50 protein-coding genes and 3 pseudogenes (1 of these 53 running past the window's edge) are annotated in these 57,671 nt (G+C 61.1%); 28 read left to right on the top strand and 25 right to left on the bottom strand.

The genetic code is table 11. From position 1 onward, the window contains the following. The 6 genes from tkt to fba all read left to right on the top strand — a co-directional run. Positions 1 to 1,900: the 3' portion of a transketolase gene (gene tkt / locus DQ405_RS02465; RefSeq protein WP_168422779.1), read on the top strand. 98 nt of this gene lie to the left of the window's left edge; the window shows 1,900 of its 1,998 coding nt (coding positions 99-1,998); the start codon falls outside the window, past its left edge; its stop codon occupies positions 1,898 to 1,900. Between the two features lie 168 nt (positions 1,901 to 2,068). Next, a complete protein-coding gene (gene epd, locus DQ405_RS02460) occupies positions 2,069 to 3,115 on the top strand; it encodes an erythrose-4-phosphate dehydrogenase (RefSeq protein ID WP_168422778.1) in 1,047 nt (348 codons plus the stop codon). A 61-nt stretch (positions 3,116 to 3,176) separates the two neighbouring features. After that, complete coding sequence (locus tag DQ405_RS02455) at positions 3,177 to 4,340, top strand: phosphoglycerate kinase (protein ID WP_168422777.1); 1,164 nt, start codon at positions 3,177 to 3,179, stop codon at positions 4,338 to 4,340. A gap of 114 nt (positions 4,341 to 4,454) precedes the next feature. Continuing rightward, a complete protein-coding gene (locus tag DQ405_RS02450; RefSeq protein WP_168422776.1) occupies positions 4,455 to 4,649 on the top strand; it encodes a hypothetical protein in 195 nt (64 codons plus the stop codon). Between the two features lie 27 nt (positions 4,650 to 4,676). Then, entirely contained in the window at positions 4,677 to 5,009 is a 333-nt protein-coding gene (locus DQ405_RS02445) for an MliC family protein (RefSeq protein ID WP_168422775.1), read from the top strand. A 183-nt stretch (positions 5,010 to 5,192) separates the two neighbouring features. After that, positions 5,193 to 6,257, top strand: coding sequence for a class II fructose-bisphosphate aldolase (gene fba / locus DQ405_RS02440; protein ID WP_045163956.1), 1,065 nt, complete (start codon positions 5,193 to 5,195; stop codon positions 6,255 to 6,257). Positions 6,258 to 6,356: 99 nt separating this feature from the next. Here the strand turns inward: fba and DQ405_RS02435 are convergent, their stop codons facing one another. Continuing rightward, positions 6,357 to 6,734, bottom strand: a complete 378-nt coding sequence (locus DQ405_RS02435) for a response regulator (RefSeq protein ID WP_168422774.1) — start codon at positions 6,732 to 6,734, stop codon at positions 6,357 to 6,359. 212 nt (positions 6,735 to 6,946) lie between these two features. Between DQ405_RS02435 and DQ405_RS02430 the strand changes: the two genes are divergently transcribed. From DQ405_RS02430 to DQ405_RS02410, 5 genes are all read left to right on the top strand, one after another. After that, positions 6,947 to 7,567, top strand: coding sequence for a class I SAM-dependent methyltransferase (locus DQ405_RS02430; protein WP_168422773.1), 621 nt, complete (start codon positions 6,947 to 6,949; stop codon positions 7,565 to 7,567). A gap of 203 nt (positions 7,568 to 7,770) precedes the next feature. Next, on the top strand, positions 7,771 to 8,049 hold the full coding sequence (locus DQ405_RS02425) for a DUF3509 domain-containing protein (RefSeq protein WP_168422772.1): 279 nt from the start codon (positions 7,771 to 7,773) through the stop codon (positions 8,047 to 8,049). A gap of 114 nt (positions 8,050 to 8,163) precedes the next feature. Then, positions 8,164 to 8,637 carry a hemerythrin domain-containing protein gene (locus DQ405_RS02420; protein ID WP_168422771.1) on the top strand — a complete coding sequence of 158 codons (474 nt, stop codon included), beginning with the start codon at positions 8,164 to 8,166 and terminating at the stop codon, positions 8,635 to 8,637. Positions 8,638 to 8,922: 285 nt separating this feature from the next. Further along, positions 8,923 to 9,285, top strand: coding sequence for a hypothetical protein (locus tag DQ405_RS02415; protein WP_168422770.1), 363 nt, complete (start codon positions 8,923 to 8,925; stop codon positions 9,283 to 9,285). A gap of 59 nt (positions 9,286 to 9,344) precedes the next feature. Further along, positions 9,345 to 9,530, top strand: coding sequence for a hypothetical protein (locus tag DQ405_RS02410; RefSeq protein ID WP_168422769.1), 186 nt, complete (start codon positions 9,345 to 9,347; stop codon positions 9,528 to 9,530). A gap of 39 nt (positions 9,531 to 9,569) precedes the next feature. Here DQ405_RS02410 and DQ405_RS02405 read toward each other — a convergent pair whose 3' ends face one another. Then, positions 9,570 to 10,754, bottom strand: a complete 1,185-nt coding sequence (locus DQ405_RS02405) for an aminoacetone oxidase family FAD-binding enzyme (protein WP_168422768.1) — start codon at positions 10,752 to 10,754, stop codon at positions 9,570 to 9,572. Between the two features lie 158 nt (positions 10,755 to 10,912). On the opposite strand from DQ405_RS02405, the gene DQ405_RS02400 reads away from it, so the two are divergent. Next, positions 10,913 to 11,671 (top strand): substrate-binding periplasmic protein, encoded by a 759-nt coding sequence (locus tag DQ405_RS02400; RefSeq protein WP_342030392.1) that lies wholly within the window; start codon positions 10,913 to 10,915, stop codon positions 11,669 to 11,671. Here DQ405_RS02400 and yccS read toward each other — a convergent pair. Then, positions 11,662 to 13,848 carry a YccS family putative transporter gene (gene yccS, locus DQ405_RS02395; RefSeq protein ID WP_168422767.1) on the bottom strand — a complete coding sequence of 729 codons (2,187 nt, stop codon included), beginning with the start codon at positions 13,846 to 13,848 and terminating at the stop codon, positions 11,662 to 11,664. The genes DQ405_RS02400 and yccS overlap by 10 nt on opposite strands. A 249-nt stretch (positions 13,849 to 14,097) precedes the next feature. Here yccS and DQ405_RS02390 point away from each other — a divergent pair, with 249 nt between their 5' ends. After that, positions 14,098 to 15,516, top strand: coding sequence for an alkaline phosphatase PhoX (locus tag DQ405_RS02390; protein WP_342030391.1), 1,419 nt, complete (start codon positions 14,098 to 14,100; stop codon positions 15,514 to 15,516). Between the two features lie 98 nt (positions 15,517 to 15,614). Here DQ405_RS02390 and dbpA read toward each other — a convergent pair whose 3' ends face one another. Continuing rightward, a complete protein-coding gene (gene dbpA, locus DQ405_RS02385) occupies positions 15,615 to 16,994 on the bottom strand; it encodes an ATP-dependent RNA helicase DbpA (RefSeq protein ID WP_168422766.1) in 1,380 nt (459 codons plus the stop codon). 146 nt (positions 16,995 to 17,140) lie between these two features. Between dbpA and rloA2 the strand changes: the two genes are divergently transcribed. The 4 genes from rloA2 (at position 17,141) to DQ405_RS02365 (ending at position 21,041) form a co-directional block, all read left to right on the top strand. Continuing rightward, on the top strand, positions 17,141 to 17,662 hold the full coding sequence (gene rloA2, locus DQ405_RS02380; RefSeq protein WP_168422765.1) for a retropepsin-like aspartic peptidase RloA2: 522 nt from the start codon (positions 17,141 to 17,143) through the stop codon (positions 17,660 to 17,662). Positions 17,663 to 18,380: 718 nt separating this feature from the next. Then, a complete protein-coding gene (locus tag DQ405_RS02375; RefSeq protein ID WP_045163945.1) occupies positions 18,381 to 18,644 on the top strand; it encodes a DUF4212 domain-containing protein in 264 nt (87 codons plus the stop codon). A gap of 6 nt (positions 18,645 to 18,650) precedes the next feature. Continuing rightward, positions 18,651 to 20,420, top strand: coding sequence for a sodium:solute symporter family protein (locus DQ405_RS02370; protein WP_168422764.1), 1,770 nt, complete (start codon positions 18,651 to 18,653; stop codon positions 20,418 to 20,420). Positions 20,421 to 20,519: 99 nt separating this feature from the next. Continuing rightward, positions 20,520 to 21,041 carry a hypothetical protein gene (locus DQ405_RS02365; RefSeq protein ID WP_168422763.1) on the top strand — a complete coding sequence of 174 codons (522 nt, stop codon included), beginning with the start codon at positions 20,520 to 20,522 and terminating at the stop codon, positions 21,039 to 21,041. A gap of 34 nt (positions 21,042 to 21,075) precedes the next feature. On the opposite strand, the gene DQ405_RS02360 is transcribed toward DQ405_RS02365, so the two are convergent. From DQ405_RS02360 to DQ405_RS02310, 11 genes and pseudogenes are all read right to left on the bottom strand, one after another. After that, the gene (locus tag DQ405_RS02360; protein ID WP_168422762.1) at positions 21,076 to 21,288 is read right to left on the bottom strand and encodes a hypothetical protein; all 213 of its coding nucleotides are present in this window, start codon (positions 21,286 to 21,288) and stop codon (positions 21,076 to 21,078) included. Further along, a complete protein-coding gene (locus tag DQ405_RS02355) occupies positions 21,285 to 22,406 on the bottom strand; it encodes a PepSY-associated TM helix domain-containing protein (RefSeq protein ID WP_168422761.1) in 1,122 nt (373 codons plus the stop codon). Before DQ405_RS02355 ends, DQ405_RS02360 begins: the two co-directional genes overlap by 4 nt. Then, positions 22,406 to 24,832: a TonB-dependent receptor gene (locus DQ405_RS02350; RefSeq protein ID WP_168422760.1), complete on the bottom strand. Its 2,427-nt coding sequence runs from the start codon at positions 24,830 to 24,832 to the stop codon at positions 22,406 to 22,408. The genes DQ405_RS02355 and DQ405_RS02350 overlap by 1 nt, the downstream gene beginning before the upstream one ends. A 128-nt stretch (positions 24,833 to 24,960) precedes the next feature. Beyond that, a pseudogene (locus tag DQ405_RS02345) lies at positions 24,961 to 25,943 on the bottom strand (FecR domain-containing protein). Beyond that, positions 25,940 to 26,458, bottom strand: coding sequence for an RNA polymerase sigma factor (locus DQ405_RS02340; RefSeq protein WP_168422759.1), 519 nt, complete (start codon positions 26,456 to 26,458; stop codon positions 25,940 to 25,942). Before DQ405_RS02340 ends, DQ405_RS02345 begins: the two are co-directional and overlap by 4 nt. 126 nt (positions 26,459 to 26,584) lie before the next feature. Beyond that, positions 26,585 to 27,289, bottom strand: coding sequence for a 3'-5' exonuclease (locus tag DQ405_RS02335; protein ID WP_168422758.1), 705 nt, complete (start codon positions 27,287 to 27,289; stop codon positions 26,585 to 26,587). Further along, complete coding sequence (locus DQ405_RS02330; protein WP_168422757.1) at positions 27,286 to 29,220, bottom strand: putative nucleotidyltransferase substrate binding domain-containing protein; 1,935 nt, start codon at positions 29,218 to 29,220, stop codon at positions 27,286 to 27,288. Before DQ405_RS02330 ends, DQ405_RS02335 begins: the two co-directional genes overlap by 4 nt. A 235-nt stretch (positions 29,221 to 29,455) precedes the next feature. Then, entirely contained in the window at positions 29,456 to 29,860 is a 405-nt protein-coding gene (locus tag DQ405_RS02325) for a phosphate ABC transporter substrate-binding protein (protein ID WP_168422756.1), read from the bottom strand. Between the two features lie 11 nt (positions 29,861 to 29,871). Beyond that, positions 29,872 to 30,999 carry a porin gene (locus tag DQ405_RS02320; RefSeq protein ID WP_168422755.1) on the bottom strand — a complete coding sequence of 376 codons (1,128 nt, stop codon included), beginning with the start codon at positions 30,997 to 30,999 and terminating at the stop codon, positions 29,872 to 29,874. A 21-nt stretch (positions 31,000 to 31,020) separates the two neighbouring features. Further along, positions 31,021 to 32,643 (bottom strand): methyl-accepting chemotaxis protein, encoded by a 1,623-nt coding sequence (locus DQ405_RS02315; protein ID WP_168422754.1) that lies wholly within the window; start codon positions 32,641 to 32,643, stop codon positions 31,021 to 31,023. Between the two features lie 198 nt (positions 32,644 to 32,841). Continuing rightward, a complete protein-coding gene (locus DQ405_RS02310) occupies positions 32,842 to 35,022 on the bottom strand; it encodes a malate synthase G (protein ID WP_168422753.1) in 2,181 nt (726 codons plus the stop codon). 288 nt (positions 35,023 to 35,310) lie between these two features. On the opposite strand from DQ405_RS02310, the gene DQ405_RS02305 reads away from it, so the two are divergent. Then, positions 35,311 to 35,829, top strand: a complete 519-nt coding sequence (locus tag DQ405_RS02305) for a glycine cleavage system protein R (protein WP_168422752.1) — start codon at positions 35,311 to 35,313, stop codon at positions 35,827 to 35,829. Between the two features lie 12 nt (positions 35,830 to 35,841). On the opposite strand, the gene rarD is transcribed toward DQ405_RS02305, so the two are convergent. Further along, positions 35,842 to 36,738, bottom strand: coding sequence for an EamA family transporter RarD (gene rarD, locus DQ405_RS02300; RefSeq protein ID WP_168422966.1), 897 nt, complete (start codon positions 36,736 to 36,738; stop codon positions 35,842 to 35,844). A gap of 193 nt (positions 36,739 to 36,931) precedes the next feature. Between rarD and DQ405_RS02295 the strand changes: the two genes are divergently transcribed. Both DQ405_RS02295 and treF read left to right on the top strand, forming a co-directional pair. After that, a complete protein-coding gene (locus DQ405_RS02295; RefSeq protein ID WP_168422751.1) occupies positions 36,932 to 37,699 on the top strand; it encodes an SDR family NAD(P)-dependent oxidoreductase in 768 nt (255 codons plus the stop codon). Further along, positions 37,696 to 39,321, top strand: coding sequence for an alpha,alpha-trehalase TreF (gene treF, locus DQ405_RS02290; protein WP_168422750.1), 1,626 nt, complete (start codon positions 37,696 to 37,698; stop codon positions 39,319 to 39,321). The genes DQ405_RS02295 and treF overlap by 4 nt, the downstream gene beginning before the upstream one ends. 171 nt (positions 39,322 to 39,492) lie before the next feature. Here the strand turns inward: treF and DQ405_RS02285 are convergent, their stop codons facing one another. From DQ405_RS02285 to DQ405_RS02275, 3 genes are read right to left on the bottom strand one after another with little or no spacing between them, the layout of a single operon-like run. Next, the gene (locus DQ405_RS02285; protein ID WP_446730855.1) at positions 39,493 to 39,993 is read right to left on the bottom strand and encodes an LEA type 2 family protein; all 501 of its coding nucleotides are present in this window, start codon (positions 39,991 to 39,993) and stop codon (positions 39,493 to 39,495) included. A 5-nt stretch (positions 39,994 to 39,998) separates the two neighbouring features. Then, a complete protein-coding gene (locus DQ405_RS02280; protein ID WP_168422749.1) occupies positions 39,999 to 40,760 on the bottom strand; it encodes a slipin family protein in 762 nt (253 codons plus the stop codon). 3 nt (positions 40,761 to 40,763) lie between these two features. Continuing rightward, on the bottom strand, positions 40,764 to 42,146 hold the full coding sequence (locus tag DQ405_RS02275) for an NfeD family protein (protein ID WP_168422748.1): 1,383 nt from the start codon (positions 42,144 to 42,146) through the stop codon (positions 40,764 to 40,766). 213 nt (positions 42,147 to 42,359) lie between these two features. Between DQ405_RS02275 and DQ405_RS02270 the strand changes: the two genes are divergently transcribed. The 7 genes and pseudogenes from DQ405_RS02270 (at position 42,360) to DQ405_RS02240 (ending at position 50,314) form a co-directional block, all read left to right on the top strand. Next, positions 42,360 to 43,193 carry an MBL fold metallo-hydrolase gene (locus DQ405_RS02270; RefSeq protein WP_168422747.1) on the top strand — a complete coding sequence of 278 codons (834 nt, stop codon included), beginning with the start codon at positions 42,360 to 42,362 and terminating at the stop codon, positions 43,191 to 43,193. Continuing rightward, positions 43,193 to 43,414: a hypothetical protein gene (locus DQ405_RS02265; RefSeq protein WP_168422746.1), complete on the top strand. Its 222-nt coding sequence runs from the start codon at positions 43,193 to 43,195 to the stop codon at positions 43,412 to 43,414. Before DQ405_RS02270 ends, DQ405_RS02265 begins: the two co-directional genes overlap by 1 nt. Positions 43,415 to 43,809: 395 nt before the next feature. Further along, complete coding sequence (locus tag DQ405_RS02260) at positions 43,810 to 43,968, top strand: YqaE/Pmp3 family membrane protein (RefSeq protein WP_003282625.1); 159 nt, start codon at positions 43,810 to 43,812, stop codon at positions 43,966 to 43,968. Positions 43,969 to 44,182: 214 nt separating this feature from the next. Next, a pseudogene (locus DQ405_RS02255) lies at positions 44,183 to 47,696 on the top strand (response regulator). Position 47,697: 1 nt separating this feature from the next. Then, positions 47,698 to 48,516: a CheR family methyltransferase gene (locus tag DQ405_RS02250; RefSeq protein WP_168422745.1), complete on the top strand. Its 819-nt coding sequence runs from the start codon at positions 47,698 to 47,700 to the stop codon at positions 48,514 to 48,516. After that, a complete protein-coding gene (locus DQ405_RS02245; RefSeq protein ID WP_168422744.1) occupies positions 48,513 to 49,115 on the top strand; it encodes a chemotaxis protein CheB in 603 nt (200 codons plus the stop codon). Before DQ405_RS02250 ends, DQ405_RS02245 begins: the two co-directional genes overlap by 4 nt. A gap of 2 nt (positions 49,116 to 49,117) precedes the next feature. Beyond that, entirely contained in the window at positions 49,118 to 50,314 is a 1,197-nt protein-coding gene (locus DQ405_RS02240) for a hybrid sensor histidine kinase/response regulator (protein ID WP_168422743.1), read from the top strand. 18 nt (positions 50,315 to 50,332) lie between these two features. Here the strand turns inward: DQ405_RS02240 and DQ405_RS02235 are convergent, their stop codons facing one another. From DQ405_RS02235 to DQ405_RS02210, 6 genes and pseudogenes are all read right to left on the bottom strand, one after another. Next, a complete protein-coding gene (locus DQ405_RS02235; protein WP_168422742.1) occupies positions 50,333 to 50,986 on the bottom strand; it encodes an HAD family hydrolase in 654 nt (217 codons plus the stop codon). Beyond that, positions 50,986 to 51,987 (bottom strand): ABC transporter ATP-binding protein, encoded by a 1,002-nt coding sequence (locus tag DQ405_RS02230; RefSeq protein ID WP_168422741.1) that lies wholly within the window; start codon positions 51,985 to 51,987, stop codon positions 50,986 to 50,988. Before DQ405_RS02230 ends, DQ405_RS02235 begins: the two co-directional genes overlap by 1 nt. 354 nt (positions 51,988 to 52,341) lie before the next feature. Continuing rightward, positions 52,342 to 53,139 carry an ABC transporter permease gene (locus tag DQ405_RS02225; RefSeq protein ID WP_168422740.1) on the bottom strand — a complete coding sequence of 266 codons (798 nt, stop codon included), beginning with the start codon at positions 53,137 to 53,139 and terminating at the stop codon, positions 52,342 to 52,344. Then, complete coding sequence (locus DQ405_RS02220; protein ID WP_241729778.1) at positions 53,126 to 54,037, bottom strand: ABC transporter permease; 912 nt, start codon at positions 54,035 to 54,037, stop codon at positions 53,126 to 53,128. Before DQ405_RS02220 ends, DQ405_RS02225 begins: the two co-directional genes overlap by 14 nt. Further along, positions 54,034 to 54,837: an alkaline phosphatase family protein gene (locus DQ405_RS02215; protein ID WP_168422739.1), complete on the bottom strand. Its 804-nt coding sequence runs from the start codon at positions 54,835 to 54,837 to the stop codon at positions 54,034 to 54,036. The genes DQ405_RS02220 and DQ405_RS02215 overlap by 4 nt, the downstream gene beginning before the upstream one ends. A 100-nt stretch (positions 54,838 to 54,937) precedes the next feature. Beyond that, positions 54,938 to 55,995 (bottom strand): annotated as a pseudogene (locus DQ405_RS02210) (ABC transporter substrate-binding protein). A 352-nt stretch (positions 55,996 to 56,347) separates the two neighbouring features. Between DQ405_RS02210 and DQ405_RS02205 the strand changes: the two are divergent. Then, positions 56,348 to 57,064, top strand: a complete 717-nt coding sequence (locus tag DQ405_RS02205; RefSeq protein ID WP_168422738.1) for a UTRA domain-containing protein — start codon at positions 56,348 to 56,350, stop codon at positions 57,062 to 57,064. Positions 57,065 to 57,671: the final 607 nt, after the last annotated feature.

The raw sequence follows: 57,671 nt of genomic DNA, 5'->3' as shown, positions 1-57,671 counted from the left end.
GGCGGACATCGCTGAGGTCCTCTGGCGCGACCACTTGAAGCACAGCCCGACCAACCCGCTGTGGGCCGACCGTGACCGCTTCGTACTGTCCAACGGTCACGGTTCGATGCTGATCTACTCCTTGTTGCATCTGACCGGTTATGACCTGTCGATCGAGGACCTGAAGAACTTCCGTCAGCTGCACAGCAAGACTCCCGGCCATCCCGAATTCGGCTACACCGCCGGCGTCGAGACCACTACCGGGCCGTTGGGCCAGGGGCTGGCCAATGCTGTCGGTTTCGCCTTGGCCGAAAAGATCATGGCGGCGCAGTTCAACCGTCCCGGCCATGAAATCGTCGACCACAACACCTATGTATTCATGGGCGATGGCTGCCTGATGGAAGGCATCTCCCACGAGGTCTGCTCGCTGGCCGGCACCCTCGGACTGAACAAGCTGATCGGGTTCTACGATGACAACGGCATCTCTATCGATGGTGAAGTCCACGGCTGGTTTACCGACGACACCCCACGCCGCTTCGAGGCCTACGGCTGGCAGGTGATCCGCAATGTCGATGGCCATGACGCCGACGAGATCCAGATCGCCATCGACACCGCCCGCAAGAGCGACCGCCCGACGCTGATCTGCTGCAAGACCATCATCGGTTTCGGTTCGCCGAACAAGCAGGGTAAGGAAGAGTCGCATGGCGCTGCGCTGGGCGATTCGGAGATTGCGCTGACCCGCGAGGCGCTGGGATGGAAGCACGGCCCGTTCGAGGTTCCCGCCGACATCTATGCCGAGTGGGATGCCAAGCAGAAGGGCGCCGAAGCGGAAAATCAGTGGAACAAGCGCTTCGCCGCTTATGAAACCGAATTCCCTGCGCTGGCTTCAGAGTTCAAGCGGCGCATGGCCGGGGAGTTGCCGGAAGACTTCGCCGAAAAGGCGTCACAGTTCATTCGTGAGGTGGCAACCAAGGGCGAAACCATCGCCAGCCGCAAGGCCAGCCAGAATTGCCTCAACGCCTTCGGTCCGCTGCTGCCGGAGCTGCTTGGTGGCTCAGCGGACCTCGCTGGCTCCAACCTGACCCTGTGGAAGGGCTGCAAGCCGGTGGTTGCCGAGGATGCCTCGGGCAACTACATGTATTACGGCGTGCGCGAGTTCGGCATGAGCGCCATCATGAACGGCGTCGCCCTGCACGGCGGGCTGATCCCTTACGGTGCGACTTTCCTGATGTTCATGGAGTACGCCCGCAATGCGGTGCGCATGTCGGCGCTGATGAAGCAGCGTGTGCTCTACGTGTTTACCCATGACTCGATTGGTCTCGGTGAAGACGGTCCGACTCACCAGCCGGTCGAGCAGCTGACCAGCCTGCGCACAACACCGAACCTCGATACCTGGCGTCCGGCCGATACCGTCGAGTCGGCGGTGGCCTGGAAGCATGCCATCGAGCGCAAGGACGGCCCGAGCGCGCTGATCTTCTCGCGTCAGAACCTGCCGTATCACATCCGTGACAACGAAACCGAAGCTGCCATCAGCAAGGGTGGTTACATCCTCAAGAACTGCGTCGGCGAGCCTGAGTTGATCCTCATCGCCACCGGTTCGGAAGTCGGTCTGGCCGTTCAGGCCTATGACAAACTCACCGAGCAGGGGCGCAATGTACGTGTGGTGTCCATGCCGTGCACCAGCGTCTTCGACGCCCAGGACGCGGCCTGGAAACAGCAGGTATTGCCGGTCGAGGTTGGCGCGCGTATTGCCATCGAGGCGGGCCACGCGGATTACTGGTACAAGTACGTCGGACTCGACGGTCGCATCATCGGCATGACCACTTACGGCGAATCGGCTCCGGCCGGTCAGCTGTTCGAGGAGTTCGGTTTCACCGTCGACAGCATCCTCAGCGTCGCCGAGGAGCTGCTGGAAGACTGAGTAGCAGCTGGAGGCCTGAAGCTGGAAGCTTGAAGCAAAAGCAGCCGGGGACAGGCTTAAGGGATCACAGCAGCTGAGAAGTTGCGGCTGGACGTTGGAAGTGACAGCGGCACGAACACTTCCGGCCTCCGGCTTCCAGCTTTCAGCTCGCCCAGAGACGAGCCGCGAATGCCCCGAGTTCCCTCTTACCGCGTCGCCCTGAACGGCTACGGCCGCATCGGCCGCTGCGTACTTCGTGCCTTCCATGAGCGCAATGGGGCATTCGATTTCGACTTCGTCGCCCTCAACGATCTCGCCGATATGGCGAGTCTCGAATATCTCACTCGCTTCGACTCCACCCATGGTCGCTTCCCAGGCGAGGTGGCCGTTGAGGGCGATTGTCTTCATATAAACGGTCACTGCGTAAAAGTCCTGCGCGAGCCGACGCCGGAAACGGTCGATTGGCGCGCTCTGGGCGTTGACCTAGTGCTGGAATGCTCCGGCGCCTACAACACCCGCGCCGGCGGCCAGCGCTTCCTCGATGCCGGTGTGCCGCGGGTACTGTTCTCGCAGCCCATGAGCGGCGCCGCGGATGTCGACGCCACGGTGGTGATGGGCATCAACCAAGAGCAGCTGACCGGCGCCGAGCGACTGGTGTCCAACGCCTCCTGCACCACCAACTGTGGCGTGCCGCTGCTCAAATTGCTTAACGATGCGGTCGGGCTGGAATACGTTTCGATCACCACCATCCACTCGGCGATGAATGATCAGCCGGTCATCGACGCCTACCACCACGACGATCTGCGCCGCACGCGTTCGGCTTTCCAGTCGGTGATTCCAGTATCTACCGGGCTGGCGCGTGGTATCGAGCGCTTGCTGCCGGAACTCTCGGGGCGGATTCAGGCCAAAGCCGTGCGGGTGCCGACGGTGAACGTATCCTGCCTGGATATCACCCTGCAGATGTCTCGCGATACCGATGCGCAAACGATCAATCAGATACTGCGCGAGGCAGCGGAATCCGGACCGTTGAAGGGCCTGCTCGCGTACACCGAGCTGCCCCATGTCAGCTGCGATTTCAACCACGACCCGCATTCGGCGATCGTCGATGGCAGCCAGACGCGCGCCTCCGGGCCTCGGCTGGTGAACCTGCTGGCCTGGTTCGATAACGAGTGGGGTTTCGCCAACCGTATGCTCGACGTGGCCGAACACTATTTGCGTGTCGCCCACCGCGCCTAGCCGGTCGCACCTAGCCAGCCGCATTGAATAGACATCGCCGTTTGAACTTAAGGAAGATGACATGACCGTTTTGAAAATGACCGACCTCGACCTCCAAGGTAAGCGCGTGCTGATTCGCGAGGACCTCAACGTGCCGGTAAAGGACGGCGCGGTGAAAAGCGATGCGCGCATTCTGGCTTCGCTACCGACCATCAAGCTGGCGCTGGAGAAGGGCGCAGCGGTGCTGGTCTGCTCGCACTTGGGTCGTCCCGAAGAGGGCGTATACAGCGAGGAAGACAGCCTCAAGCCGGTCGCCGACTACCTGAGCAAGGCGTTGGATCGCGAGGTGCCGCTGGTCAAAGAGTATCTGGACGGCGTTCAGGTGCAGGCCGGTGAGCTCGTGTTGCTGGAAAACGTGCGCTTCAACAAGGGCGAGAAGAAGAACACCGACGAGCTGGCGCAGAAGTACGCCGCGCTCTGTGATGTCTTCGTCATGGATGCCTTTGGGACCGCGCACCGTGCCCAGGGCTCGACCCACGGCGTAGCCAAGTTCGCCAAGGTTGCCTGCGCCGGCCCACTGCTGGCCGCCGAGCTGGACGCCTTGGGCAAGGCACTGAAGAGCCCGGCCAAGCCGATGGCTGCTATCGTTGCCGGCTCTAAGGTCTCGACCAAACTGGATGTGCTGAACAGCCTGAGCACGGTTTGCGATCAGCTGATCGTGGGTGGCGGCATCGCCAATACGTTCCTCGCCGCCGCCGGTTTGCCGGTGGGCAAGTCACTCTACGAAGCCGATCTGATCGACACTGCCAAGGCCATCGCGGCCAAGGTCAGCGTACCGCTGCCGGTCGATGTGGTGGTCGCCAAGGCCTTTGCCGAAGGCGCCGAAGCCACGGTCAAGGCCGTCGCTGATGTGTCCGACGACGACATGATCCTGGATATCGGTCCGCAGACCGCCGCCAACTTTGCCGGGCTGTTGAAGTCGTCGAAGACCGTTCTCTGGAATGGCCCGGTTGGCGTATTCGAATTCGATCAGTTCGGTGAGGGCACCAAGGTGCTGGCCAAGGCCATCGCTGAGAGTCCGGCATTTTCCATCGCGGGCGGCGGCGACACGCTGGCGGCGATCGACAAGTACGGTGTTGCAGAGCAGATCTCCTATATATCCACTGGCGGCGGTGCTTTCCTTGAGTTCGTCGAGGGGAAGGTCCTGCCTGCGGTAGAAATTCTCGAACAGCGCGCCGCGCAATAAGTGTCTGCGCCGGAGCCGCTTCGGCGCCTCCGGCGCAACAAGCGTAACCGTGGAAGCAACCCCTGGGGTTTGGTGCTGTCTCTGTTCTGTCCGAACAAGGAATGGAGGTTCACCATGCGTTATGCCGCTATCGCTGTTTGCTGTCTTGGGCTGGCCGGTTGTGCCGGCGGCGCGCCGGACTCGGCCTGCGAGGTGTTCGATCCTCCGCCAGTGGAAAGCCCCACGGCACAGAACGACCAGCGAGTGCAGATGCAGAGCACTGGCGATCCCACCGCGGGTACCGCTGCCGATGTTCGGGATTGCCCCTGAGCCGTTGCGGCCAAGCAAGGAGAAGCGATGAAAGGCCTGTTCATTCCTTTTGCTGCGCTGCTGATTAGTGGCTGTGGCCATTGGCAATCCGGTCCCGATGCGCCCTTCGTACGCTGGAAATGCCAGAGCCAGCAGAACATCGCCTGGCGCTATGCTGACGACAGTCATGAGGCCGTGGACCTGAAAATGGGCAATAGCGAGCAGGTTCATACGCTGCGCAAGGAACCTGCCACCCATGGTGCTTTCTATAGCGATGGCGTTGTGGCCTTCCATAACAAAGGTCATGAAGCGCTAGTCTTTCGGCTCGCTGATGACAAGCTGCTGGCCCATGGGTGCAGTGCTTCGCTGATCAGTCTCTGAAGGACGGTTATGCCATGCGCTGCGGGGCCGCGATGAGCGAATATGCGACGTTTTCGCCAGAGCTGATGGCTTTTGGCCCGTCCGCCACTACAATGCCGCGCCTATAGCGCGGTGCTTGAACACCGCCAGCCCCTGGGGCAGGCTTTACACGATTAATCGACCCTAACCGGGAGAAAGGAAAACATGGCACTCATCAGCATGCGCCAGATGCTCGACCACGCCGCCGAATTCGGCTACGGCGTGCCGGCCTTCAACGTGAACAACCTTGAGCAGATGCGAGCCATCATGGAAGCGGCCGACAAGACCGACTCCCCGGTGATCGTCCAGGCTTCGGCCGGTGCTCGCAAGTACGCTGGCGCGCCCTTCCTGCGCCATCTGATTCTCGCGGCCATCGAAGAATTCCCGCACATTCCGGTGGTCATGCACCAGGATCACGGTACCAGCCCGGACATCTGCCAGCGTTCGATTCAGCTGGGTTTCAGCTCGGTGATGATGGACGGCTCGCTGCGTGAAGACGGCAAGACGCCATCCGATTACGAATACAACGTCCGCGTCACCCAGCAGACCGTTGCCTTCGCCCACGCCTGCGGCGTGTCGGTGGAAGGTGAGCTGGGTTGCCTGGGCAGTCTGGAAACCGGTATGGCCGGTGAAGAAGACGGTGTCGGTGCCGAAGGCACACTGGATCACAGCCAGCTGCTGACCGACCCCGAAGAGGCGGCCGATTTCGTCGCCAAGACCAAGGTGGACGCGTTGGCGATTGCGATCGGTACCAGCCATGGCGCCTACAAGTTCACCAAGCCGCCAACCGGTGACACCTTGTCGATCCAGCGTATCAAGGAGATCCACCAGCGCATTCCCGACACCCATCTGGTGATGCATGGTTCCTCCTCCGTACCGCAGGAGTGGCTCAAGATCATCAACGAGTACGGTGGTGACATCAAAGAAACCTACGGCGTGCCGGTCGAGGAAATCGTCGAGGGCATCAAGTACGGCGTGCGCAAGGTCAACATCGACACCGACCTGCGATTGGCTTCCACCGGTGCGATTCGCGAGTTCATGGCGAAGAACCCCAGCGAGTTCGATCCGCGCAAGTACCTGGCCAAGACCGTGACAGCCATGCGCGACATCTGCATTGCTCGTTACGAGGCATTCGGCACTGCTGGTAACGCCTCTAAGATCAAGCCGATCTCCCTGGAAGGCATGTTCGAGCGCTACGCGCGCGGCGAGCTAGATCCCAAGGTCAACTGAGCCTGAAGCATGGAAGAAGAGCCCGCCTTGTGCGGGCTCTTCTGTTTCCGGGGCAAGGCGCGGGAGTTGGTTTCGGCGGGCTAAAGGTTGCGGCGAGCGTCAGGCCAGCAGTTGTTGGATCCGGCTGTGCAGGCAATCCAGCGAGAAGGGCTTGGCAATGATCGGGGCGGAGCGGGCGATCGGGCTGCCGGATTCGTGAATTTCGATCGGATAACCGCTGATGAAGATGACCTTCAGGTCTGGCCGTAGCTTGAGCGCTGGCTCGGCAATCATCACGCCGGAAACGCCACCCGGTAACCGGAAATCTGTCACCAGCAGGTCAAGCTGCGGCTTGGTCGCCAGGATCTCGAAAGCCTGAACGGAATCCGCTGCTTCAAGGACCTTATAGCCTTCGCCGGCGAGATAGTCGGATAACAGGCAGAGAATATGGGGTTCGTCCTCGACGAGCAGGACAACTTTGGCGGGTGCTTGGCTCATCGGAGATGATTCTCAACGATCTTTATGAAGTTATTGTTTCAGACGGTATTAATTACGGCCAAACGAACATATTGGAGCCTTGTGGAGTTTCACAAGTTCAGGGGTCGCGTCGATCCGACAAGCCTTTGTTTTGTAACTACCGAAGTCGCGCGCGCATTGGCAACCAAGACCATGCATCGCTAGGCTCGGCATTATTCATCTTTGGAGCCACCATGACTGACGAAAACGCCCATACCATCGCAGACCGGACCCTGGATGACTACCGCGCCAACGCCGAGGCGTTTCGCGACGGGACGCGCGACCATGATGTCAGCCAGAATATCGATGCGTTGCTGCGACACATCCATGGCGAGCCGCCATTTCGCATCCTCGACCTGGGTTGCGGGCCTGGGCGCGACCTCAAGGCTTTCACGGCACGTGGCCATATCGCCGTCGGGCTGGATGGTGCCGAACCCTTCGTGAACATGGCGCGAGCCGAGACCGGTTGTGAGGTTTTGCATCAGGATTTCCTGCAATTGGATCTACCGCCCGGAGCGTTCGACGGAATCTTCGCCAATGCAGTACTGTTTCATCTACCCAGTCGTGAAATCGCCTCGGTATTGCTGAAGCTGCATACGGCGCTTCGCGATGGCGGGGTGCTGTTCAGCTCCAATCCCCGCGGCAGCAATCAGGAAGGCTGGAGCGGTGCTCGCTACGGCACTTGGTACGACTGGCCGACCTGGCGCGGCTTGCTGCAATCGGTCGGTTTCATCGAGCTCGAGCATTATTACCGGCCGACAGGCTTGCCCCGGGACCAGCAACCCTGGCTCGCCAGCGTCTGGCGCAAGGGGTGAGGCGGAAGACATCAGCAGTCGATGATTGTTCATCAAGCAACGCAGAATGCATGCCGCAAACCCGGTTTTCATGCGTTTTGCATGCATACAAAAGGCTATTATGTGACGCAAGTCACTGAATAGCCTGGATTTGTTGATCTCCTTCGGTTGGCACGAACGCTGCTCCATCAATGGATGCTGGACCATAACCGGAGTACACAATAATGATCGCCGCTGAAAAAATTCTCTCTGCCGCGTTTCCCGAGTTCGAAGTACTCACTGCATCTCGTCCGGATGGCGGGCTTCTACTGACGTTGCGTAACGATGATCGGGACATCATCAAGCGTGCTCTCTCGAAGGGTCAGACCCAGACCGATATTCAGCTGGAATGGGTCATCAGCTCGATTCGTCGTGACCTGGCGCTGGAAGCGGGTATGTCGCCGGCAATCGCCCGGTTGCAGAGTCAGAGCCGTACCGGATTGCCCACCTACGAGTACGCCTGAGTCGAGCGGTCGGCCCGCAGGCCGACGCGAACGCTGCGCAATCCAGCGCAGGCGATCCGACCGGGCCGAAGAGCCTGGGTGCTTCGCAAAGCCTGATAGCCATGAGGAAACCGCATGAACGCCATTGACCTGTTGATCGACGACCATGAGAAAGTGAAGGATATTCTGACGCGCCTGACCGATAGCACTGAGCGCGCTGTCAAGACCCGTACCGAACTGCTGCAGAAACTGGAAATGGAAGTCACCATACATACCCAGCTCGAAGAGCAGATCCTTTACCCCGCCTACAAGGAAGCCGGCGGCAAGGAAGAGCTGAAGATGTATCACGAGGCCAAGGAAGAACACCGCACGGTGGATTCGCTGGTGCTGCCCGATCTCAAGGCCACCGATCCATCCAGCGTCGAGTTCTCCGGGCGCGTCAAAGTGTGCAAGGAGTTGCTTGAGCATCACATCGAGGAAGAGGAATCGGAGATGTTTCCCAGCGCACGCGAGCTTTTCGACAAGGCCCGGTTGGAAGAGATGGGCCAGCAGATGTCCGAACTGCGAAACCGCTTGAAGAAGGAATTCAGCGCTAGCCAGGCTGCCTGACTCGTTCCGTTGCCGGGGCGCAACGCCCCGGTGGCGCCCCGGTGACATGGGCGGCAGGTTCTCGTTCAGGTGATCGATCAGTGGTGAATCACGGCCCGGCAATCGAACCGGTCTGTTTCCGAGCAACTGCCAGCGAACGGGGGTCCAGTAGGCACCGTTGGGCGGTCCACGCAGCTCCGCAGGGTCACTGTAGGGCACTCTGTTCTCTGCGCAGGGTCAGTCTCAGAAGGATTTCGATATCCGCTTTGCCGGCTTCGGTCGGCGCTCACTATCTGGAGATTACCTATGCGTCTTGCTTATCTATCTGCCCCTGTTCTGGGCCTGCTACTAGTCGGTTGTGGTGCGGATGAAGAACCAGAACGGGAACCGATGCCTCCGCAGCCCACCACTGAGCAGCCGGCTCCACCACAACCAACCACCACTCCGCCATCCGATACTGATGCGGGCGCCGGGATGGGTACAAGCCCGGGCACCACGGGTACCGGGGTTGGCGCTGGCCCTGAGACGGGTGCCGGAAGCGGCATGACCACAGGTCCCTCGGGGGACATGAGCACGGCGCCGGCCGACAACGGCAGCGGTCTGGGTACCGAGTCGGGCGCCGGCACCGCGCCTAATACTACTGGCACCGGTACGGGCGCCGCACAGTAAGCAAAGTCAATCCATTGAGGCGGCCTCGTTATCTGGCGAGGCCCCTACAGGAGATCCGTATGACGTCGAAACGCATTGCCATCGCCGCTGCGCTACCGCTTTCGCTGGTGCTTGCCGCCTGCTCCCCCGAGGAGCCTTCGGCAATGGACAACGTCAGCGAAAACCAGCAGGAATACCAGAACACCGCGACCGATCCAGCCGGGCCGCGTGAGGTTTCACCGCCGTCGAACATGTCCAACGAGTGATGGTGCGCTCCGCGGCCCTGGTGTCACCGCCGCGGGGCGTTACACGTACTGCGCCGCCGCATAGCCAGACGCCCAGGCCCACTGGAAATTGAAACCGCCCAGGTGGCCGGTGACATCCAGCACCTCGCCGACGAAGTACAGACCCGCTGCCTTTTGCGATTCCATGGTTTTCGAAGACACCTCTCGGGTGTCCACGCCGCCCAACGTCACTTCTGCGGTGCGATAACCCTCGGTGCCCGCCGGCACCAGCTGCCAGTTGCCCAGTCTGTCCGCGATCGCTTCGAGCTCGGCCGGGGTGTATTGCTTCAGCGGTCTGGAAGCGAACCAGTGCTCGGCCAGCAGCCCAGCCATTTTTCGAGTGAACAGCTCGCCGAGCAGCGTCTTGAGCTCGGTGTTGGGTCGTTCGCTTTGTTGTTGGGCCAGCCACTCGGGCAGGTTCAGATGCGGCAGCAGGTTGATCTCGATGACGTCACCCGGCTGCCAGTACGAAGACACCTGCAGGATCGCCGGCCCGGAGAGTCCTCGATGGGTGAACAGGATGTTCTCGCGGAACGTCTGGTCATTGCAGCTGACCAGGCAATCCTCGACCGACGTACCGGATAGCGCTTCGCACATACCCTTGAGTTGCGGCTCGGTGATGGTAAATGGCACCAGGCCGGCACGGGTCGGCAGCACGGTGTGACCGAACTGCCGCGCGATCTGATAGCCGAAGCCACTGGCGCCCAACGTGGGGATTGACAGCCCTCCGGTGGCGATCACCAACGACTGACAGGTGACGTCGCCGATGCTGCTGCGCAACAGATAGCCGTCTTTGGTTTTCTCAACGGACTGCACGGCGGTGTTCAGGTGCAAATCGACGCTGGCCTGCCGGCATTCGGTCAGCAGCATGTCGAGGATGTCGCTGGCCTTGTTGTCGCAGAACAGCTGGCCAAGCTTCTTCTCGTGATAGCGCACGCCGTGACGGCTGGTCATCTCGATGAAATCCCATTGGGTGTAACGTGCCAGAGCGGATTTGCAGAAATGGGGATTGGCGGACAGAAAGTTGGCTGGCTCGGTGTAAATATTGGTGAAGTTGCAGCGACCACCACCGGACATGAGGATCTTTTTGCCGGCCTTGTTGGCATGGTCAAGCAGCAGCACCCGACGGCCTCGCGCCGCCGCTGTGAACGCGCACATCAAGCCGGCTGCGCCTGCACCAATCACCACTACGTCCGTCTGCAACACTGCTCACCCCGGCCACGCCTGAAAACGCGGCATGGTACTCCCCCGGCTCGGTCGTTGCAGTGTCCATCAGCGATGGGAGCGGCTAGCCTCGGATAAGCGGCCCGATTCAACGGCGGGCCGGCGGTGCTTGGCCATTATCAAGAGTGGGACAGAACGTCGTGAAACGAACATGGGCCCTGCTGGTGGCGGTACTGATGATAAGCACACCCATGGCTCAGGCCGAGGTGCTGCGTCTGGCTGGCAACGCCTGGCCGCCGTATACGGATCAGCGCTTGCCGGGTGATGGTCTGTCGGTGGAGCTGATTCGCACCGCGCTTGGTCGCGAGGGCTACGAGGTGGACTACATCGAGGTGCCTTGGGAGCGCGCACTGCTGGGGCTTCGGTATGGCATCTACGACATGGTCAACGCCTGGCCTGCGTCGGGCCGAATGGAATACGGCAGCTACTCGCGGCCCTTTCTGACCAATCGCGTGCGCTGGATTCAGCGGCGCGATCAGAACATCGCATACAGCGACTTCGATAGCTTGATTCCGTATCGGATCGGGCTGGTTCGCGGTTATGCCTACAGTGAGGCGTTAAAAGACGATCCCCGGCTGAACAAGGGCTATGCGTCCAGCTTCGTTCAGCTGGCCAAGATGCTCGGCGCAGGACGAATCGACCTGACGCTGGAAGATGAGCGCACGGTGTTGTTTCATCTGCACCGAGAGCTCAGGCACCTGCAGGACGCCTATCGGTTTGTGCCCGGGGCGTTCAGCTTGCTGGACCTCTCGCTGGTGGTGCGCACAGACCATCCGCAGCGGGAGGAGATCCTCGCCACGTTCAATCGTGGGATCGAAGCGATGGTGGCGGATGGCAGCTATGCCGAAATCTTTCATCGCTATGGGCTGCCGGCCCCGGTGTCGCTGCCTCAGCCCTGAGGTGTCGGTAACTGGCGAACCAGGTGGCTGACCATGCTGCGCAGCGGGGCGAGCTGACGGCAGATCAGGCCCAGCTGGGTTTGTAGCAGACGGTGTGCATCCTCCCTGTCTTCCGGCGCCTGTTCGAGCTGCTGCGCTAGGGTCTCTTCCTCTTCGCTGTAGACCGCCACCGGCTGATTGCTCTGCAACGATGCCGCCAGTTCGTCGAGGCTGTCGGCCAGGCGTTGCGCGGCGCTGTCCAGCAGCTCGTCACGCGCGTCGTCGGGCAGGCTTTCACGATGCGCGCCCAGCCCTGAGAGGTAATTGAGCAGCGTGTGCGAGAGGATCAGAAAGCGAAACCCGGTTTCGGCGTCCTTTCGGAAATGACCGGGCTCCAGCAGCATGTTCGAGAGCGTCGTCGAGAGGGCGGCATCAGCGTTGTGGGCGTTCCGGCGAGCCAATCGATAGGCGAGATCGTCGCGCTTGCCGCTCTCGTACTGGCGCATGATGTGACGCAGGTAGTCAGCGCTGCGGCTGAGGGTATTGGCAACCACCAGATTGAGGCGGCGGCCCTGCCAGTCTGGCAGGATCAGAAAGACCGCGGCAGCGGCGATCAGGCTGCCCAGCAGAGTATCGATCAGGCGCGGCCAGATCAGCCCGTAACCGTCACCCACCTGATTGAAGCAGAACAGCACCAGCAACGTGATCGCCGCAGTCGCCAGCGTGTAACGGCTGCTTCGTGTGGCGAAGAACACCACGCCGGCAACCACGGCGAACAGCGCTTGGACCTGCTGGCTGGGGAACAGATCGAATAGCGCCCAGCCCACCACCAACCCCAGTATGGTCCCGGTCACGCGCTGCACCAGCTTGATCCGTGTCGCACCATAGTTCGGCTGGCAGACGAACAAGGTCGTCAGCAGCACCCAGTAACCCTGTTCCGGATGAATCGCGTGCAGCACTGCATAGCCACATACCAGCGCCAGGCTGATGCGCAGGGCGTGGCGAAACAGCAGCGAGGTAGGCGTCAGCTGCAAACGGATGCGTGTGAAAGCGTCGCGTATCGACTGCGGGTCACGGTCCAGCAGGCTGCTGTCCTGTTCGCCTACCAGGGCGTCAGGATTGCTGGCGCTGGCGAGCTGGCGCTGCATCGTCGACAGGTTGCCCGACAATGCGCGCAGCGAACGCAACAACCCGCGCCAGGCCGGATTGCTCTGCATCCGCAAATGTTCCAATGACGATTCGAGATCGGCCAGCGCCTGGGCATTGGCTTCGCTGTAGCAAAATGGCAGGCGCAGCTGAATGGCATTAGCCAGGTCGGCGCAGGCCACGCCCTGCAACCGCAGCAGCCGTCCACAGCGGAACAGCACGTCGCTATGGAAGAACGCCTCGGCTAGCGCCTGATACGGATAGTGCGAGGAACTGACGCGCTCGTGCAGATCCTGCGCGAGGAAATAAAGCTTGAGGTAATGGCTGATCTTGACGCCCGGACGACCATTGCCGAGGCGATGCAGCAGGGTTTCCTTGGTGGCGTTCAGCGCGCTGACCACTCGCCCGTTTTGCCGCGCCAGCTGCAGTCGACGCTCCTCCACGTCGAGCTGGCGCACCGGCTCGAACAGCGCGGCCTTGAGCTTGAAATACTGACCCAGCTCCCGGTAGAGCCTGGCCAGGCTCTGCTGCACCGGTTGATGAGAGAACAGGGCGTTCCAGAGCACCGACAACAGACCGTACCAAGTCGCCCCGGCGAGTAGCAGCAACGGATCACTCCAGGGATGGAGCGCGGCGCCGCTGCGCTGATCGGCGGCGATCATGCTGTATATGGACAAGATCAGCGTGGCTTGGGCAATGGTTGCGTAACGTTCCCCCAGCGCTCCCAGCATCACCAGCACGAAAGCCGCCACGGCCATGCCGGTGACGAACAGCAGCGGATAGGGGAACAGCAGCTGCACTGAGACGGCTGCGACGCTGAAGCACAGCAGCGTAACCAGCAGTGCCGAGAGGCGGCCGACCCAGCTGTCGTCGGTTTCCGCCAGCGCGCTGGCAATTACCCCAAGAAACAGCGGAATGGCCATCGAGGGCCGTTCGAGATACCAGCTCAGCCCCATGCTGCTAGCCAGTGCGATCAATACACGCAGGCTATAGCCGAATTTTTCCAGGGCCCAGAGTCGGCGCAGGGAATGGCTGAGCGATGGTGAGCGCATAAGACGATCGGTTCTGGCTGTAGGAAGTGATTGGACGCCCGAGGCGATCGGACGTCACCGCTTGTGTGGCAAAGCTTATACCGACCTTCCGTCCCGCATCACCGGAACGCCATCGATCGGTCATCGTTCTGCCGTATTCGGCTGGCTTCATTCATGCGCCCCTCCCCATTCCGATAACAGAGGACATCGCATGAACCGTGAACATGATGCCAGCGTCGTAACCTGCTCAAGGGCAGCGCCATCGCTGCCGTGGTCGCTACCACGCCCTTTCTCGGTACGTTGCAGGCCTTCGCTGCACGCAACGGACAAGGTCGCGGCGCCGGTCTGGTTCGTAGCAGCTACGGCCCGCTGCGGCCGACCAAGGATCTGAGCACGGGTCTGGAACTGCTGCAGCTGCCTGATGGTTTCCAATATAAAAGTTTTTCCTGGACTGGCGACTTGATGGAAAACGGCCAGCCGGTACCCACGTCCCACGATGGCATGGGCGTTATCGATGTGCGACGCGGTGCCAATGGCCCCGAAGTCGTGCTGGTGCGCAACCATGAGGCCAGCACTGGCCCGCTGATCGAAGCCAATGGAGTCTATGATGGCGTTACCCTTGCCAACGGTCAGCGCCCGGCCGGCGGTACTACCAATCTGTACGTCCCTCGCGGTATCGATCAACCCGTGCGTACCCTGCCGAGCCTTGGCGGTACTCGCACCAACTGCGCCGGTGGCGTGACCCCGTGGGGCACCTGGCTGTCCTGCGAGGAGACCACCGCCGACTACAGCAGCGTCGGCGGCCGGGCACACGGCTATGTCTTCGAAGTCACCGCTGATCCTGCCTTGACCACCGGTCAGCCGATCATCCAGATGGGTCGCTTCGCCCACGAGGCAGTGGCGGTGGATCCGAGCAACAGCTACGTCTACCTGACCGAAGATGCTCGCAACCGTTCCGGTTACTATCGCTACGTTCCAATCGACGCCAGCCAGCAGCCCGGCTCACTCCTGGCGGGTGGAATCCTGCAGGCCGCACGGGTTCGCAATCATGCGCTGGCCGATCTGCTGACGCCGAAACAGGGCGACAGCTATCAGCTCGAATGGGTTGAAGTACCGAATCCGGACCTCGAACCACAGCCTGAAGGCAGTGGCCCCTTTGCCCAAGCCCGTCGCGCAGGCGGCCTGAGCATGAGCCGCGGCGAAGGCATCTGGTACAGCGAAGGCAAGCTGTTCATTGTCGATACCAGTGCCGGTACCGATGCTAACGGACGTGCCGGTTATGGCAACGGCGCGGTATGGATGCATGATCTGGCGACTGATCGGTTGACCTGCATTTTCGCGTCCACGGACGAGGAGATCGCCAACAACCCCGACAACATCACCGTCAGCCCACGCGGCGGCCTGCTGCTCTGTGAAGATGGCGGTGGTGTGCAGGACGACTTCGGTTTTGGGGAGCGTCTGCTCGGGCTGACCACGGCGGGCGAGGCTTACATCTTCGCCAAGAACAATGTGGTTTTTGATGACATTCAAGCCGCTGCAGCCGGTAAGAATGTATCCGGCGGGGATTACCGCAACCGTGAGTTCGCTGGTGCCTGTTTCGATCCGACCGGACATTTCCTGTTCGTCAACATCCAGACCCCAGGCATCACCTTCGCTATCTGGGGCCCTTGGGCGCGCGGGTCGTTGTAGCGGCAGCTGGGCGCGCAGGGTGGATGTCGCTTTTTACATCCACCTTGGCCGGTCGGGCGGTTCGACGAAGCGAACCACCCGACGCTCTGGCATCCCGCTTATAACTGGCGGACTTTCAACGAACGGCCCTTGATTTTTCCGCCATTGAGGCGGCTCAGAGCTTGCTTGGCGACACCGCGCTCCACTGCGACAAACGCCTGGAAATCGAAGATCGCGATCTTGCCCACCTGGGTACCGGGGATCCCCGCATCGCCGGTGAGTGCGCCGAGAATGTCGCCGGGGCGCAGCTTCTCCTTGCGGCCGGCACCGATGCAGAGGGTGACCATTGGCGGCTGCAATGGCTCGCCAGGTTGCGCTTTCAGATCGCTTAACGGTCGCCAGTTGAGTGGCGCCTTCTGCCGCTCCTGGATGGCCCGGGCACGATGTGCTTCGGCAGGCGCGACCAGGCTGATGGCAATGCCCTTCTTGCCGGCGCGTCCGGTCCGCCCGACGCGGTGGATATGAATTTCGGAATCGCGGGCCAACTCGACGTTGATCACCATGTCCAGCGCGTCGATATCCAGGCCGCGCGCGGCGACGTCGGTCGCTACCAGCACCGACAGGCTGCGGTTGGCGAACATCGCCAGAACCTGATCACGATCGCGTTGCTCGAGGTCACCGTTGAGTGCCATGGCCGAAATGCCCTTGGCGCTGAGTTGGTCGACCAACTCCTGACATTGCTGCTTGGTGAAGCAGAAGGCGACGCAGGTTTCCGGGCGAAAACTGGCGAGGATGCGTACCACAGCGTCCATCCGGTCATCCGCATCGATCTCGTAGAAGCGTTGTTCGATCTGCGAATCGTCATGCAGCGCCTCGGCCTTGACCTGCTGCGGGTCGCGCATGAAAGTCGCCGAGAGCTGCTTGATACCGGCTGGGTAAGTGGCCGAGAACAGCAACGTCTGGCGCTTGCTCGGGGTCTGCCCGATGATCTCGGCGATCGCATCGTAGAAGCCCATGTCGAGCATGCGATCGGCTTCGTCGAGCACCAGCGTGTTGAGGCCGTCGAGTTTGAGCGTGCCCTTTTTCAGGTGTTCCTGAATGCGTCCGGGCGTTCCGACGATGACATGGGCGCCATGCTCCAGCGAACCGATCTGCGGACCGATGGACACGCCGCCGCAGAGCGTGAGGATCTTGATGTTGTCGGCCGAACGCGCGAGCCGCCGCAGTTCCTTGGCCACCTGATCAGCCAGCTCGCGGGTCGGGCACAGAACCAGCGACTGGCAGCCAAAATAGCGTGGGTTGAGTGGTTCGAGCAGCGCGATGCCGAAGGCGGCGGTCTTGCCGCTACCGGTCTTGGCCTGTGCGATGAGGTCCATGCCCTTGAGCATCACGGGCAGACTCTGGGCCTGAATCGGCGTCATCTCGGTGTAGCCGAGTGCGTCGAGGTTGGCCAGCGTTGCAGGGCTGAGGGGAAGGGTGGCGAAGGCTGAACTGGGCACGGTGGTCATCTGCAGGGGAAGTGGTGGGCAGTCTAACAGGCCTGTGTGGTCGTCGCGTGGCAACCGGCGGAGCGGGCCACGGTGTGCGGAACAGATGAAGGCACAGTGGGTCCCAAAGACATCATTGGATACCCTAGGAGGCTGTCTTGTCCCGTTTGTTGTTGCTGCTGAGCGCGTTATCCCTTCCCGCTGTAGCGGCTGCAGAGCCAACGCTCTTCGGCCGGTATGAACAGATCAAGATCGAGGACCTTGGCAAGACCCTCAAGGCCAAGATGGACACCGGTGCGATGACCGCCTCGCTGTCAGCGCGTGATATCGAGCGCTTCGAGCGCGACGGGGAAGACTGGGTGCGCTTCCGCCTGGCCGTTGAAGGCGCTGGAGACACGCTTTATGAACGCCCACTGGCGCGTATCGCCGAAATCAAGACTCGCGCAGAGGAGGCTGATCCCGACGATGACACCGACCTCGAACGAGGGCCCGACGTCGCCGAGCGGCCCGTGGTGGAAATGCAACTGTGCATCGGTGATCGGTTGCACGAGGCGGAGGTCAACCTCACCGATCGCAGCCATTTCCGCTATCCCTTGCTGATTGGCGCCACCGCGATCCGCGACCTCCAAGCCGCCATCGATCCTGCGCAGAAGTACACGGCGGGACGTCCGGCCTGCTAGGCCCGTCAGATAAGCAGGGGCGTGTCCGTGGCGGTCGAGTCTATAAGCGTGGGCTCGGCCGAGGCGGGTATGCGAGAGGGGCGGGCCGGGTCTTCTGTGTCTGCTGTTGTGTCGACAGGTTTTTAAGGTACCGATCAACGCTAAACAAAGCGGCGAAAGGTGGTGCTAGAAGCTATCAATCTTTAAGGTGCGGGTAGTTAAGGGTGACTGTCGTCACGTATCGCCTCTCTTGTTTACTGTTAGCAGACAGTTTCTATTGATTTAATAAAACTACGTTGCAGTTAAATTATTGGCGCGGCATGTGATTGGCTTGTTTTTATCAATACTGCCTAAGCTCTTGGGCCAAATTTCGGGTAACAACCCTACAGTTTCGATAGTGCAAATAGCTCAATGACTTTTGTGACCGGCGAGTCAATTCATGCGAGCGGACTTGCGGATCACATTCGCTCGAACAAATGCCCTTCATTCCCTGTGGTTTTGTCAGGGCTCGGCTCTGTTTATATGTTGCAAGGCGAGCTTTGTACCGCCAGTTGTACGGCCGCCTAAGATGCTCCGCGAAGGCCTGCTCTGCATGACTCCTTGAGCCACGAAGATTCGCGTGTCCGCCGCTGATATAGAGCTGTCAGACTAAAGTCGGGGCTATCCTTTCGCGACTCATCCTTGTTAGATTCACGATGTGGTTCCCTTTACCCGTAATAAAAATAAGACGGAGAACGTCATGGCCGACGCCGATAAAGAAAATGCTGCTGCGTACTGGAAGGCGAACGTTCGCCTCATAACATGGAGCCTTGTGGTCTGGGCTCTCGTCTCATATGGCTTTGCTATCCTCTTGCGCCCGTTGTTGTCCGGTATCCCGGTCGGCGGAACAGATCTGGGGTTCTGGTTCGCCCAACAAGGTTCGATCATTACGTTCATTTTGATCATCTTCCACTACGCGTGGCGGCTGAACAAACTGGACAAGGAATTCGGGGTCGAGGAGTAAGCCACAATGAGCCAATACTGGATAAATATGTTGTTTGTGGGCGCATCCTTCCTGCTGTACATAGGGATTGCGGTGTGGGCCCGAGCTGGATCGACCAAAGAATTCTACGTAGCTGGTGGTGGCGTCCATCCCGTAACTAACGGTATGGCAACTGCAGCTGACTGGATGTCTGCGGCGTCTTTCATTTCGATGGCGGGTATCATCGCATCCGGTGGTTACGCGACTTCGGTTTACCTGATGGGCTGGACCGGCGGCTACGTGCTGCTCGCGATGCTGCTGGCACCCTACCTGCGTAAATTTGGCAAGTTCACCGTACCAGACTTCATCGGTGATCGTTTCTACAGCCGAGGCGCACGCCTGGTTGCGGTCATCTGCCTGATTCTGATTTCGGTCACCTACGTGATCGGCCAGATGTCCGGTGCTGGTGTGGCCTTCTCCCGCTTCCTTGAAGTGAGCAACGACGTTGGTATCTGGCTAGCCGCCGCGATCGTGTTCGCCTATGCGGTATTTGGTGGCATGAAGGGCATCACCTATACCCAGGTGGCGCAGTACGTGGTGCTGATCATCGCCTACACCATCCCTGCCGTGTTCATCGCCTTCCAGCTGACCGGTAACCCGATCCCGATGTTCGGTATGTTCGGTACCCATGTCGAATCCGGTATGCCGCTGCTGGACAAGCTGGATACTGTCGTTCAGGACCTGGGCTTCGCTGCTTACACTGCGGATGTCGACAACAAGCTGAACATGTTCCTGTTCACCCTGTCGCTGATGATCGGTACTGCTGGTCTGCCGCACGTCATCATTCGCTTCTTCACCGTACCGAAAGTAGCTGACGCTCGCTGGTCGGCTGGCTGGACCCTGGTTTTCATCGCGCTGCTGTACCTGACCGCTCCGGCCGTTGCGTCCATGGCTCGTCTGAACCTGGTGGATACCATCTATCCGGAAGGTCCGCAGGCTGAAGCGATTCTCCATGCAGAGCGTCCGGGCTGGATGCAGACCTGGGAAGAAACCGGTCTGATCCAATTTGAAGACAAGAACAATGATGGCCGCATCCAGATGTACAACGACACCAACGCTGCCTTTGCTCCTACTGCGCAAGAGCGCGGCTGGAACGGCAACGAGCTGGTCGTCAACAATGACATCATCGTTCTGGCCAACCCGGAAATCGCTAACCTGCCTGGCTGGGTCGTCGGTCTGATCGCGGCGGGTGGTATTGCGGCGGCGCTGTCGACAGCAGCAGGTCTGCTGCTGGCTATCTCCTCGGCTATCAGTCATGACCTGATCAAGACGATCATCAATCCAAAGATCAGCGAAAAGAGCGAGATGCTGGCTGCTCGTCTTTCCATGACAGGTGCGATTCTCGTAGCTACCTGGCTGGGGCTGAATCCACCAGGCTTTGCGGCGCAGGTGGTGGCACTGGCGTTCGGTCTGGCGGCATCGAGTCTGTTCCCGGCGCTGATGATGGGGATCTTCTCCAAGCGTGTGAACAGCAAGGGCGCCGTCGCGGGAATGCTGGTTGGTCTGGTGAGCACCAGCATCTACATCTTCCTGTATCTGGGCTGGTTCTTCATTCCAGGCACTGCGTCGTTCGCCAACACGCCTGCCGAGTGGATGTTCGGCATTTCCCCGCAAGCCTTCGGTGCTATCGGTGCGATGCTCAACTTTGCAGTGGCTTACGCTGTGTCGATGGCCACAGAGGCTCCGCCGAAAGCAATTCAGGATCTGGTTGAAAGTGTTCGTACTCCGAAAGGTGCGGGCGCTGCGCTTGATCACTAAGTGTTAATTCGTCCAGAAGTTGGGTTTAGAATCTGACCCATGGGTGAAACAAGTCGGGCTTCCATTTGGGAGCCCGATTTTTTTTTAAGGAAGATTCGTATGATCTGGCATCTAATCGCTGCAATCGTCGCCGCAGTGGCGGGTGCGGGGGTCGCGCTGTTGTTGCGTAGCCTGACCCGTAAGCGGCTACCGAAGTGGATCATCCCAGCATTTGCCGGTCTGGGCATGCTCGGCTACACCATCCATTACGAATACACTTGGTTCGACACCAAGCAAGCGCGTCTACCGCAAGGCTCCGTTGTGGTATCGAGCGAAGAGGGCGAGATGTTCTGGCGCCCCTGGACCATCAAGTTTCCGATGCCACTGGTCTATACGGTACTCGATGGCGCGAGCGCGCAGACCGAAGAGACCAGCAAGGGCCCCGTCGCTCGTTTCACCCTGTATCGCTTTGAAAAGCATCATCTGATGTCCACAGTGAAAAGCGCGAATTACCAGGCGCTTTGCACCGAGAAGGTGATGTTCCGGCTGAACGAGGAAGGTCAGGCGAAGTTTGAAACCATGACCGAACTGGACGTGGCTGCGCCGCTTTACCAGGCCGTTTGCACAGCCGGCCGTTTGTAACTACGCAAGGCCAGCAGCACCGCAGTTGGAGCGGTCAGGGTTGCTGGCGCTGGCGGGTCCTTTCGCTACCGGCTCGGCTTCCGCGGCCGGGTAGCAGGGGCCACAGCCCCAGTCCTGCCTGCGCGCCGAGCCCGAGCCAGGCCAAGGTATCCCACCAGCCATCACCGAGCAGCGCGGCGAACAACCCTGCTAAACCGAGGAGGGCGATCAGGCCGGGCAGCAAAAACGTCGATTGGCGCCAACTCATGCCATCACCTCGCGCGTCGATGTGGCGCCGCGACGTCGTACCCACCATAGATAGAGCCCGCTGCCGAGTACGATGATCGTCAGCACGTCCAGCACCGCCCAGAGAATCTGCATCGGCCGCCCGCCGTAATCGCCGAAGTGCAGCGGCGAGGACAGCGACAGCGCATCCATGTACCAGGGGCGGCTGCCGGCAGCTGTGATGTCGAGCGTTTGCGCATCGATCAGCACCGGTGTGAGCAGATGCGAGGTCAGATGGCTACTGCCGTTCATGAACACCGTGTAATGATGCTCGCTGGAAAAACGCGTACCGGGAAATGCAATGAAATCCGGCTGCATGCCTGGTGCTGCCTGAGCGGCGATTTCCAGCAACTGACTGGCCGGTGCGCGCTCCGTCAACGGCGGGGCATCCCGGTAGGGCTCGAGCATCGCGCTCAGGGATTCGGCACGCCAAGCCTCGATCAGCAGGTCCGCACAGGCGCTGACCACGCCGGTGATCCCCACTACCAGTGCCCAACTGAGCGTGACGACACCGATCAGGTTGTGCAGATCGAGCCAGCGCGTCCTGCTGGAACGGTCATGGCGTACCTGAGCAAACTCCAGACGCCGCATAAAGGGCGCGTACAGCACCACGCCCGAAATGATCGCCACAATGAACAATATGCCCATGAAGGCCAGGAATAACTTGCCCGGTAACCCGGCGAACATGTCCACGTGCATGCGCAGAAAGAACATCATCAGGCCGCCATTGGCCGCAGGCATCTCCACCGCTTCTCCGGTTCGCGCATCGAGCATGAAGGTATAGGAGGAGTTTGGTTCGGTGCCGGCGGTCGCAGCGGTAATGGCCACGACGCCATTGGGTTCGTCGGCTTCCCAGCCAAAGTACTGTACTACCTCGCCGGTCCGGTGCTGCTCGGCGGCACCGACCAACTGCTGCAGATCCAGGTGCGGGGTGTCGGCAGGCATCTCACGCAGCTCGGGCGCCTCGCCAAGCAGGTGCTCCAGCTCGTGGTGAAAGATCAGCGGTAGCCCGGTAATGGCAAGCATCAGCAGGAACAGCGTGCAGATCAGGCTGGTCCAGGTGTGGACAAAGGACCAGCGACGGATGGTGGTGGTTCGCATTAGAACTCCAGTTGCGCCGACAGCTTGAGCGTGCGTGGTGCTCCAAGGTAATGGCTGCTCAGCCAGTATTCTTCGTCGGTCAGGTTGCTCAGGTTGACGCGCAGAGTGAGGGCACGTTCATCCGCCAAGGCCATGCGATAGCGGCCGCCTAGGTCGAAAGTGGTGAACGAGGGGATGGTGTGGTCGTTGGCCTCGTCGGTGTGTTGCTTGCCCGTATAGAAGACGCCACCGGTGAGTGTCAGCCCGGGTACGCCGAAGATCGCGTATTCGCCGTACAGCTTGGCCAGGTGCCGCGCCACGTCGACCGGGCGATTGCCGTCGTTGGCAGCGTTCGCCGCGCCTTCTACGACCGGATCGAGCAAAGTGACGCCGCCCACCAGCGTCAGTGCTGGGGTAACGTTGCCCGTTACGCTGAACTCCAGGCCCTTGTTGTTCTGCATGCCATCCTGAACGAAGAAGTTGGCTGCATTGGTGTAGGTGTTGGGCTTCTCGATGTCGAACAGCGCAACGGTGTACAGGACACCGCCGAGCTCGGCTTTCGCACCGATTTCGTACTGCTCGCTGACGATCGGCGCCAGTGCCTGGCCGGCGTTGTTCGAGCCGCTCGGCGCCACGCCACCCGTCTGCAGACCTTCGATGTAGGTCACGTACGTGGTCAGCCACTCGACTGGCTTGTAGACGAGCGAGACGTTGGGCGAGGTTTTAGTTTCGCTGTAGTCCTCGATCGCCGGCGGGCTGCCGAACGCGTCGACCCAGACGAAGTTGTCGCTGAAGGTCTTGATACGTGAGTGCGTCACGCCAAGGATCGTCGACCATTGCTCGTTGAATGTGATGACGTCGCCGATCAGTACGCTGTCGGACTGGGAGCGGCTGGCCAGATGGTAGTTGCCATCGCCGAGGTCGTAGGCCGGCTTGGCCACCTGCGGCCGCTCGCTGAAGGGCGCTTCGGGGGTGACCGACACATATTGCGGGCCCGGGAAGGGGATGTAATCGGTGTTGTAGCGAACCCGGGCGATGTTTCCCTGGTAACCGAAGGTCATCGCATGGCCGACACCCGCAGTGTCGAAAACTGCATCGAGAAACAGGTTGCCCGAGGTCTCTTCGGTTTCTACCGGGGCGAAGGCATAGAGTGGCTGGACGTACACGCCGGCCGAATTCACGGTCGGCCCCGTATAGGCGTATTCGGTCGTGTACTGGCTGTAGCCCAGCGCGCCGCGCAGGCTGAACACGTCGCTCAGGCGCCACTGGAAGCGGCTGCCGACACGGTCGTGGCGGCTGTCGTTGTAGGCCCAGCGTTGGCTATAGAGCTCGTCGTTCTCCAAGTCGTCGGCATCAGGCCGGAATGCTTGATCGGCGAAATACCAGTAGCTGGTGAGGCCCCGCGTCTCACTCTGCTTGTGCGAGGCGTCGAACTGGATGAGCAAGTCGTCGCTGACGTTCCAGTCCAGTGCGACGCTGGCCATGTGACGGCGTTCGACCTGGCCATCGATGGCGGTTTCACCGTCCTGGGCGAGCAGGTTGACGCGGTAGGCGAAGCGACCTTCGCTGTCGATCGGCCCGCCGAAGTCGCCGTGCAGGTACTGGTTCTCGCCGCCAGGGGTGCCGTAGGTCACGCTGTTGTAGCGCTCGGCAGTGGGGCGCTTGAGCACGTAGTTGACCAGTCCGCCGGGGCTGGCCGGACCATATAGGAAGCCGGACAGACCGCTGAGGATTTCCAGCCGCTCCATTTCCTCGATGAAGTTGCCGCCATCGTAGCCGTTACTGAAGCGCAGGCCATCATTGGCGATACTCAGGTTGCCGACGCCGCTGAAGCCGCGAATGGCTACCGCGCTGGCGTAACCGGCGCTGGTCGGGGAGGTGAACTGCGTGGTCGGGCTGAGCTTGAAGATGTCGTCGCTGGAGGTGGCCTGGATGTTATCCATCAGCTCCGACGAAATCACTGCCACCGAATAGGGAGCATCCTGGAGTGACATTCCGCCCAGCGCGCCGACGTTTCGCACGGCGCTGGCGCGATAGCCGCTTTCTTCGCCGCCCTCAGCCAACGCCTCGGTTGCCGTCACGGTGACATCCGGCAGTGCCATCGCCTCGGTTGCTGCCTGCTGCAAACTGAAGCTGCCCGAAGGGTCCTGACGAAGTTCGAGTCCGGTGCCCCGCAGGGCTTCTCGCAGCGCACCCTGGCCATCGAAGCAGCCTTGTACCGGCTCGGCCATGCGGTCGCGGGTCAACGCCGGATCGATGCTGAGCACCAGTCCCGCTTCGGCGGCGATACGATTGAGGGTCGAGGCCAGAGGTGCGGCGGGCAGAGAGTACTCGCGAACATCGCCAATAACCGCTTCGCCGTTGGCCGCCTGGGCCAGTAGTGGCAGTGGTGCGACGGCAATAGCAACGGCCAGGAGGCTGGGACGGAACAGTGAAAGCGATGGCATTTGTGAATAACTCCCGAATAGGAATATGTCTCAGTTATTCATCAGGCCGGATCAGAAATGAAAAGTGATAGGGGCAACTGAAAATATTTTCATAGGGGCCCGCAGCGCCGCTGTGGTGGGCGCCGCCGCTACGTTCCCGGGGGGCTGACGGGTTGCGCCGGAACCACCTTGACCCACCAATCGGTGTGCCGCTCGATCCGCACAGGTAGGCTGGGCGGCAGGGCCGCCAGCGCGCGGTCGGTGTCATTCAGCGGAAAGCTGCCGCTGATGCGCAGGGATTCGAGGCTCGGATCAAGGCCGAGATAGCCTTGGCGGTATTCGCTTAGCTTCGCCAGTAGTTCGGCCAGCGGCAGGTTTTCCACCACGAGCATGCCGCGGCTCCAGGCGTCTGCGCCGACAGGCGCTTCCCGGCTATCACCGAGATGGCCACGGTGCATCAGCACCTGCTCACCGGCCCGTAGGGTTCGGCCTTCCCGCAGATCGCCCGGAAGCGCGGCGACAGCCGAGCGAAGCACGATCAGGCGGGTGCCATCCCCCTCACGCCGAACAATGAATCGCGTGCCGAGCGCGCGAAGATTGCCTTGTTCGGTTTCGACGATAAAGGGTCTCGGGTCGTTGCCCGTGCGGTTTCAACAAGCACCTCACCGCTGTGTAGAAACAGTCGGCGCTCTTGCTGATCGAAGCGAATGTCCAGTGCGCTGCGACTGTTCAGCCGAATGTGGCTGTTGTCAGCCAGCGTAACGCTCTGCTGTTCTCCAGCGCCGGTGCGCTTGTCGGCTAACCACACGGGCAGCGGTTTCGATTGCAGCGCCATTGCCACGCCCAGTGTGCACAGCAGTGCCAGGCCGAGAAACGCACGACCAGCTGCTCGCCGTCCGGAGTGCGCTCTGACCTGCAGCGCCCGTCGCGCAGTTGGTGAGTTAATGGTGCCCAGTTGCTGATCGATACCGCCTAGTTGCGCCCAAGCCTTGGCATGTTCGGGATTTACAGCAAGCCAGCGTTGCAACTCGGGAAGATGGCGCGCAGTTTCGGAACCATCACCCAGGCGCAACTGCCACGCGATGGCCTCGTCGAGAACCCGCGCCGAAACCGGGTGGCGAGCCGCGTTCATGTCGGCTCGCCATAGACGGCGATGTAGCACTGGCGCAGCGCCTGCGCCAAATACTGACGCACGCGTGGTACCGAGACACCTAGACGCTCGGCAATCTCGGCGTGCGTCATACCGTCCAGACGGTTGTAGAAAAAGGCCGCTCGGGCCTTCGCCGAAAGTTGACCAAGCAGCGTATCAACCTCGCGCAGCGCTTGAAGCGTCTGTAGTTGCTCCTCGGCGCTGGGTTGGGTTTCTTCCGTTTGTAGCGCCAGCTCATCGAGATAAGCGCGCTCCAGAGCGCTGCGGCGGAAATGGTCGATCAGCAGGCCGCGGGCGATAGTAGCCAGCAATGCCCGAGGTTCGCGGACATTGCTCAGGTCGTTGCGTTTGAGCAAGCGAACAAATATGTCCTGGCTCAGGTCCTCGGCGCGGTGCGGGCAGGCCTGATACCGCCGCAGCCAATTGAGCAGCCAGTCGCGATGATCGCGATACAGCGAACCCGCGAAAAGTTGGTTGGACGACTCACCAGCCGACAAGGCGATGCTCCAAGGCCGACGGACGGCCAGTAACGAGAACTATTCGCAGTATGATCGCAAGTTGCCGCCATTGGTGCAACGGGCGTTAATGCATACAGATCACCGGTACCTCGCGCCGGCGAGACGCTACATGAAGTTCGCCTGCTGCCGCTGTCGCCAGTTGGCCAAGCGCTGATTCAGAGCGCTCAGGTTATCCAGGCCCTGGCGTCTCGCTTTGCTCATCAGAATCAGGGCCAGCTCTGCCGTCACCAGCGCATCGGCGCTGGCGTGATGGCGCTGCAGCACCTGCAGGCCGAAATGGGTACACCAGTCGTCCAGATGGTTCTGCCTTGGCCGGTTGTCCGGGCAGAGCATCGGCGCAAGCTCGGCGACATCGATGAAAGGATGGCGCAGCTTATAGCCGAGCGCGCGTTTCAGTGCGCGGGTCAGCATGCGTTGATCGAAGCCGGCATGGAAGGCCAGGATTGGGCTGTCGCCGACAAACTCCATGAAGTCCAGCAGCGCTTCGGCGGGCTCCTCGCCGTTTTCCAGCTCACTCGGTGCGATGCCATGGATCAGGACGCTCTCGCTGATCTTCTGCGCCGGGCGCAGCAGGGTTGATTCGAACTGTTCCCCCAGATGGATGCTGCTCCGTTCGATCACCACCGCGCCAATGGACAGCACAATGTCGCGGCGCATATCCAGGCCGCTGGTTTCCAGATCGAGCACCACCATGCGCTGCGTCTGTAGCGGGCACAGGTCGAGCGGCGCGGGCGAAGGCAGGCGATCGCGCCGCTGCAGCTGTTCCAGGCTAAGGATGGGGCCGCGTTGTCTGAACCAGGGCATATTCATAACTGATAGCGAACCGCCAGGCTGCTTTGCAAGCGCTGGGCTTGGCGAAAGGATTCACGCAGGATACGCCGGTCCAGATGGTTGAGGCTGTCGGGGTCGAGCCGGTTGGAATACGGCCGTCCCTCGCGTGCCTGCTGCTGGTGCTGCTGCATGCGCGTCTGCTGGATGAAATGGTAGGCCTCTTCGAAGGCTGCGCCATCCTTTTCGTCGATGACATCGTTTTCGACCAGCTGGCGCAACCGATCGAGGGTGTTGCAAGTGGCGATGCCGTGAGCCAACGCAAGCAGGCGCGCCCCGTCGACGAACGGCGTCAGGCCTTGCACCTTGAGGTCCAGCGTCGCCTTGCCTTCGCCCTTGCGGGAGACCACGAAGTCGCGGAAGCGGCCCACCGGCGGTCGCTGGCGCAAAGCATTCTCGGCCAGCATGCGTTGGAACAGGCGGTTTTCGCCGATCTCATCGAGCAACTCGGCGCGTAGCTGCTCGCAGCCTTCAGCGGGTCCCCAGATGGCCCGCAAGTCGAAATAGATCGTACTGTTGAGCAGGTTCTCAGAGGTCGACTCCCGAACGAACGAGCTGAAGCGCCGCCGCCACTCCTGTCGTGACAGGCACAGCTGGGGATTGCTGGCCATGATGTTGCCCTTGCACAGGCTGAAGCCGCAGGTATCGAGGTCGCGGTTGATGCGCTCGGCGAGCGGCAGCAGGTGACCGCGGATATGCGCGGCCTCCGCAGCATTGGCGGCCTCGAACAGGATGCCGTTGTCCTGGTCGGTGTGCAGCGTCTGCTCTCGACGCCCTTCGCTGCCGAAACACAGCCAGGTGAAGGGAACGCCAGGGTCGCCCAGAGCGCCGATGGCCAGTTCGATCACGCGGCAGACCGAGTGGTCGTTAAGCAGCGTAATGATGTGGGTGATCTGCGTCGACGATGCGCCGTGCGCCAGCATGTTGTCGACCAACTGCAGTATGCGGCTGCGGATGATCACCAGTGTCTCAACGCTGTCGGCGTGAGAGATGGCCTGCGCCAGGTGCACGAGGTCGACGCGCTGCAGCGAGAACAGATCCCGCTCGGAAATAACGCCGCACAGAGTGCCCTTCTCGACGATGCAGACGTGGGCGATATGCCGTTCGGTCATGGCGATCGCTGCGTCGAACGCGCTGGCGTCTGGCGGCAGATAGAAAGGGTTATGCGTCATGAAGTTGGAGATCGGCACGGATAGCTCTGTAGTGCCGGTGGCGATCACTCGCCGAAGGTCGCGCAGCGTGAAGATGCCGATCGGATGCAACTTTTCGTCGGTGATCACGATGCTGCCGACATTGGTTTCGTTCATCAGGCCGACTGCTTCGGGAAGCGGCGTGGTGGGTAGGCATGCGACCGGATGGTGCAGCGCCAGCTCGCCGATACGGGTCTCTAGCGAGTACTGTTCTCCTAAATTTTCCACCGCGCGCATTTGCGCCTGCTGGTTGACCAGGTCGAGCAGGCTGCTCACCCCGCGCATGGCGAAATCGCGAAACGCGGCGGACTTGGATACCAGTCTGACGAAGGCGGGTTTGCTCAGTAGAAAGCAGAAGGTGTCCTCAGCGGCGAAATGGCTGGTGCGAGTGGCACGCTCGCCCATCAGCGCCGCCATCGGAAAGCATTCGCCGACGATGACTTCGAACGTGGTCTCGGTACCGCGCTTGCTGGTATGTGGGCGCTGGCCATGCACGCGGCCCTGCTTGACGATATAGAAGTGTTCGACGACGCCGTCATCGGGCGAAATGATGCAGTCGCCTTCGCTGTAGAAACGCAGCTGGCAGTTTTCGACCAGATAAGCGAGGTGGCCCGGTTCCATCTGGTTGAACGGCGGGAATTTGCGCAGAAACTCCATGGTTCCGTGGATGTTCTGCAACACAGCGGTCTTGCCCGCCTCGGCGAAAGCATCGGCTTTGCTCATGGTTCGCTTCCATCTTTTGCGCCCAATGGTGGGCTGTGGGTCGACAGGGGCACATTGGACGTAAGTCTAGTCGCGGGGCGGGGCGGGAGCCGCAGGCTGACTCGGGTCAGCGCATTTCGCCGCGTTCGCTACCGGTTGGGAACTCGCACCCCCAAAAAAGAAACCCCGCCAACAGGGCGGGGTTCTTCATTGGATCCGGCGGCGGACAGGCGCGGCCTTCTGACATTGCGTCAGATTACGGCAGCGTAAACAGCACCTTGACCGAATCGTTGACCGCGGCGCTGTCGACATAGCCAATGGCGTCGGCTTCCGCCGCTACCTTGGCGACCACTGCGGCGTCGTCGGCAACGCTGCTCATCGGCTGGCCCTTGCCGGTGAACACCAGACCGGACCAGTAGGACTTCAGCTGCGACTCGTTCTTGCTGGTCACTGCGGTGTAGAAGCTCTCCTTGGCCGGCGTCCAGTTCTTGAGGTCGACGCCTTTCATGGACTTGTCCTTGCCCAGGAAGATATTGGCGACGTCGGACTGCGAAGGCGCCTTGGCGGCACCCGGGTTAACGATGACAGCAACTTCTGCGCTGGCCATGCCAACGGCGCCGGCCGTGAGCGCCAGGAGAGCAGCTTGTGCGAAACGCTTCATGATGACCTCCTTTAGAATACGAAGTCGACGCCGACGGAGATGATTTCACCGTCGAAATTTCGAGCTGGAACACCCCTAGCGTTTCCGATGACTTCCAGCGCGTTGCGGACAAACAAGCCGTCATAGCCGCCGCTGGTGTCCACGCGTTTGTACTCGCCCTTGAGCGTAACGGTAGGCATCAGGTTGTAGTTCAGGCCGTAAGTCCAGGAGCTTTGGCGACCAGCATCGTCGTCCAGCTGGGCATAAGTGGCATGAGCGAGAAAATCACCGAAGCGCCGGCCACCCATCAGGTAGAAAGCATCGGAGCTACCGCTGTCATCGTTCTCAATGGAGCGGCTGACCCATTCATTCGAACTGACCCAGGTACCGTTGTCGTACTGGTGGCCGATAGAAGTAAACTTGCCTTTCGTCTCGTCCAGTTGAAGCAACGGAATTGGTTGTGCCACACCCGTTATCGAGACGCGAAAATCAGCCGAGAGATCTGCCTCGACATAGCCGATCCGGAAAGTACCGAAATCATTGGTCGCCAGGCTTACGTTGGCGCCGAATAGATTTTCGTAGTCCATCTCGAAATCTTCGTCGTACACGTAGGTGTCGTCATTCTTGGCCTGACCGGCAGCAAGCTGGAAACTGACGGAGCCGTAAGACAGCGGCAGGCTATAAATAGCGTCCACACCTTCGTAGCTGGTTAAGTAAACCAAGCTGTACACCTCATCGGGAAGGCGCAGCCAAGGATAGCTGTATCCAACATCCAGAGTTTCGGAATACATGAACACTGGCGTGCGCAGGCGTCCTGCACGGAGCATCAGATTCTGATCTGCTTGCCAGGACAGATAGGCCCATTCGAGGTTGGCTTGCCAATCGTCCTTTTCCGCCTTGGCGGTGAGCTGGATGGTCGCACCAATGGTGTCGGTCAAACCATACTGCAATTGCGCGCCAAATTTGGACAGCTGGTCACCGCGCCAGGAGTCGTTAGTCTGGCCCTGGATGCCATAGCTACGTCCGTCCTCTTCGCCTCCCAGATGGGTGAAGCCGACGGTGCCGAAACCGTTGAAACGATATTCGCCCTGCTCGAGAGCGAACGCGGGTGTTGCTGCCAGGCAGGCAGCTGCCAGGCTTATGACACGTACTGCGGTCATGGATGATGCTCCTAACACTGATTAAACGCGGAACTGGGCGGTGGCCGCCCGCAGATGGTCGCCGGTGCTGACCAGTTGCTCGCCGAGACGAGCAGTGGCTTCGGCGCCTTTTGCGGTTGCTTGTGCGTCCTGCTGCAACACTTGGGTTTCTTGTTGGATGGAACTCGACAGGCCGATTTGCTCGTGGGTGAACTGAGCGATGCCGGCGTTGAGTTCGTCGATCTGGTTGACGGTGTGCGCAATGGTTTCGAGCAGCTGGGTGGCCTCGACCGAGCGCTCGATGCTCGAGCGGGACTTCTCGCCGTTGCTATTCATGACATTGAGCACGGTGTTGGCGCTGGTTTGCAGACGCTGGATGATTTGCTGGATTTCGGCGGTGGAGGCTGCGGTCTTCTGAGCCAGGTTACGTACCTCATCGGCGACCACGGCAAAGCCGCGGCCCTGCTCACCGGCGCGGGCGGCTTCGATGGCCGCATTGAGTGCGAGCAGGTTGGTCTGTTCGGCAATGCTGCGGATCACGGTCAGTACCGAGCCGACTTCCTGGGTTTCCTCTTCCAATTGCTCCATGGCCTGCACGGCGCTGATCACGCTGTTGCCCAAGTCAGTGATGCCTTTCGACAAGCTGCCCACATGCTCACGCGCGGTGGTGGCCTGGCGGGCCGCGGAGTTGGCTTCTTCGGAGGCTTGCTGCGAGCGCTGGGCCACCTCCTGAATGCTGCCGGTCATGGTGAGAATGTCGCGGGTGATCGAGTCGGTGTGGTACTGCTGCGACTTGGCGTTTTCTTCCGAGCCCTGTGTCAGGTTGTAGAGTTCTTTCGATACCTGGCCGAGCGGGCTGGCCGCTTCGATGATCTGGCGAATGGTGCGTTGCAGCTTGTCGAGGAAACCGTTGAACAGCTCGATCATCGCGCCGATTTCATCATTCGATTTCACGTTCACGCGTTGAGTGAGGTCGCCATCCCCACGCGCGATCGACTGCAGCGATGCGATCACACCGCGCACGTTGATCATGACGCTGCGAATCACCAGCCAGGCACCGAGACCTACCACGATGACAAGCACCAGACTGAGGATGATACCCAGGCGCGTGGTGGTTTCATTGGCTTCGCGGGTTTCAGCGAGGGTCTGCTGGAAGTCGGCGTAGGCACCGGCACGGAAGTCGCCTGCCAGTTTCTGCGCCCGGGCCAGATCGCTGGCCATGCGATCCAGGCTCGGTCGCAGGTCATCAAACGAGGCACTGCCATCGATCAGCTTCGCAGAGGCGCCGAGCGCATTGTCGGCGTAGCCCTTCACCGCATTGCGCCAGCTATCGAGTGCCTGTTGGCGTTGAGGTTGGCCGCTGAGAAGCGTCGCCAGCGCCTGCTGCTGCGCGTCAATGTCGCTCAGCACTTCACGCGCTTCGCCGAGAATGCCCGCTTCGCCCGCCGCAACAGCGTTGTTCAGCAGGCCTGGAATGCGAGAAAACTGGAAAATCACCGCATCGGCCTTTTCCAGTGTCGGGTAGCTCTGACTTTCCAGCATTTGCAGCCGCGAATCGGTCGCCGATAGCTGCAGCGAGGTATAGCCAACATAGAGGATCAGCCCGAGCAGCGCGACGGCGGGCACCAGCGAAAGCTTGGCGGTCAGCGAGAGATTCTTGAACATGCAGCGACTCCACAGCGGGCGGCGAATACTACGAGATGGCACATGGTGGCGATATGCCACCCGTCGGAAATGTTGTGACCGGATCTCTCATCTTGGTCACGGTATCGGTTGTCGCATGCCGAACTTGAGCGCCGCTGAGCGGATTCGGAAGATAAAAAAACCGCCCCGTAGGGCGGTTCGTTTGCAGCTGGGCGAGTCTTACAGACCGTTCTTGGCCTTGAACTCGCGACGGCGACGGTGCAGTACCGGCTCGGTATAGCCGTTGGGCTGCTTGGTGCCTTCGATGACTAGCTCAAGAGCAGCCTGGAAAGCCACGCTGTTGTCAAAGTCCGGTGCCATCGGGCGGTACAGCGGGTCACCTTCGTTCTGGCGGTCAACCACCGGCGCCATGCGCTTGAGGCTTTCGACGACCTGATCTTCGGTCACCACGCCGTGGCGCATCCAGTTGGCCACGTGCTGGCTGGAGATGCGCAGGGTGGCGCGGTCTTCCATCAGCGCGATGTCATTGATGTCCGGAACCTTGGAGCAACCGACGCCCTGCTCGACCCAACGCACCATGTAGCCGAGGATGCCTTGCGAGTTGTTGTCCAGCTCGTTGCGCTTTTCCTCGTCGGTCCAGTTGGTGTTCTTGGCCAGCGGGATGGTCAGGATGTCGTCCACCGAAGCCTTGGTGCGCTTGGCCAGCTCGGCCTGACGCGCGAACACGTCGACCTTGTGGTAATGCATGGCGTGCAGCGTGGCGGCGGTCGGCGAGGGGACCCAGGCAGTGTTGGCGCCGGCCAGCGGGTGACCGACCTTCTGCTCAAGCATGGCGGCCATTAGGTCGGGCATGGCCCACATGCCCTTGCCGATCTGCGCCTTGCCCTGCAGGCCGCAGGCCAGGCCGACGTCGACGTTGTTGTCCTCGTATGAGCTGATCCACTTCTCGGCTTTCATGGCGGCCTTGCGCACCACCGGTCCGGCTTCCATGGAGGTGTGGATTTCGTCGCCGGTGCGGTCGAGGAAGCCGGTGTTGATGAACACCACGCGCTCGCGCGCTGCCTTGATGCAGGCCTTGAGGTTGATCGAGGTGCGACGTTCCTCATCCATGATGCCGACCTTCAGGGTATTGCGCGGCAGCTTGAGTACATCCTCGACGCGGCCGAACAGTTCGGTGGCGAAGGCCACTTCTTCCGGGCCGTGCATCTTTGGCTTGACGATGTAGACCGAGCCGGTGCGGGTATTCTTGCGGGTGGTGTTGCCCTTGAGGTTGTGCATGGCGGCAAGGCTGGTGAACAGGCCGTCCATGATGCCTTCCGGCACTTCGTTGCCGTCCTTGTCGAGGATAGCGTCGTTGGTCATCAGGTGGCCGACGTTACGAATGAACAGCAGCGAGCGGCCATGCAGGGTCAACTCGCCGTTGCCGTCGGCCTGGGTGTAGACGCGGTCCGGGTTCATCGTGCGGGTGATGCGCTTGCCGCCTTTCTCGAGCTCTTCGACCAAGTCGCCTTTCATCAGGCCGAGCCAGTTGCGATAGACGATGGTCTTGTCATCGGCGTCGACAGCAGCGATGGAGTCTTCGCAGTCCATGATGGTGGTCAGTGCCGCTTCCATCAGGATGTCCTTCACGCCGGCCGCATCGGTCTGGCCGATGGGGCTGGACGGATCGATTTGCAGTTCGAAGTGGATGCCGTTGTGCTTGAAAAGCACGGCGATCGGCGCGCTGGCCTCGCCCTGGAAACCGAGCAGCAGTTGCGGATCCTTCAGGCCGGTGGAGCTGCCGTCTTTCAGGGAAGCGGCCAGATTGCCGCCTTCGATGCGGTAGCCGGTAGCGTCGGCATGCGAGCCGTTTTCCAGCGGTGCGGCTTCGTCGAGGAAGGCGCGGGCGTAGGCGATGACCTTGTTGCCGCGAACTTCGTTGTAGCCCGGGCCTTTGCTGGCGCCGCCTTCTTCAGAGATGGCATCGGTGCCGTAGAGCGCGTCATACAGCGAGCCCCAGCGGGCGTTGGCGGCGTTCAGGGCGAAGCGCGCGTTCATGATCGGCACAACCAGCTGCGGGCCGGCCATGCGGGCGATTTCTTCGTCGACGTTCTGGGTGGTGGCCTGGAAGTCTTCGGCTTCGGGCAGCAGATAGCCGATTTCCTGCAGAAAGGCCTTGTAGGCTATCGGATCGTGGGCCTGACCAGCGCGGGCCTGGTGCCAGGCATCGATCTGCGCTTGCAGGTCGTCACGCTTGGCCAGCAGCGCGCGGTTCTTCGGCGCCAGGTCGTGGATGACGCTGGAAGCGCCGGCCCAGAAGGCATCGGCATCAACGCCGGTACCAGGAATCGCTTCGTTGTTCACGAAGTCGTACAGGACTTTGGCGACCTGCAGGCCACCGACTTCAACGCGCTCAGTCATTACTCGCCTCACTTGGTTCTTTCATCCGACACGGACAATTGCAGTTCTTGTAGTCCGGGTCGCCGGATACTACAGGAAGCCGTGGCGAAAATCAGGCCGTTGCGTCTGAACCGCCTGCCGCGCCGAACCGGTTCGCCAGCGGTCGGAGCGGCCATGTAGCCTGCGTATCGGGGCGGCGAAACCGGTAGTTTGTTCTATACCTATGGAGCCGGGCTCCGCAGCCTTTCCTTCGCACGTGTGCAACCGTCGCTGCGTGTGAACCAACTTATTTAGAGAGAGGAGCCAAAGATGGACCATCTTGTCCTTACGGTCATTGCCGAGGATCAGCCGGGACTGGTCGAACGCGTAGCCAAGTGCATCGCCGAGCATGGTGGCAACTGGCTGGACAGTCGTATGTCACGTATGGCCGGTCAGTTCGCCGGGATTCTACGGGTCGCGGTGCCGGCCGATGCGCATGCCGGATTGGCCGATGCGCTGCAGCAGCTCGAACGCGACGGCATCCGCGTGGTATTCGCCCGTAGCGGCGAGGTACCTGAGCGCAGCTGGCGGATGATTCACCTGCAGCTGGTCGGTAATGACCGCTCGGGCATCGTGCGTGACATCACCCGCCTGCTGGCGGGGCATGGCATCAACGTGGAGAGTCTGAATACCGACGTCTTGCCTGCGCCAATGACCAACGAGCTGCTGTTTCATGCCGATGCGCGCCTGGCGGTGCCGGAAGAGCTGTCGCTGGATGAGCTTCAGCAGCACCTGGAAACCCTGGCCGACGAGCTGATGGTGGAGCTGAAACTGCAACCGGCCGAATGAGCGAGCTTGCTCTCAGCCCACCGCCGGCACCTTGCGCATCAGGCGCCAGGCATCGTAGCTGTACACCGCCAGGCCGGCCCAGATGCAAATGAAGGCGAGCTGCCGGTCTCTGGGGAAGGGCTCGTTGAACACCCATACCGCCAGGATCAGCAGCAGGGTCGGCGTGATGTACTGCAGAAACCCCAGGGTGGAATAAGGCAGGTGGCGCGCCGCGGCGTTGAAGCACAGCAGCGGCAGCAGCGTCACCGGGCCGGCTGCGACCAGCCAGAGGGCCTCCGGCTGGGTCCAGAAGGACCATTGCGTACTCGGTCCGCTGCCGAAGAAGAACAGCCAGCCCAAGGCGATCGGCAGCAGAAGCCAGGTTTCTACTACCAGGCCCGGCAGCGCCGCCACCGGCGCCTGCTTGCGCAGCAAGCCGTAGCTGCCGAAGCTCAGCGCCAAGACGATCGATACCCAGGGAAAATCGCCGAGCGTGACCAGCTGCAGCAACACGCCAATCGCCGCCATCGCCACTGCCAGCCATTGCAGCGGACGCAACCGTTCGCGCAACACGATCAGCCCGAGCAGAACGTTGACCAGCGGATTGATGTAGTAACCCAGGCTCGCCTCGAGCATATGGTTGTGGTTCACCGCCCAGACGTAGATCAGCCAGTTGGTCGCGATCAGCACGCTGGAGATCATCAGCACGCCGATCCGGCGTGGATGCGCCAGCAGCTCCTGCCACCAGCCTGGATGGCGCCATAGCATCAGCACCAGCGTGCCGAACAACGCCGACCAGATCGCACGCTGGGTGACGATCTCCAGTGCCGCGTACTGCTCGATGGACTTGAAATAGAGCGGGAACATGCCCCAGATGGAAAAGGTCGTCAGACCCAGCAGGTACCCTTTACGCAGATCAACAGTGGCCATGAATGTCTCGTAACGCAGCAGCGGAGAGCCGGCCATTTTGCGCCTGCGCGACGAGGTTTGTCTGCCGTTGTGGCTGTTTCCGGCGTCACGAAATCTCTATGAACAGACGCGGTTGAACGCAGCCGGCTACAGCCCGTCTGAGGAGAACGACCCGGTGTCGCCTAGGCGACGCGTCAGCCATACGAGGTATTCGATGAAGCTGCAGAACAAGGTTGCTCTGGTCACGGGCAGCTCCCAGGGCATCGGCCGCGGCATTGCCGTGCGCCTGGCCGAGGAGGGCGCCGACCTTGTCATCAACGGCCGGCATGATGATGACGAAGCCCGCCAGACCCTCGAACAGGTGCGTGCTCTCGGCCGCCGTGGCTGTTTCATAGCCGCCGATGTCGGTGTCGTCGCCGAATGCCAGCGGCTGGTGGCGCAGGCGATTGAGCACATGGGACACCTCGACATCGTCGTCAACAATGCTGGGGTGCAGCGTCACAGCCCGTTTCTCGATGCCGGAGAAGGGGATTACGACCTGGTGCTCAACGTCAATCTGCGTGGCCCTTTCTTCATTGCCCAGGCATTCGCACGGCATCTGCGCGACGCCGGCAGAGGCGGGCGCATCATCAACAACAGCTCGGTCCACGAAGAGCTGCCGTTTCCGAATTTCACCGGTTACTGCGCCAGCAAGGGCGGCTTGAAAATGCTCATGCGCAACCTGGCGATCGAACTGGCGCCGTTGGGCATCACCGTGAACAACGTCGCACCGGGCGCGATCGAAACGCCGATCAACAAGGCCCTGATGAACCAGCCGGAAAAGCTGGCCGGCCTGTTGGAAAACATCCCCGCCGGTCGCCTCGGCCAGCCGCGCGATGTCGCCGGTGCGGTGGCCTTTCTCGCCTCGGATGAGGCCGACTACATCACCGGTACTACACTGGTGATAGACGGCGGACTGCTATGGAATTACAGCGAGCAATGACCGACACCGATCCGAGCCCCTTTGATTACGACACCCGCGCGGTTTCTGCTGCCGATACCCTGACCCCGGCGGACCGTTACCAGGAGCTGTTCGTGGCGGTACAGACGCAGCGGATATTTCCCGACAGCAAGACCTTCGTCGACTGCGCGCCGCGTCAGCATCCGGAGCGAATTCTCGAGGCGTATCGGGCGCAGAGTGGAAGCCAGGGCTTCGACCTTAAAGCCTTCGTGATGGAGCATTTCGAGCTCTACCAGATGAAGCCGACAGAGTTCGTCGCCAACCCTGACGATAGCCTGGCTGAGCATATCGATCGGCTCTGGCCGGTGCTGACCCGGCATCCCAGGCAGCATCCGGAGTTTTCCTCGCTGTTGCCGCTGCCCCATGACTACGTAGTGCCGGGCGGGCGTTTTACCGAGCTGTATTACTGGGATTCTTACTTCACCATGCTCGGCCTGGACGAGAGCGGTCACTGCGAGCTGCTGCGCTCGATGGCCGATAACTTCGCCTACCTGATCGATACATACGGTCATGTACCCAACGGCAACCGCTCGTACTACCTGAGCCGCTCGCAACCGCCGGTGTTCGCGTTGATGACCGACCTGTTCGAAGAGACCGGCGTGCACCGGGCCAGCGATTATCTGCCGCAGCTGCGCAAGGAGCATGCGTTCTGGACCGATGGAGGCGATCAGCTGCGCCCCGGAGAGGCGCATCGGCGGTGTGTCTGCCTGGCCGACGGCAGCATGCTCAACCGGTACTGGGACGAGCGGGACACGCCGCGCGAGGAGTCCTATCTCGAGGACGTCGAGACCGCGCGTTCCTCCAGCCGGCCGGCTCACGAGGTCTATCGCGACCTGCGCGCCGGTGCCGAATCGGGCTGGGACTTCAGTTCGCGCTGGCTGGGCGATCCCGCGCGGTTGTCGAGCATTCGCACCACACAGATTATTCCGGTGGATCTGAACAGCTTTCTCTACAAGCTCGAGCGACAGATAGCCCGTCTCAGCGAGGTAAAAGGCCGGCATGAGTGTGCCGAAGAATTCCGTCAGCGTGCCGGTGCACGTCTCGCCGCGATCGACCGCTACCTGTGGAACGACGACCGCGGCGCCTATTTCGATTACGACTGGGTGTTGCAACAGCCGCGCGACAACCTCACCGCGGCAACCCTGACGCCATTGTTCCTGCAGCTGGCCAGCGCCGACCAGGCGGGGCGGGTGGCCGGTATTGTCGGTGAGCGGCTGCTCGCCCCGGGCGGCCTGTCGACCACCGAAATCGCCGGCAGCGGCGAGCAGTGGGACCGGCCCAACGGATGGGCCCCGCTGCAGTGGATGGGCATCCGCGGGCTGCAACACTACGGCCACGATGCACTGGCGCTGCAGATCGAGGAGCGCTGGCTGAGCATCGTCTCGCTGCTGTTCGAGCGGGAGAGCAAGCTGGTGGAGAAGTACGTGTTGCGGCCTTGCACCGAGCATGCCGGTGGCGGTGAGTACCCGCTGCAGGATGGCTTCGGCTGGACCAACGGCGTGACCCGCAAACTGATGCAGGAGGATCCGACCCACGAGGCCCACCGCTGCCGCGCGGGGCAGTGCCGGCCTGAATGGGCTCAGGCGGACAGCCGCCGCGGTTGAAGCGGGCCGGCAAGCCTGCCGTTGGCGAGCAAGCTCGCGCCTACGGGAGCGAAGTGGCCGTGGTGCTTTTGTAGGAGCGAGCTTGCTCGCGATCAGGCGTTCAGAGAACCAGTGGCCAACTATCGCGCGCGTTCCCGCAAGGGAGCCTTTTCCGCGTGTGAAACGCCGCGATCACTGCCGCCGATATGGGCTCGGCAGTGTGCCTTCCAGATCCAGGGTGCCTTTCTCGACGAAGCGCTGGGTGCCGAACAGACCGCCGGCCAGCTTGCCGCGCAGAACGTAAGGCACCTCATCCATGCCAATGTGTTCGGCCAGTCCTAGCGCCTGGCGGGCGGCGGAAAATGCGGAAATCGTCATGGGCACGCTCAGCACGGCTTCACCGAAGCGCGGCACGCTGCCCCGCGCGTCGCTGACGCCGCTGGCCAGGCGCCGACCGTTGACCTCCAGATCGAGCGCCACGCCGTTGTAGTCGAGCGCCATGTCGTTGGGATTCTGTATCCGCAGTTTGACGTCCATGCGCAGCTCCAGCCCCTCGCCGGGCAGGGGCTGGATGCCTGCGACCTGGACGTTGAGCGGGTCGCGCTGGCTGAAGGCGGCGCAACCGGCCAGGCTCAGCACCAGCAGGAGAGCCAATAGCAAAGGTGAAGCAGGTGCCGCGGGACGCATGGGCATAGGTGTCACTCAGTTTTGCGGGTGAGTTTGTCCAGCCCCTGCAACAGCTCCATGGGCAGCGGAAAGACGATGGTGGAGTTCTTATCGCCGGCAATGTTGCTCAACGTTTGCATATAGCGCAGCTGCATGGCTCCGGGCTGGCGGCCGAGCATCTCGGCGGCCTGCATCAGTTTTTCCGATGCCTGCAGCTCGCCCTCAGCATGAATGACCTTGGCGCGCCGCTCGCGTTCCGCTTCGGCTTGACGCGCGATGGCACGGATCATCGATTCGTCGAGGTCGACGTGTTTGATCTCGACGTTGGCCACCTTGATTCCCCAGGCATCGGTCTGGGCGTCGAGCACCTGCTGAATATCATTGTTGAGCTGCTCGCGCTCGGCCAGCATGTCGTCCAGGTCGTGCTTGCCCAGTACCGCGCGCAACGTGGTCTGCGCCAGCTGGCTGGTGGCTGAATGGTAATCCTCGACCTGAATGATGGCTTTCTCGGCATCCAGCACACGGTAATAGATCACAGCGTTGACCTTAACCGAGACGTTATCGCGCGAGATCACATCCTGGGTCGGCACGTCCAGCACCAAGGTCCGCAGGTCGACCCGCACCATTTGCTGGAGACCGGGGATGACCATAATCAGCCCCGGCCCCTTCACTTTCCAGAAGCGCCCCAGCTGGAACACCACGCCACGCTCGTATTCGCGGAGGATACGGAAGGCCGATGCCAGCAGCGCAATTACCAGCACCAGTACCGCGATGAAGCTCATTTCGAAACCCATGATTCACCTCTTCTCGGTTGGCGGCGTGTCGGCCGCGGTGACGTCCAGTTGCAGGCCGCGCCTGGCCACGACGCGGACCTGCTGACCGGGGTGCAAGGGCGTCGGGCTGATCACCTGCCAATGCTCACCCTGCAGTTGTACCCAGCCGCAGACGGGATCGTTCGACTCGATGCGGGTCACCGGCGCCAGGCTGCCGACCAGTTCGGCGTCGCCACTGACCAGACGCTGGCGGCGCGCCTTGAGCGCCATGGTGACGATGGCGAACACCAGCAGCGCACTGACCACCGCGAGCGTGCCGATCAAGGCCAGCGGAATGCCGTAGCCCGGCACATCGGTGTCGAACAGAATCACCGAGCCGGTGACGAAGGCGACTACACCACCAAGGCCGAGCACGCCGAAGCTGGGTATGAACGCTTCGGCAATCATGAAGCCCAGCCCCAGCAGAATCAGCGCGACCCCGGCGTAATTCACCGGCAGCAGCTGCAGCGAGTACAACGCCAGAAGCAGGCAGATACCGCCGACCACGCCGCCGCCACCGGTGCCGGGGTTGGAGAATTCGAATATCAGGCCGTAGATGCCGATCATCATCAGGATCAAGGCCACGCTGGGATTGGTGATCACGGCCAGCAGGCGCACTCGCCAGTCGGGATCGTAGCGATCGAGCGCGGCGTTGGCGGTCTGCAACGTTCGTTCTCCGGCGCTGGTCTCGACCGTCTTGCCGTCGACCTGGTCGAGCAGGTCCTGCAGATCGGTCGCAATGTAATCGACCACGTTTAGCTTTCGCGCCTCGCTGGCGGACAGGCTGACCGCCTGGCGTACCGCCTGCTCCGCCCAGTCCGCGTTGCGCCCGCGCAGCTGCGCCAGGCCGCGTATATAAGCGGCTGCATCGTTGACCTGCTTGCGGCTCATCGCGTCGCCGCCGCTCCCGTCATCCGGCGCTTGTGCGTCCGGTTGCTTATCGGACGGGGTGCCCGGTGCGCCACCTATCTGCACCGGCGTGGCGGCGCCGAGGTTTGTGCCTGGGCTCATTGCTGCAATGTGACTGGCGTAGAGCATGTAGGTGCCGGCGCTGGCGGCACGCGCCCCACTGGGCGTGACATGCGTGGCGATCGGCACAGGGCTGGCGAGGATTTCCTTGATGATCGTACGCATCGAACTGTCCAGCCCGCCGGGTGTATCGAGCTGCAGCACCAGCAGCTGCGCATCGGTCTGCGCCGCGCGCTGTATACCGCCAATCAGATAATCGGCACTGGCCGGGCCGATCACGCCCTCGACCCGCAGGACCGTGACCTGCGTTGCAGCCTGGGCCGCGCTGGCGAGACCCAACCATGTCAGCAGCAGTAGCGTCGGCAGCCAGGCCAGTCGTTCAAAGGGGCGGCGGCGCATTGGCGTGATCCTCCCGGGTCGGCGAATGGCGCGACGGCGAATCGCGGCAGTACCACAGAGGATAGTTCAGGAAGGCGTGAGGTAACGCCCTTAGTCGTCGATCATTCATCCGGCCGGCTTGAGCGCCTGAACTCTGGTGCGTTATCGGACCTCACAATCCACATGAGGCCGTTTCCTCACGAAGCGCCTCGGGCCCAGCCATGAGGAGTGTCCATGCGTATTCATCATCTCAACTGCGGCTGCATGTGTCCGGTGGGTGGTCGGCTGTTCGACGGTTTCAGCGACGGGCTAACAGCCAACCTGGTGTGTCATTGTCTGTTGATCGAGACCGAGCAGCACGGCTTGGTGCTGGTCGACACCGGCTTTGGCAACTGCGATGTACTGGAGCCGCGCAAGCGCCTCAGCGCTTTCTTCATCGCCTTCAACAATATCAAGTTCGAGCGGCGCTTCACGGCGTTGGAGCAGGTCCGCCAGCTCGGGTTCGACCCGGCAGACGTCCGCCATATCCTGCTGACGCACCTGGATTTCGACCATGCCGGTGGGCTGGTGGACTTCCCCGAGGCACAGGTTCATGTACTGCAGCGGGAGATGGATGCGGCGCGTTCGACGCATAGTTTCATTGGCCATCAACGCTATCGCCACCAGCAATGGGATGCGGTGCGCCACTGGCAGTTCTACGAGCCGGGCGGTGACACCTGGTTCGGCTTTCAGGCGGTTAAGGAGCTGCGCGGTCTGCCGCCGGAAATTCTGCTGATTCCGCTGACGGGCCATACCCATGGTCACGCGGGCGTAGCCGTGCAAGGCCATGACGGCTGGCTGCTGCATGCCGGGGACGCCTATTTCTACCGTGACGAAGTGGGCCAGACCGAGCGCCACTGCACGCCGGGGCTGCGCTTTTATCAGCGCATGATGGAGGTCGATCGCACGGCGCGCCTAGCAAACCAGCATCGCCTCTGGATGCTGTCCCTGGAACACAAGGACGAAGTGACGCTGTTCTGCAGTCATGACGCCAAGGAACTTGAGCGCATGCGGGCGAGGTCGCACTGATGTCGTCACAAGACGATGATCGCGTTGGTGGGGCGGTGCGCACCATGATGAGCTATGTCCGCTGGATCGGGCTGGTAGCCTGCTCGGTGGCCGGGCTGGGGTATCTGCTGGTGGGCAACTTCAACATGGTCGGGTTGATGCTGGCGCTGGCGGTGTTGTCCTGGATCAATATTCGTCGCAAACGCAGCGGACGGCCCGGCGAACCGTCGGGCCGGCATTAGCAGCGACCTGGGCTGATGCCAGCCATTACACCCGAGCAGACTTTCGACTTTCTGCGTATGGAGGTCGTGCCTTGGTTCTGCAATAGTTAGCAGGCTAAGCGATGGACCGTTTGCGATGCGTACCGCCCACAAGGTGGTTCGTATCGGCGCAGCAAAACTGGCTCAACCCTGTGGCCAGTCGCGTCTCCTTACCTAAATGGGTGCCTGTCGGCACTCCCTTGCGGCCCAAACGGCCGCTACCGGTTCCGACAACCGCTGCCTATGGGCGGCGGTTGCCGTTCCTTCCGTCTCGTCCGCTGCGCTTCCGATACGCGATTTCAAGGAACCCCCAACGCGTGATCGGGTCGACTCACAGTAAGCTTTTCAGCCAGAACCAGACCTGAGGGGACCCAAAAATGGACCTGATCCGAATAATCATCGCGATACTGCTGCCTCCACTCGGGGTGTTCCTGCAAGTCGGCTTCGCTGGCGCCTTTTGGCTGAACATTTTGCTGACGCTGCTGGGCTATATTCCGGGCATCATCCACGCCGTGTGGATCATCGCCCGGCGCTAAGTTTGACTATGCGGTACAAACAGCCCGGCCGTTCAGCCGGGCTTTTTGTGCTTGCAAGCGAGGCGGTGTAAAGTCCCGGGTCGACTTGCGTGCGTGGTCATTTCGCGCCAATAAACCTTGAACATGACGGGATCGGGGCGATCGCCTGCTGGCAACGCAGCTGTCCGCGCTGTCGTGGATAACTGTCATTGCTCAGCACCCGGGAAGGAACCAGATGGGTAACTCTTTCATCGATCAGAACCACTTCAGGCGCATCCTCAACCGCAACGTGGCGGTTCCCCTCGGCTTCGGTTTTCTCAGTGCGTTCTTCTTCAGCATCATCGTTTATTACCTGCTGAACGTTAGTTCCTGGGTCGAGCGTTCGGTGCTGGGCGTTTCCTACGCCCATGAGATGCTGAAGGAGGTGGGGGAGCTGGAAGCCTCGATGCGCGGCTACCTCATCGCTGGCGAGGAGGTGTTTCTCCAGCCCTACCGGAACGAGCTGCCGAAATTCGAAAACCAGCTGAAGCAGATCAAGCAGTACGCAAGCGACGACCCGGTGCAGCTGGGCCGGATCGAGCGTGTCGAGCAACTGCATGCGCAATGGGTCAGATTCGCCGAAGAGGCCATAGCCCGTCGTGCGCAGGACGGGCCAATACTCGAATACATACGCAGTCAGCGAGGGTTGGAATTAAAGGAAGAGCAGCGCCAGTTGCTCAACGACTTCATCGCCCATGAGCGTCAGGTTCGAGCCGAGCGCACCGACACCGCGGAGATGGTCACCACCGCACTGATTGGCGGCTTTCTGCTGTTCAGCCTGATTTTCAGCGGCTTGCTGGTCTACTTTGGGCGCCGAGATCTGATCAGCCTGTCGGATAGCTATGATGAATCACTCGAGCGCCAGCAGACCCATGCGGCGGCGCTGGAAAAGCTCGCCTGGTATCGCGCCGGCCAGACACAGCTCAGCGAATCGCTGATCGGCGAGCAAGCGCTGCCGACGCTGGGGCAAAACGTGCTCAGCTTCCTTTCGCGCTACCTGGAGGTCGCTGTGGGTGCGCTCTACGTGACCCAGGACGGTAAGCTGGAGCGGGTCGCGGAATTCGGTTGGGATAAGGATAAGCTGCACAGCGGCCGCACCCTGGCGCTCGGCGAAGGGCTGGTGGGGCAGGTGGCCCTGGAGCGCCGAACCATGGCCCTCGACAGCCTGCCGCCCGGCTATCTGAAGGTCAGCTCGGCCCTGGGCAGCACTGACGCCAGGTCCGTGTTGATCGCTCCGGTGGAAGACAACGGCATGCTCAACGCCGTACTGGAGGTCGGCTTCCTGCGGCCGCTGAGCGAAGAAGACAGCGAACTGCTGCGCCGCGTCAGCGAACACATCGGCTCGGCTATCGAAGCCGCGCGCTACCGCCAACGTCTGCAACGTGTGCTGGCCGAAACGCAGCAGCTCAACGAGGAGTTGCAGGTCCAGCAGGAAGAGCTGCGCGCCGCCAACGAAGAGCTCGAAGAGCAATCGAGCGCATTGCGCGAATCTCAGGCGCACATGGAAGAGCAGCAGGCCGAGCTGGAGCAAACCAACGAGCAGCTCGCCGCACAGACTCAGGAACTGGCGCGCCAGCGCGACGAGATGGACCTGAAGAATCTCCGCCTGCATGAAGTGCAGCTGATGCTCGAGGAGCGTGCCGACGAGTTGCAGCGTGCCAGCCGCTACAAGTCGGAATTCCTCGCCAACATGTCTCATGAGCTGCGCACGCCACTGAACAGCTCGCTGATTCTCGCCAAGCTGCTCGCGGACAATCCCGAGGGCAATCTGAGCGACGATCAGGTGCAGTTCGCCCGTTCCATCTATTCGGCGGGCAACGATCTGCTCCATCTGATCAACGATATTCTCGATATCTCCAAGGTCGAGGCCGGCAAGCTCGATGTTCATCCCGAGCTGACGATGCTGGCCCGTATGGCCGACGGACTGAAAAGCCTGTTCCTTGCGCAGGCGCTGGACAAGTCGCTGCAGTTCGACATCGAACTGGACGATGGGCTGCCAGCGAGCCTGTATACCGACCGCCAACGGCTCGAGCAGATCGTCAAGAACCTGCTGTCGAATGCGTTCAAGTTCACCGAGAAAGGCTCGGTCTCGATGCGCATTACACGCTATGACGAGCATCGCATCGCTTTCGCCGTTCAGGATTCGGGCATCGGCATTCCTGAAGATCAGCAGTCGGTGATATTCGAGGCGTTCCGTCAGGCCGATGGCACCACCAACCGTCGTTACGGCGGCACCGGCCTCGGACTGTCGATCTCGCGCGAGCTGGCGCAGCTACTGGGGGGCACCATTGAGGTACGCAGCAACCCGGGCGCCGGCAGCGTGTTTACCCTGATCGTCCCGGAAAACTACAGCGAGCCCGTTGCCGTTTCACAGGCGGAGGCCTTGCCGGTTTCGGTGCAGACCAAGCCCGAGCCGAGCGCCGTCGCAGAAACACCCCGGCCGGCGGCACTTGCTGCAGCGCCGGCAACGTCTGGCGAGCCGTCAATGGCGGTGCTGACCGATGATCGCAACGGCTCGCCGTTCGGCGAGCGATCGGTGCTGGTGATCGAAGACGATACCCAGTTCGCCTGCATCCTGCGCGATCTCGCCCACGAGCTGAGGTACAACTGCCTGATCGCCCAGAACGCCGACGATGGCTTCGACACGGCCGTCCAGTATCGGCCCGATGCCATTCTGCTGGACATGCGCCTGCCTGATCATTCCGGCCTGACGGTGCTCGAGCGGCTCAAGGAAAACCCGATCACCCGGCACATTCCGGTGCATATCGTCTCGGTGGAAGACCGCAAGGAAGCGGCTCTGCAGATGGGCGCCATCGGCTATGCGACCAAGCCGACGACACGCGAGGACCTGAAGAAAGTATTCGGCCGGCTCGAAGCGAAGTTGGCGCAGAAGGTCAAGCGCATCCTTTTGGTCGAGGACGATGCCCGGCAGCGTGAAAGCGTGTCGCGGCTGATCGAAGATACCGACGTGGAAATCACCGCCGTGGAATTCGGCGAGCAGGCCCTCGAACTGCTGCGCTCGACGGTTTTCGACTGCATGATCATCGACCTCAAGCTGCCCGACATGGACGGCCACGAGCTGCTCGAGAGCATGGCTCGAGAGGAAATCTGCTCGTTCCCGCCCGTGATCGTCTACACCGGGCGCAACCTGACCCGCGACGAAGAAGCGGCATTGATGAAGTATTCGCGCTCGATCATCATCAAGGGAGCACGCTCGCCGGAACGCCTGCTCGACGAGGTCACGCTGTTTCTGCACAAGATCGAATCGGACATGCCGCCGGAGCGACAAAAAATGCTCAAGAGCGTCCGCAGTCGCGAAAAGCTTCGAAGGCCGGAAAATCCTGGTAGTCGATGACGATGTGCGCAACGTCTTCGCACTCACCAGTGCACTGGAGCAGAAGGGCGCGCTGATCGAAATCGCCCGCAACGGGCATGAAGCCATCGCCCAACTGCAGAACATCGACGACATCGATCTGGTCCTGATGGACATCATGATGCCCGAAATGGATGGCTTTACCGCGATGGAAGAGATCCGCAAGGACTCACGATTCGCCAAGCTGCCCATAGTGGCAGTCACGGCCAAGGCCATGAAGGACGACCAGGATCGCTGCCTGCGTGCCGGTGCCAACGACTACCTGGCCAAGCCGATCGACCTGGATCGGCTGTTCTCACTCATTCGCGTATGGCTGCCAAAAGTGGAGCTGCTGTGACATGCCTGACCGCATCCAGGCCATCGAGCTGAAGCTGCTGATCGAAGCGATCTACCTGCGCTACAGCTATGATTTCCGCGACTATTCCGGCGCCTCGCTCAAGCGCCGGATATTGCTGGCGCTAAAGCAGATGCGCTGCGAGAACATCGCCGAACTGCAACACAAGGTGCTTCATGATCCGCAAGTGTTCATGGAGTTGCTGCAGTTCCTCACCATTCCGGTGAGCGAGATGTTTCGTGACCCCGGCTACTTCCTGGCATTGCGGGAGCAGGTGGTCCCGGTGTTGCGTACCTACCCTTCGCTGAAGGTCTGGATCGCCGGCTGCAGCACGGGCGAAGAGGTCTACTCGATGGCGATCCTGCTCAAGGAGGAGGGCTTGCTCGAGCGCACCATCCTCTATGCCACCGACATCAATCCGCGTTCGCTGGAGCAGGCGCGTCGGGGCATATTCGATATCAGTGACATGCGTCAGTACACCGAGAACTACCAACGCGCCGGTGGCAAGCAGAGCCTCAGCAACTATTACACCGCTGCCTATGATTCGGCGATCATCGATAAATCGTTGAAGGAAAAGGTTACCTTTGCCGATCATAGTCTGGCGACAGACAGTGTTTTTGCCGAAACCCAGCTGATTTCCTGCCGCAATGTACTGATCTATTTCAACAAGCCCCTGCAGGATCGGGCCTTGGGGTTGTTCCATGATTCACTCTGCTACCGCGGCTTTCTTGGGCTCGGAAGCAAGGAAACCGTCGAGTTTTCCGGCTACGCTGGGCGCTACGAAGCGTTCGACAAACAGGAAAGGATCTTCCGCAAGCTATGAAACGCGCCACCGCCAATACTCCGGCCAAATCAATTGCCCAGTCTGTGGATGCCGTGGTGATTGGCACTTCGGCGGGCGGCTTGGCGGCGTTGAGTAAGTTGGTTGAAGGTTTGCCGGCGGATCTGCACCAATCGCTGCTGGTGGTCCAGCATGTGCCGGCGAGCGGACCGACCCAGCTGGCCGATATCTTCCAGCGCAAGACAGCGCTGCGGGTCAAGGAGGCGGATGACAAGGAGATGCTGTGCGCCGGAACCCTTTACTTCGCTGCGCCCGGCTATCATCTGCTGGTGGAAGCGGACCTGACGCTGTCCCTCAGCCAGGATGATGCGATTCACTTCTCTCGCCCCTCGATTGATGTGCTGTTCGAGTCGGCCGCCGATGCCTGGGGCGAGCGTGTCGTCGGCATCTTGCTGACTGGCGCTAACGAGGATGGCGCGGCCGGCCTGGAAGCGATCAGGCGCGCTGGGGGGATCACCATCGTGCAGGACCCGGACGAAGCCGAGGTTCCGGCCATGCCGCTTGCAGCACTCCAGCGTTTTTCGCCGGATTACATTTTGCCCTTGCGCGATATTCACCGACTGTTGCGCGAACTGGAGTGACCATGCCTGACCAGACCGATGAAGCGAACCTGCTGATCGTCGATGATTTGCCGGAAAACCTGCTGGCGCTGGACGCCATACTCAGGAGCCCGGGGATTCGCGTGCATCAGGCCGAGTCGGCGGAGCAGGCGCTCGAGCTGTTGCTGCAGCATGAGTTTGCGTTGGCCATTCTCGACGTGCAGATGCCTGGGATGGATGGTTTTCAGCTGGCAGAGCTGATGCGCGGCACCGAGCGCACCAAGCAGATTCCCATCGTCTTCGTCAGCGCTGCCGGTCGTGAGCTCAACTATGCGTTCAAGGGGTACGAGAGCGGTGCCGTAGACTTCATGCACAAGCCGCTCGATACCCATGCGGTGCGCAGCAAGGTCAGCGTTTTCGTCGACCTCTACCGCAACCGCAAGCGAATGGCGCGTCAGCTCGAAGCGCTCGAACGCAGTCGCCGGGAGCAGGAAGTACTGCTCGATGAACTGCGCAGCACCAAGGCCGAACTGGAAGATGCGGTGCGCATGCGTGACGACTTCATGTCGATCGTCTCCCATGAACTGAAAACCCCGCTCAACACGCTGATCCTTGAAGTCCAGTTGCGCAAGCTGCAGCTCGGGCGAAACAACCTCGCCGCATTTAGCGAAGACAAGCTGCGGCAGATGGTAGACAAGGATGAGCGGCAGATTCAGAGCTTGATCCGCCTGATCGACGACATGCTCGACGTTTCACGGATTCGCACGGGCAAGTTGTCGATTCGTCCTAGCCACGTCGATTTGGGCAAGCTGGCGGCCAGCGTCGTGGAGAACTTTGCTCCGCAAATGGAAGCCAGCGGCTGCACGCTGCTGTTTCAGCGTCCGGAGCCGATCGCTGGGGTTTGGGACGAGTTCCGCATCGAGCAAGTGCTGGCGAATCTGCTGACCAATGCGATGCGCTACGGCGCAGGCAAGCCGGTGCAGGTCAACGTCAGTGCCACTTCGACGGATGCCTGTCTCGAAGTGCGCGACCAGGGTATCGGTATCAACCAGAAGAGCCTCAATCGGATTTTCTGCCAGTTCGAGCGCGCCGAAGGCAGCGAGAGCAGCGCCGGGCTGGGCCTTGGCTTGTTTATCGCCGAACAGATCGTCAAAGCCCACAACGGCAGAATTCAGGTCGAAAGCGAAGAGGGCAAGGGCGCGTTGTTCCGCGTCCTGCTGCCGCTGAACGGCGAGGTCTGAGGCGACCTCTCCAATCGCTCAGGTCCAGGACAGCTGCGGCCAGCCCTTGGCTCCGGCCTGTTCGCGCAGCAGAGGGTCGGGATTCACGACATGCGGATAAGCCACCTGCTCCAGCAGTGGCAGGTCGTTGATCGAGTCGGAATAGAAATGCACACCCTCGAGCGATTCACCGTGCTCCGTCGCCCACTGCCGAAGCCGCGTCACCTTACCTTCACGGTAGCTGAGTACGCCCAGCGTTCTACCATTGTAAAAGCCGTACTGTTCTTCCAGCTGGATCGCCAATGTGTCCTCGACGCCGAGTCGTGCAGCAATCGCTTTGACCAGAAATTCCGCCGACGCCGAGATAATCAAGATCCGGTCACCTACTTTGCGATGCTCAGCGATATGGCGCATGGCATCGCTGTAAATCAGTGGCTCGATCACCTCTTCGACGAAGGGCGCCACCACATGCGCCACCTCATCGGCGGTGCGGCCTACCAGTGGCGTCAGGCTGAAGATCATGTAGTCCTCCATGGCCAATCGGCCAAAGGCATACTCGGCCATCAGCTCGGCGTCCTTGCGCAGGAAGGATTCGCCATCCACCCAGCCGATCTTGGCCATTTCCCGTGCCCAGAGGCTGGCGCAGTCGCCGTCGATCAGGGTTTCGTCCAGGTCGAAAATTGCCAATGCCATCAAGCCACCTCATGAATTGCCGAAGCGTCAATGGTAAGGCCTACCTGGCGACCGTGCGGGTACAGATCGGCAGCGGAGCGATTGAGCACATCCACCAGCAGTTCAACCCCGCGTGCTTCGACGCGGTATCGAATCACATTGCCGAGCAGGCTGTGGCTTTTGATCACCGCGGCGATCCCGCCGCTACCGTCGGCGGCATTGAGCAGTGCTATAGCTTCCGGGCGGATCGCCACCTGCCCATCGATCGGGCGTTGCAGCAGGCGTGAGGCGACGTCTGCGGCAAGCAGGTTGTAGTTGCCGATAAAGCCCGCGGCGAAGGCATCCACCGGTGCCGTATACAGGGTTTCGGCGTCGGCGCTCTGGACGATCCGGCCGGCATTCATCAGCAGGATGCGATCCGAGAGGGTCAGCGCCTCTTCCTGATCGTGGGTAACGAATATCGTGGTCAGCCCCAGCTCCTGCTGGATCGCCCTGATCTGCTCACGCAAATGCTTACGGATGCGCGCATCCAGCGCCGACAGGGGTTCGTCGAGCAACAGCAGGCGAGGGCGCGTTACCAGCGAGCGCGCCAGTGCCACACGCTGACATTGCCCGCCCGACAGTTGGCTCGGGTAGCGCCGGGCAAATTCGCCGAGCTCGACCATTGCCAACACCTCGTTTACCCGCCGGGCGCTTTCGTCTTTTGCGATCTTTTGCATGCGCAAGCCAAAGGAGACGTTCTGCTCGACCGTCATGTTGGGGAACAGCGCGTAGCTCTGGAACACCATGCCGATCTGGCGATTCTGCGGTGACATGGGTACCAGATCCTCGCCATCCAGCAGGATCTGCCCGCCGTCGACCTCCGTAAGCCCAGCGATGCAACGCAGCAGCGTGGACTTGCCGCAGCCGGAGGGGCCGAGCAGCGTGATTAGCTCGCCCTTGCGCACTTCGCAATTGATGTCGCTGAAAACCTGCGTATCGCCAAAGGCTTTGTGCAGGTTGCGTATGCAAAGGTAGCTCATGAATATTCCCGTCTTGAATAGCGCGATGATCTGGATCCGTCGTTAAAAAGTGAGCCACGCGGCGCTCCGCTTCGGCCACCACGCTTCTATCCCGTAGGGTGGGCTTCAGCCCACCGCGCGTTCAGCGGAGTTCTATCTGGTGGGCTAAAGCCCACCCTACGAATCCGACGGACTGCAGACTTCTGGCACGTGCGTGAAATCAGGATTCTCTCGGTCAGCCCTATCGCCGCCCTCGCGAACGCCAGCCGTGTAGGGCGGGCCTCAGCCCACCGCGTGATCGGCGGAGTTCTATCTGGTGGGCTAGAAGCCCACCCTACGAAACGTCGACCGAATCCACCCTGCACGTTCATGGGTTCAGGTTTTATCTCGGCTCAACCGGGTCGCCGCCCAGGTGAACACCAGCACGAAGAAGAAGTAGGAGATGACCAGCGCACTGTTGAAGTGGCCGCTGCTGTTTTTCATATTGTTCAAGTAAACCTGCAAGGTTTCGTAGCGCGTACCGACCAGCAGGTTGGCGAAGACGAATTCGCCGAACAGAAACGAAAACGACAGAAACAGCGACACCATCAGCCCCTTGCGAAGGTTCGGCAGCACCACCAGAAACGCCGCCTTCCAGGTGCTCGCGCCGAGCAGGTGAGCGGCATCCATCAGGTCGCGAATATTGATCGCCTGCAGATTGTTACTGATGGCGCGGTACATGAACGGCAGGGCGATGGTGAAGTAGGCGCCAATGAGGATCCAGGGCGTGCCGACCATTGCCAGCGGCCCCGAGCCGTAGAGCTGCAGCAGGCCGACCGAGGACACCACCGGAGGCACGGCGAACGGCAGCAGGATCAGGATGTTCATCAGCCCGTCGAGTTTCGGGAAGTGGTAATGCACGACGAACAGCAGCGGCAGGATCAGCACCACCGCCAAAGCCAGCGCACCAAAGCAGACCAGCAGTGATTGAGCGAACGCCCGCAGGAAGCGTTCGTCACTCCAGAGCTGCAGGTACCAGTCAAAGGTCAAGCCGTCCGGCAGGATGGTCGCCGACCAGCTGCTGGAAATCGAATAGAGGAAGGTCGCAGCCAGTGGTAACAGCAGGATAAGAAACAGCAGCCAGACCACTGTGCGGTGATACAGCGCGCCACGTTTGGCTTCAGCGGCTCGCATGGTAACTCCTCTTGAGCAGTACCTGATGCGCCACGGTAATCACGCCCATCAGCCCGACCAGCACCATAGACAATGCGCTGGCCATGTTCGGATCGAGGGAGATATCGCCGGAAATCATCGCCGCGATTCGGATCGGCAACACGTTGAAGTTGCCCGTAGTGAGGTAGTAGACCGTGGCATAGGCCCCCAGCGCATTGGCCAGCAGGATGACGAAGGTGCCGAGCAGCGCTGGGGTAAGCACCGGCAGGCCGATGTAGCGCCAGTAGCTCCAGGTACCGGCGCCTAGCAACGAGGCCGACTCACGCCAATCCTCCCGAAGCGCATCGAAGGCCGGGTAAAGCAGAAGCACGCCCAGCGGGATCTGGAAATAGGTGTAGAGCACGATCAGGCCGGTTTTGGAGTACAGGTTGAAGTCTTCGATGATTCCAGCCTGCTTGAGCAGGATTGTCAGTGCCCCGTTGAAGCCGAGCAGGATGACGAAGGCGAAGGCCAGCGGCACGCCGGCGAAGTTGCTGGTCATGTTGGAGAAAGCCATGACGAAGTCGCGTAATTTCGAATCGACCTGGCGCAGTGAGTAGCTGCCGAGGATGGCGATGACGATGCCGATCAGGCTCGACCAGAAGGCGATCTGCAGGCTGTGCTTGATGGCTTGGACGTAAAACTTCGAGCCGAAGACTTTCTGGAAATTGGCCAGGCCCCAGCCATCGGCGGTGTTCAGGCTGTTGAGCGTGACCCAAAGCAGCGGGGCGATCTGAAAGGCGAAGAAGAACAAGGCGAATGGCAACAGGCAAAGCAGCGCCAGCCGTTTGCTGTGCGGGGCACGACGGCCTGCAACCCGAGGGCCAGCGCTGTCTCGGATGGCCGCGGTCTTGAGGTTGTCTTCGAGCTGCGCGGTCATTTCAAGAGCTCCGGGCACAGCGGCTTGTCATGTGGCACGCCGAGCAATTGGCACACGGTGCCGCAGAGTTCGGTCTGTTTCGGGCGCGCGGCGGGGTCGAGGCTGAATGCCGAGCCCAGCACGAACAGTGGCACCTCGCGTTCTTCGGGTAGCAGGCCGTTGTGCGAGCGGTCGTTGTTCATGCCGTGATCGGCCGTCACCACTACCTGATAGCCGTCATCGAGCCAGCGCTGTAGGTAATCGGCGAGCAGAATATCTGCGCGGCGTGCGGCGTTGCGGTACTGGAACGAATCCAGGCCGTGCTTGTGGCCGGCGTTGTCGATATTCATCGGGTGCACCAGCAGGAAGTCCGGGTTGTGTCGCAAACGCAGGCTTTCGGCATCGGCGAACAGGTGCGAGTCCGGGTAGTGATCCTCGTAATAGAAATGCCCATGTTGAATTGGCAGCTCTGGCGTCTCGCTGTGCCGATCGCGTGCCGCCTGGAACGGCGCGCGGTTATACAGCTCGCTGACCCAGTGATAGGCCGCGGCCGCTGTGCTCAAACCCGCGTCGCGGGCGTAGTGAAAAATGCTGCGCTCGGTGGATAGCCGCACGACGTCGTTATGCACAACGCCACTGTCGATCGGTGCCACCCCGGTCAGGATGCATTCGTACAGTGGTCGAGACAGCGCAGGTAATTCACATTGCACGCGATAAAGCACTCCCCGTCCGGCCATGCGATAGGCCTGCAGATGCCCGAGCGCGTGCTCCGCGACCTGATAGCTGAGGCCGTCGAGCACGACGAGGATGGCTTTGCCCATGCTTTCGGTCCTTCCTGATTGCTTTTGGTAGGAGCGAGGGCGACGGCCTCGCTCCTACCGAGAGGTTCTGCCTAGGTGGGCGGAAACCCACCGCAGGCGATCACTCCATCTCGATGATCACGTTTTCCTGCCATTGCTGCGGCAAAGCCTTCGACGTCGCTTCCCAGGTTTCGGCATCTTCGATCGGTTTGACTTTGGCGTACTGCTCGTTCGGAAGCAGCTTGGCCTGGACCTCGGCGGGCAGGGTCAGGTGCTCGGCTCGGATCGGCCGGGCGTTACCCTTGGCCAGGTTGATCTGCCCGGCATCGGAGAGGATGTACTCGCGGGCAAGCTTGGCTGCGTTGGGGTGTTTGGCCCATTTGTTGATGATGGTTGTGTAGCCTGAAATCACTGAACCGTCCGAGGGGATCAAGACTTCAAAGCGGCTGGGGTCGATCTGGTCGCGGTACGACAGGCCGTTGAAGTCCCAGACCACACCCACTTCCACTTCGCCGCGCTCCAGCGTCTGGATCGTCGGGTTCGACAGCGACAGGCGGCCCTGCTTGGCGATCTCGGCGAAGTAGTCCAGGCCTGGCTGGATGTTCTTCTCGTCCCCGCCGTTGGCGATGGCCGCAGCCAGCACGCCGTTGACTGCCTGCGCCGCTGCGCTGACATCGCCGATGCGACCTTGTACTTACCGTCCTTCAGCTCGGCCCATGAGGTCGGCGCTTCCTTGACCAACTGCTTGTTGACGATAAAAGCGATGGAGCCGGTATACGCGAGCATCCAGTGCCCATCCTTGTCCTTGGCCCATTCGGGAATCTGCTCCCATGTGCTCGGCTTGTATGGTTGGGTAACGCCCTGTTGCACCGCGATCGGCCCGAACGCGGCGCCGACATCACCAATGTCAGCCGTGGCGTTGTCTTTTTCGGCGGCGAACTTGGCGATTTCCTGCGCCGAGCTCATGTCGGTATCCATGTGTTTGAGACCGTACTTCTTCTCTAGATCCTGCCAGGTGTCCTTCCAGTTCGCCCAGCTGTCCGGCATGCCGACACTGTTGACCTCGCCTTCCGCGCGAGCCGCCTCTTCGAGGCTTTTCAGGTCCGTTTGTGCAGCGTTCGCCGATGTCGCCAGGGCGATCGCTGATCCCAGCAGTGAAGCCAGCAGCAGTCGTTTCATTCGAAGCTCCTTTCGCAGGTCGATTGGTCTAGATCAGCACGATGCAAGCCAAACTAGGGGGTGCAAGTGACAATTTGATGTCGTTGCCTCCGCCATCGCCCGGATGGACGACACTGCGACAGGAGTGCCGTAGCAAGCCTAGCTCAGGCTGGGAACCTTGCGTGGCGTGGCTCTATCGAAATCCGCCGATACGCTTGGATGGGCCAAAAACAACCGTTGTGGGACCCGCTTTCCGTACCAATGTCACGCGGTAGTCATTTGGCTTGCCTAACCTGCAGAGCGTTTGCGGCTGAAAAATGCGAGAGCAAGCGCTCTGTTCTAGTGCTGGACTAGTCCAGTTGAGGAGAAAGTGATGCGTGACGAGGCACCGCGGGCGGTTACGGCAATCTGTCGGTCCTTGCAGGAGCAGATCGCCCACGGATTGCTGCAGCCTGGCGGGCAGCTGCCATCCGAGCGCAAACTCAGCGAGCTCTTCGATACCACGCGCATCACGCTGCGAGAGGCGCTGGGCCAGCTCGAGTCGCAGGGTTTGATCTATCGGGAGGATCGCCGTGGCTGGTTCGTTTCACCGCCTCGGATCGCCTACAACCCGCTGGTGCGTAGCCACTTCCACGCCATGGTCCATGAGCAGGGTAGGCTCCCGGCAACCGAGGTCTTGTCCGCCCGGTTGGTGCCCGCCGCAGCGGAAATCTGCGCCCGACTGGGATTGCCTGCGCTGTCCGGCGTCATCCAGATCCGCCGCGCCCGACGCATCGATGGTCGTCTGGTGCTCTACGTCGAACACTACCTGAACCCCAGCTACTTCCCAGGCATCCTCGACTACGATCTGACCTGCTCGCTAACCGAGCTATATGCCAGCGAATATAGCATCCACTACGGCCGCGTCCGCTTCGACATGGTCCCCACCGCCCTGCACCCCGAAGCCGCCACGACCCTGCGCACCGCCCCCGGCAGCCCCGCCCTACGCATCATCCGCCTCAACCGCGACCAACATGATCGGTTGATCGATTGCGATGTGGAGTACTGGCGGCACGATGCGATTCATGTGTGTGTGGAAGTGCCGGAGTGAAGGCGAATGCCGATTCGCTGGTCTGTCTCGCTGGGCTCGATATCGGCGCGCTGTTGGGAAGGGCATCGGAGTCATTGCCCTTGGGAATGGCATGGAGGTGCCGGCCTTCTGGCTACGGTCTTCTCCAGATCCACGACGGTCGCTGGCGGTGCTGGCGTAGTAGCTATCGCTCATGTTCGTTTTCTGATCTTGCGGCAGGTCCGTTAATCGACGTGCGCCACATGCTGCGCCATCAGCTGGCGTATTGAAATAGAGCTCCAGGGCGTTGGGCCAGGGTCGCTGGGCCACGGGCCTGGTGACGGAGCCGACCCGCGAGCTCTCGACGTTGCCGCCGTGGCTGGAGGTCGAGTGGTGGTGCGCAGGCGAACCTCGCTCTTGAGGTTGAGGCTACCCAGTTGCGCGACCAGCCCCGGCAGGTTGCTCTCGATACGCACCAGGGTGGTGGCGCTGCGGATGCTATGCGGCAATGCCGCATTGGAATCCAGCTTGGCCCCGCTCTAGGGATGGTCTGAAAAAGACTTCCCGAATCTGGTGAAATACGCCGATCCCGTTGCCCGAGTTTCCCGATGAAGCAAATGACCTTCGCCGACGCCGAGTACGCCGGCAA

Source organism: Pseudomonas sp. SST3 (assembly GCF_003325755.1).
Note: the sequence above shows the minus strand (reverse complement) of the source record. Positions and strands in the feature narration are given on the sequence as shown.

Coding starts and splice junctions, on each gene's coding strand:
- epd (WP_168422778.1), top strand. CDS start 2,069: ATGCCCCGAGTTCCCTCTTACCGCGTCGCCCTGAACGGCTACGGCCGC.
- DQ405_RS02455 (WP_168422777.1), top strand. CDS start 3,177: ATGACCGTTTTGAAAATGACCGACCTCGACCTCCAAGGTAAGCGCGTG.
- DQ405_RS02450 (WP_168422776.1), top strand. CDS start 4,455: ATGCGTTATGCCGCTATCGCTGTTTGCTGTCTTGGGCTGGCCGGTTGT.
- DQ405_RS02445 (WP_168422775.1), top strand. CDS start 4,677: ATGAAAGGCCTGTTCATTCCTTTTGCTGCGCTGCTGATTAGTGGCTGT.
- fba (WP_045163956.1), top strand. CDS start 5,193: ATGGCACTCATCAGCATGCGCCAGATGCTCGACCACGCCGCCGAATTC.
- DQ405_RS02435 (WP_168422774.1), bottom strand. CDS start 6,734: ATGAGCCAAGCACCCGCCAAAGTTGTCCTGCTCGTCGAGGACGAACCC.
- DQ405_RS02430 (WP_168422773.1), top strand. CDS start 6,947: ATGACTGACGAAAACGCCCATACCATCGCAGACCGGACCCTGGATGAC.
- DQ405_RS02425 (WP_168422772.1), top strand. CDS start 7,771: ATGATCGCCGCTGAAAAAATTCTCTCTGCCGCGTTTCCCGAGTTCGAA.
- DQ405_RS02420 (WP_168422771.1), top strand. CDS start 8,164: ATGAACGCCATTGACCTGTTGATCGACGACCATGAGAAAGTGAAGGAT.
- DQ405_RS02415 (WP_168422770.1), top strand. CDS start 8,923: ATGCGTCTTGCTTATCTATCTGCCCCTGTTCTGGGCCTGCTACTAGTC.
- DQ405_RS02410 (WP_168422769.1), top strand. CDS start 9,345: ATGACGTCGAAACGCATTGCCATCGCCGCTGCGCTACCGCTTTCGCTG.
- yccS (WP_168422767.1), bottom strand. CDS start 13,848: ATGCGCTCACCATCGCTCAGCCATTCCCTGCGCCGACTCTGGGCCCTG.
- DQ405_RS02375 (WP_045163945.1), top strand. CDS start 18,381: ATGGCCGACGCCGATAAAGAAAATGCTGCTGCGTACTGGAAGGCGAAC.
- DQ405_RS02370 (WP_168422764.1), top strand. CDS start 18,651: ATGAGCCAATACTGGATAAATATGTTGTTTGTGGGCGCATCCTTCCTG.
- DQ405_RS02365 (WP_168422763.1), top strand. CDS start 20,520: ATGATCTGGCATCTAATCGCTGCAATCGTCGCCGCAGTGGCGGGTGCG.
- DQ405_RS02360 (WP_168422762.1), bottom strand. CDS start 21,288: ATGAGTTGGCGCCAATCGACGTTTTTGCTGCCCGGCCTGATCGCCCTC.
- DQ405_RS02355 (WP_168422761.1), bottom strand. CDS start 22,406: ATGCGAACCACCACCATCCGTCGCTGGTCCTTTGTCCACACCTGGACC.
- DQ405_RS02350 (WP_168422760.1), bottom strand. CDS start 24,832: ATGCCATCGCTTTCACTGTTCCGTCCCAGCCTCCTGGCCGTTGCTATT.
- DQ405_RS02335 (WP_168422758.1), bottom strand. CDS start 27,289: ATGAATATGCCCTGGTTCAGACAACGCGGCCCCATCCTTAGCCTGGAA.
- DQ405_RS02330 (WP_168422757.1), bottom strand. CDS start 29,220: ATGAGCAAAGCCGATGCTTTCGCCGAGGCGGGCAAGACCGCTGTGTTG.
- DQ405_RS02325 (WP_168422756.1), bottom strand. CDS start 29,860: ATGAAGCGTTTCGCACAAGCTGCTCTCCTGGCGCTCACGGCCGGCGCC.
- DQ405_RS02320 (WP_168422755.1), bottom strand. CDS start 30,999: ATGACCGCAGTACGTGTCATAAGCCTGGCAGCTGCCTGCCTGGCAGCA.
- DQ405_RS02315 (WP_168422754.1), bottom strand. CDS start 32,643: ATGTTCAAGAATCTCTCGCTGACCGCCAAGCTTTCGCTGGTGCCCGCC.
- DQ405_RS02310 (WP_168422753.1), bottom strand. CDS start 35,022: ATGACTGAGCGCGTTGAAGTCGGTGGCCTGCAGGTCGCCAAAGTCCTG.
- DQ405_RS02305 (WP_168422752.1), top strand. CDS start 35,311: ATGGACCATCTTGTCCTTACGGTCATTGCCGAGGATCAGCCGGGACTG.
- rarD (WP_168422966.1), bottom strand. CDS start 36,738: ATGGCCACTGTTGATCTGCGTAAAGGGTACCTGCTGGGTCTGACGACC.
- DQ405_RS02295 (WP_168422751.1), top strand. CDS start 36,932: ATGAAGCTGCAGAACAAGGTTGCTCTGGTCACGGGCAGCTCCCAGGGC.
- treF (WP_168422750.1), top strand. CDS start 37,696: ATGACCGACACCGATCCGAGCCCCTTTGATTACGACACCCGCGCGGTT.
- DQ405_RS02285 (WP_446730855.1), bottom strand. CDS start 39,993: ATGCCCATGCGTCCCGCGGCACCTGCTTCACCTTTGCTATTGGCTCTC.
- DQ405_RS02280 (WP_168422749.1), bottom strand. CDS start 40,760: ATGGGTTTCGAAATGAGCTTCATCGCGGTACTGGTGCTGGTAATTGCG.
- DQ405_RS02275 (WP_168422748.1), bottom strand. CDS start 42,146: ATGCGCCGCCGCCCCTTTGAACGACTGGCCTGGCTGCCGACGCTACTG.
- DQ405_RS02270 (WP_168422747.1), top strand. CDS start 42,360: ATGCGTATTCATCATCTCAACTGCGGCTGCATGTGTCCGGTGGGTGGT.
- DQ405_RS02265 (WP_168422746.1), top strand. CDS start 43,193: ATGTCGTCACAAGACGATGATCGCGTTGGTGGGGCGGTGCGCACCATG.
- DQ405_RS02260 (WP_003282625.1), top strand. CDS start 43,810: ATGGACCTGATCCGAATAATCATCGCGATACTGCTGCCTCCACTCGGG.
- DQ405_RS02250 (WP_168422745.1), top strand. CDS start 47,698: ATGCCTGACCGCATCCAGGCCATCGAGCTGAAGCTGCTGATCGAAGCG.
- DQ405_RS02245 (WP_168422744.1), top strand. CDS start 48,513: ATGAAACGCGCCACCGCCAATACTCCGGCCAAATCAATTGCCCAGTCT.
- DQ405_RS02240 (WP_168422743.1), top strand. CDS start 49,118: ATGCCTGACCAGACCGATGAAGCGAACCTGCTGATCGTCGATGATTTG.
- DQ405_RS02235 (WP_168422742.1), bottom strand. CDS start 50,986: ATGGCATTGGCAATTTTCGACCTGGACGAAACCCTGATCGACGGCGAC.
- DQ405_RS02230 (WP_168422741.1), bottom strand. CDS start 51,987: ATGAGCTACCTTTGCATACGCAACCTGCACAAAGCCTTTGGCGATACG.
- DQ405_RS02225 (WP_168422740.1), bottom strand. CDS start 53,139: ATGCGAGCCGCTGAAGCCAAACGTGGCGCGCTGTATCACCGCACAGTG.
- DQ405_RS02220 (WP_241729778.1), bottom strand. CDS start 54,037: ATGACCGCGCAGCTCGAAGACAACCTCAAGACCGCGGCCATCCGAGAC.
- DQ405_RS02215 (WP_168422739.1), bottom strand. CDS start 54,837: ATGGGCAAAGCCATCCTCGTCGTGCTCGACGGCCTCAGCTATCAGGTC.
- DQ405_RS02205 (WP_168422738.1), top strand. CDS start 56,348: ATGCGTGACGAGGCACCGCGGGCGGTTACGGCAATCTGTCGGTCCTTG.